The 52,784-nt window shown below is 41.0% G+C and carries 54 protein-coding genes, 2 tRNA genes, 1 other RNA gene and 1 pseudogene (1 of these 58 only partly in view); 21 read left to right on the top strand and 37 right to left on the bottom strand.

Features of this window, described 5'->3' with window-relative positions; genetic code table 11:
- The 3 genes from VB693_RS03695 to psaM form a co-directional block, all read right to left on the bottom strand.
- Window positions 1-1,077: DUF1565 domain-containing protein (locus VB693_RS03695; RefSeq protein WP_323265095.1), on the bottom strand; the 1,077-nt coding region annotated here is incomplete at its 3' end.
- 604 nt (window positions 1,078-1,681) lie between these two features.
- Window positions 1,682-2,095 (bottom strand): hypothetical protein, encoded by a 414-nt coding sequence (locus tag VB693_RS03690; protein WP_323265094.1) that lies wholly within the window; start codon window positions 2,093-2,095, stop codon window positions 1,682-1,684.
- Window positions 2,096-2,840: 745 nt separating this feature from the next.
- A complete protein-coding gene (gene psaM / locus VB693_RS03685) occupies window positions 2,841-2,936 on the bottom strand; it encodes a photosystem I reaction center subunit XII (protein ID WP_027404816.1) in 96 nt (31 codons plus the stop codon).
- 159 nt (window positions 2,937-3,095) lie between these two features.
- Here psaM and VB693_RS03680 point away from each other — a divergent pair, with 159 nt between their 5' ends.
- Together VB693_RS03680 and VB693_RS03675 are read left to right on the top strand one after the other, a co-directional pair.
- Window positions 3,096-4,343, top strand: a complete 1,248-nt coding sequence (locus VB693_RS03680; protein ID WP_323265093.1) for an FGGY-family carbohydrate kinase — start codon at window positions 3,096-3,098, stop codon at window positions 4,341-4,343.
- A 631-nt stretch (window positions 4,344-4,974) separates the two neighbouring features.
- Window positions 4,975-6,027 carry a WD40 repeat domain-containing protein gene (locus VB693_RS03675; protein WP_323265092.1) on the top strand — a complete coding sequence of 351 codons (1,053 nt, stop codon included), beginning with the start codon at window positions 4,975-4,977 and terminating at the stop codon, window positions 6,025-6,027.
- 7 nt (window positions 6,028-6,034) lie between these two features.
- Here the strand turns inward: VB693_RS03675 and VB693_RS03670 are convergent, their stop codons facing one another.
- A complete protein-coding gene (locus tag VB693_RS03670) occupies window positions 6,035-7,006 on the bottom strand; it encodes an N-acetylglucosamine kinase (RefSeq protein WP_323265091.1) in 972 nt (323 codons plus the stop codon).
- A gap of 82 nt (window positions 7,007-7,088) precedes the next feature.
- Window positions 7,089-8,348, bottom strand: a complete 1,260-nt coding sequence (locus tag VB693_RS03665) for an MFS transporter (protein ID WP_323265090.1) — start codon at window positions 8,346-8,348, stop codon at window positions 7,089-7,091.
- Window positions 8,349-8,891: 543 nt separating this feature from the next.
- On the opposite strand from VB693_RS03665, the gene VB693_RS03660 reads away from it, so the two are divergent.
- Complete coding sequence (locus VB693_RS03660) at window positions 8,892-9,164, top strand: GlsB/YeaQ/YmgE family stress response membrane protein (protein ID WP_190705353.1); 273 nt, start codon at window positions 8,892-8,894, stop codon at window positions 9,162-9,164.
- Window positions 9,165-9,428: 264 nt separating this feature from the next.
- Here VB693_RS03660 and VB693_RS03655 read toward each other — a convergent pair whose 3' ends face one another.
- The 4 genes from VB693_RS03655 to VB693_RS03640 all read right to left on the bottom strand — a co-directional run bounded on the left by VB693_RS03655 (window position 9,429) and on the right by VB693_RS03640 (window position 11,964).
- Window positions 9,429-9,611: a CsbD family protein gene (locus tag VB693_RS03655; protein WP_190705351.1), complete on the bottom strand. Its 183-nt coding sequence runs from the start codon at window positions 9,609-9,611 to the stop codon at window positions 9,429-9,431.
- A 216-nt stretch (window positions 9,612-9,827) separates the two neighbouring features.
- Window positions 9,828-10,595: a ChaB family protein gene (locus tag VB693_RS03650; RefSeq protein WP_190705348.1), complete on the bottom strand. Its 768-nt coding sequence runs from the start codon at window positions 10,593-10,595 to the stop codon at window positions 9,828-9,830.
- A 255-nt stretch (window positions 10,596-10,850) separates the two neighbouring features.
- Window positions 10,851-11,390 carry a Dps family protein gene (locus VB693_RS03645; protein WP_190705345.1) on the bottom strand — a complete coding sequence of 180 codons (540 nt, stop codon included), beginning with the start codon at window positions 11,388-11,390 and terminating at the stop codon, window positions 10,851-10,853.
- Between the two features lie 223 nt (window positions 11,391-11,613).
- Window positions 11,614-11,964: a hypothetical protein gene (locus tag VB693_RS03640; RefSeq protein WP_323265089.1), complete on the bottom strand. Its 351-nt coding sequence runs from the start codon at window positions 11,962-11,964 to the stop codon at window positions 11,614-11,616.
- 648 nt (window positions 11,965-12,612) lie between these two features.
- Between VB693_RS03640 and VB693_RS03635 the strand changes: the two genes are divergently transcribed.
- Both VB693_RS03635 and VB693_RS03630 read left to right on the top strand, forming a co-directional pair.
- On the top strand, window positions 12,613-12,858 hold the full coding sequence (locus VB693_RS03635; RefSeq protein WP_190705508.1) for a hypothetical protein: 246 nt from the start codon (window positions 12,613-12,615) through the stop codon (window positions 12,856-12,858).
- Window positions 12,839-13,123: a hypothetical protein gene (locus VB693_RS03630; protein ID WP_323265088.1), complete on the top strand. Its 285-nt coding sequence runs from the start codon at window positions 12,839-12,841 to the stop codon at window positions 13,121-13,123. Before VB693_RS03635 ends, VB693_RS03630 begins: the two co-directional genes overlap by 20 nt.
- A gap of 166 nt (window positions 13,124-13,289) precedes the next feature.
- Here the strand turns inward: VB693_RS03630 and VB693_RS03625 are convergent, their stop codons facing one another.
- From VB693_RS03625 to VB693_RS03585, 9 genes are all read right to left on the bottom strand, one after another.
- A complete protein-coding gene (locus VB693_RS03625; RefSeq protein ID WP_323265087.1) occupies window positions 13,290-13,871 on the bottom strand; it encodes a hypothetical protein in 582 nt (193 codons plus the stop codon).
- Window position 13,872: 1 nt separating this feature from the next.
- Window positions 13,873-15,426, bottom strand: a complete 1,554-nt coding sequence (locus VB693_RS03620; protein WP_323265086.1) for a TrbI/VirB10 family protein — start codon at window positions 15,424-15,426, stop codon at window positions 13,873-13,875.
- Window positions 15,427-15,436: 10 nt separating this feature from the next.
- On the bottom strand, window positions 15,437-16,129 hold the full coding sequence (locus tag VB693_RS03615) for a hypothetical protein (RefSeq protein ID WP_190705332.1): 693 nt from the start codon (window positions 16,127-16,129) through the stop codon (window positions 15,437-15,439).
- A 120-nt stretch (window positions 16,130-16,249) separates the two neighbouring features.
- A complete protein-coding gene (locus tag VB693_RS03610) occupies window positions 16,250-17,065 on the bottom strand; it encodes a hypothetical protein (protein ID WP_323265085.1) in 816 nt (271 codons plus the stop codon).
- A 16-nt stretch (window positions 17,066-17,081) separates the two neighbouring features.
- The gene (locus tag VB693_RS03605) at window positions 17,082-18,155 is read right to left on the bottom strand and encodes a hypothetical protein (RefSeq protein ID WP_323265123.1); all 1,074 of its coding nucleotides are present in this window, start codon (window positions 18,153-18,155) and stop codon (window positions 17,082-17,084) included.
- A 71-nt stretch (window positions 18,156-18,226) separates the two neighbouring features.
- A complete protein-coding gene (locus VB693_RS03600; RefSeq protein WP_323265084.1) occupies window positions 18,227-18,982 on the bottom strand; it encodes a hypothetical protein in 756 nt (251 codons plus the stop codon).
- Between the two features lie 55 nt (window positions 18,983-19,037).
- Complete coding sequence (locus VB693_RS03595) at window positions 19,038-21,785, bottom strand: hypothetical protein (protein WP_323265083.1); 2,748 nt, start codon at window positions 21,783-21,785, stop codon at window positions 19,038-19,040.
- Window positions 21,733-22,110 (bottom strand): hypothetical protein, encoded by a 378-nt coding sequence (locus tag VB693_RS03590; RefSeq protein WP_190705321.1) that lies wholly within the window; start codon window positions 22,108-22,110, stop codon window positions 21,733-21,735. Before VB693_RS03590 ends, VB693_RS03595 begins: the two co-directional genes overlap by 53 nt.
- Window positions 22,111-22,128: 18 nt before the next feature.
- Entirely contained in the window at window positions 22,129-22,746 is a 618-nt protein-coding gene (locus VB693_RS03585) for a hypothetical protein (RefSeq protein ID WP_323265082.1), read from the bottom strand.
- Window positions 22,747-23,352: 606 nt separating this feature from the next.
- On the opposite strand from VB693_RS03585, the gene VB693_RS03580 reads away from it, so the two are divergent.
- The 3 genes and pseudogenes from VB693_RS03580 to VB693_RS03570 all read left to right on the top strand — a co-directional run.
- Window positions 23,353-24,330 (top strand): SDR family NAD(P)-dependent oxidoreductase, encoded by a 978-nt coding sequence (locus VB693_RS03580; protein ID WP_323265122.1) that lies wholly within the window; start codon window positions 23,353-23,355, stop codon window positions 24,328-24,330.
- A 63-nt stretch (window positions 24,331-24,393) separates the two neighbouring features.
- A complete protein-coding gene (locus VB693_RS03575; protein WP_323265081.1) occupies window positions 24,394-25,218 on the top strand; it encodes an SDR family NAD(P)-dependent oxidoreductase in 825 nt (274 codons plus the stop codon).
- Window positions 25,219-25,437, top strand: a pseudogene (locus VB693_RS03570) (hypothetical protein); the annotation flags it as partial. It lies immediately after the preceding gene.
- A gap of 287 nt (window positions 25,438-25,724) precedes the next feature.
- Here the strand turns inward: VB693_RS03570 and VB693_RS03565 are convergent.
- Both VB693_RS03565 and VB693_RS03560 read right to left on the bottom strand, forming a co-directional pair.
- Entirely contained in the window at window positions 25,725-26,420 is a 696-nt protein-coding gene (locus tag VB693_RS03565; RefSeq protein ID WP_323265080.1) for a WD40 repeat domain-containing protein, read from the bottom strand.
- Between the two features lie 4 nt (window positions 26,421-26,424).
- Window positions 26,425-28,056 carry a serine/threonine-protein kinase gene (locus VB693_RS03560; RefSeq protein WP_323265079.1) on the bottom strand — a complete coding sequence of 544 codons (1,632 nt, stop codon included), beginning with the start codon at window positions 28,054-28,056 and terminating at the stop codon, window positions 26,425-26,427.
- 125 nt (window positions 28,057-28,181) lie between these two features.
- Between VB693_RS03560 and VB693_RS03555 the strand changes: the two genes are divergently transcribed.
- The 5 genes from VB693_RS03555 to psb32 all read left to right on the top strand — a co-directional run bounded on the left by VB693_RS03555 (window position 28,182) and on the right by psb32 (window position 30,830).
- Window positions 28,182-28,418: a hypothetical protein gene (locus tag VB693_RS03555; RefSeq protein WP_323265078.1), complete on the top strand. Its 237-nt coding sequence runs from the start codon at window positions 28,182-28,184 to the stop codon at window positions 28,416-28,418.
- On the top strand, window positions 28,415-28,861 hold the full coding sequence (locus VB693_RS03550) for an HNH endonuclease (RefSeq protein WP_323265077.1): 447 nt from the start codon (window positions 28,415-28,417) through the stop codon (window positions 28,859-28,861). Before VB693_RS03555 ends, VB693_RS03550 begins: the two co-directional genes overlap by 4 nt.
- Before the next feature lie 44 nt (window positions 28,862-28,905).
- Window positions 28,906-29,046, top strand: a complete 141-nt coding sequence (locus VB693_RS03545) for a hypothetical protein (RefSeq protein WP_323265076.1) — start codon at window positions 28,906-28,908, stop codon at window positions 29,044-29,046.
- A gap of 299 nt (window positions 29,047-29,345) precedes the next feature.
- Window positions 29,346-29,906, top strand: a complete 561-nt coding sequence (locus tag VB693_RS03540; protein ID WP_323265075.1) for a nucleotidyltransferase family protein — start codon at window positions 29,346-29,348, stop codon at window positions 29,904-29,906.
- Between the two features lie 186 nt (window positions 29,907-30,092).
- Entirely contained in the window at window positions 30,093-30,830 is a 738-nt protein-coding gene (gene psb32 / locus VB693_RS03535; RefSeq protein WP_323265074.1) for a photosystem II repair protein Psb32, read from the top strand.
- A gap of 149 nt (window positions 30,831-30,979) precedes the next feature.
- On the opposite strand, the gene VB693_RS03530 is transcribed toward psb32, so the two are convergent.
- The 3 genes from VB693_RS03530 to VB693_RS03520 all read right to left on the bottom strand — a co-directional run bounded on the left by VB693_RS03530 (window position 30,980) and on the right by VB693_RS03520 (window position 33,600).
- Complete coding sequence (locus VB693_RS03530) at window positions 30,980-31,363, bottom strand: DUF4346 domain-containing protein (protein WP_323265073.1); 384 nt, start codon at window positions 31,361-31,363, stop codon at window positions 30,980-30,982.
- 91 nt (window positions 31,364-31,454) lie between these two features.
- A complete protein-coding gene (locus VB693_RS03525) occupies window positions 31,455-32,633 on the bottom strand; it encodes a GNAT family N-acetyltransferase (RefSeq protein WP_323265121.1) in 1,179 nt (392 codons plus the stop codon).
- Window positions 32,634-32,907: 274 nt separating this feature from the next.
- On the bottom strand, window positions 32,908-33,600 hold the full coding sequence (locus VB693_RS03520; RefSeq protein WP_190705296.1) for a RibD family protein: 693 nt from the start codon (window positions 33,598-33,600) through the stop codon (window positions 32,908-32,910).
- A 393-nt stretch (window positions 33,601-33,993) separates the two neighbouring features.
- On the opposite strand from VB693_RS03520, the gene VB693_RS03515 reads away from it, so the two are divergent.
- Window positions 33,994-35,985, top strand: a complete 1,992-nt coding sequence (locus tag VB693_RS03515) for an ATP-binding protein (protein ID WP_323265072.1) — start codon at window positions 33,994-33,996, stop codon at window positions 35,983-35,985.
- 30 nt (window positions 35,986-36,015) lie between these two features.
- Here VB693_RS03515 and VB693_RS03510 read toward each other — a convergent pair whose 3' ends face one another.
- Window positions 36,016-37,056 carry a Gfo/Idh/MocA family oxidoreductase gene (locus tag VB693_RS03510; protein WP_323265071.1) on the bottom strand — a complete coding sequence of 347 codons (1,041 nt, stop codon included), beginning with the start codon at window positions 37,054-37,056 and terminating at the stop codon, window positions 36,016-36,018.
- Between the two features lie 335 nt (window positions 37,057-37,391).
- Between VB693_RS03510 and VB693_RS03505 the strand changes: the two genes are divergently transcribed.
- Complete coding sequence (locus VB693_RS03505; RefSeq protein ID WP_323265070.1) at window positions 37,392-38,624, top strand: transposase; 1,233 nt, start codon at window positions 37,392-37,394, stop codon at window positions 38,622-38,624.
- Between the two features lie 11 nt (window positions 38,625-38,635).
- Here VB693_RS03505 and rnc read toward each other — a convergent pair whose 3' ends face one another.
- The 4 genes from rnc to corA form a co-directional block, all read right to left on the bottom strand.
- Window positions 38,636-39,358, bottom strand: coding sequence for a ribonuclease III (rnc, locus tag VB693_RS03500; RefSeq protein WP_323265069.1), 723 nt, complete (start codon window positions 39,356-39,358; stop codon window positions 38,636-38,638).
- Window positions 39,359-39,472: 114 nt separating this feature from the next.
- Window positions 39,473-39,911: RNase P RNA component class A (gene rnpB / locus VB693_RS03495), an RNA gene on the bottom strand.
- Between the two features lie 47 nt (window positions 39,912-39,958).
- Complete coding sequence (locus VB693_RS03490) at window positions 39,959-40,660, bottom strand: hypothetical protein (protein ID WP_323265068.1); 702 nt, start codon at window positions 40,658-40,660, stop codon at window positions 39,959-39,961.
- Window positions 40,661-40,724: 64 nt separating this feature from the next.
- On the bottom strand, window positions 40,725-41,867 hold the full coding sequence (corA, locus tag VB693_RS03485; protein WP_323265120.1) for a magnesium/cobalt transporter CorA: 1,143 nt from the start codon (window positions 41,865-41,867) through the stop codon (window positions 40,725-40,727).
- A gap of 383 nt (window positions 41,868-42,250) precedes the next feature.
- Here corA and cobW point away from each other — a divergent pair, with 383 nt between their 5' ends.
- Entirely contained in the window at window positions 42,251-43,288 is a 1,038-nt protein-coding gene (gene cobW / locus VB693_RS03480) for a cobalamin biosynthesis protein CobW (RefSeq protein WP_323265067.1), read from the top strand.
- Between the two features lie 191 nt (window positions 43,289-43,479).
- Window positions 43,480-43,932 carry an ABA4-like family protein gene (locus tag VB693_RS03475; RefSeq protein WP_323265066.1) on the top strand — a complete coding sequence of 151 codons (453 nt, stop codon included), beginning with the start codon at window positions 43,480-43,482 and terminating at the stop codon, window positions 43,930-43,932.
- Between the two features lie 112 nt (window positions 43,933-44,044).
- On the opposite strand, the gene VB693_RS03470 is transcribed toward VB693_RS03475, so the two are convergent.
- The 3 genes from VB693_RS03470 to VB693_RS03460 all read right to left on the bottom strand — a co-directional run bounded on the left by VB693_RS03470 (window position 44,045) and on the right by VB693_RS03460 (window position 45,190).
- Window positions 44,045-44,263, bottom strand: a complete 219-nt coding sequence (locus VB693_RS03470) for an acetyltransferase (protein ID WP_190705492.1) — start codon at window positions 44,261-44,263, stop codon at window positions 44,045-44,047.
- Between the two features lie 241 nt (window positions 44,264-44,504).
- Window positions 44,505-44,813 carry a DUF3181 family protein gene (locus VB693_RS03465; protein WP_323265065.1) on the bottom strand — a complete coding sequence of 103 codons (309 nt, stop codon included), beginning with the start codon at window positions 44,811-44,813 and terminating at the stop codon, window positions 44,505-44,507.
- Window positions 44,814-44,932: 119 nt separating this feature from the next.
- Window positions 44,933-45,190, bottom strand: coding sequence for a hypothetical protein (locus VB693_RS03460; RefSeq protein ID WP_323265064.1), 258 nt, complete (start codon window positions 45,188-45,190; stop codon window positions 44,933-44,935).
- A 354-nt stretch (window positions 45,191-45,544) separates the two neighbouring features.
- On the opposite strand from VB693_RS03460, the gene VB693_RS03455 reads away from it, so the two are divergent.
- Window positions 45,545-45,742, top strand: a complete 198-nt coding sequence (locus VB693_RS03455; RefSeq protein WP_190705276.1) for a DUF2795 domain-containing protein — start codon at window positions 45,545-45,547, stop codon at window positions 45,740-45,742.
- Window positions 45,743-45,971: 229 nt separating this feature from the next.
- On the opposite strand, the gene moaC is transcribed toward VB693_RS03455, so the two are convergent.
- A complete protein-coding gene (gene moaC, locus VB693_RS03450; RefSeq protein WP_323265063.1) occupies window positions 45,972-46,475 on the bottom strand; it encodes a cyclic pyranopterin monophosphate synthase MoaC in 504 nt (167 codons plus the stop codon).
- 37 nt (window positions 46,476-46,512) lie between these two features.
- Between moaC and VB693_RS03445 the strand changes: the two genes are divergently transcribed.
- Window positions 46,513-46,586 (top strand) — tRNA-Arg (locus tag VB693_RS03445).
- 286 nt (window positions 46,587-46,872) lie between these two features.
- Here VB693_RS03445 and VB693_RS03440 read toward each other — a convergent pair.
- Together VB693_RS03440 and VB693_RS03435 are read right to left on the bottom strand one after the other, a co-directional pair.
- Complete coding sequence (locus tag VB693_RS03440) at window positions 46,873-47,892, bottom strand: glycosyltransferase family 2 protein (RefSeq protein WP_323265062.1); 1,020 nt, start codon at window positions 47,890-47,892, stop codon at window positions 46,873-46,875.
- Between the two features lie 102 nt (window positions 47,893-47,994).
- Complete coding sequence (locus VB693_RS03435) at window positions 47,995-48,696, bottom strand: C40 family peptidase (RefSeq protein WP_323265061.1); 702 nt, start codon at window positions 48,694-48,696, stop codon at window positions 47,995-47,997.
- 6 nt (window positions 48,697-48,702) lie between these two features.
- Here VB693_RS03435 and VB693_RS03430 point away from each other — a divergent pair, with 6 nt between their 5' ends.
- Entirely contained in the window at window positions 48,703-49,671 is a 969-nt protein-coding gene (locus tag VB693_RS03430; RefSeq protein WP_323265060.1) for a serine hydrolase, read from the top strand.
- 211 nt (window positions 49,672-49,882) lie between these two features.
- Window positions 49,883-50,695, top strand: a complete 813-nt coding sequence (locus VB693_RS03425) for a hypothetical protein (protein ID WP_323265059.1) — start codon at window positions 49,883-49,885, stop codon at window positions 50,693-50,695.
- Window positions 50,696-50,901: 206 nt separating this feature from the next.
- Here VB693_RS03425 and VB693_RS03420 read toward each other — a convergent pair whose 3' ends face one another.
- From VB693_RS03420 to crtB, 3 genes are all read right to left on the bottom strand, one after another.
- Window positions 50,902-52,221, bottom strand: coding sequence for an ABC transporter substrate-binding protein (locus VB693_RS03420; RefSeq protein ID WP_323265058.1), 1,320 nt, complete (start codon window positions 52,219-52,221; stop codon window positions 50,902-50,904).
- 162 nt (window positions 52,222-52,383) lie between these two features.
- A tRNA-Ser gene (locus VB693_RS03415) sits at window positions 52,384-52,475 on the bottom strand.
- 297 nt (window positions 52,476-52,772) lie between these two features.
- A protein-coding gene (crtB, locus tag VB693_RS03410; protein WP_323265057.1) for a 15-cis-phytoene synthase CrtB crosses the window boundary here: on the bottom strand, window positions 52,773-52,784 show its 3' end. Its footprint extends 921 nt past the window's final position; 12 of the gene's 933 nt are visible here — the last part of the coding sequence; its start codon lies off the right edge, out of view; its stop codon occupies window positions 52,773-52,775.

The following is a 52,784-nucleotide window of genomic DNA, read 5'->3' as shown; positions in this document are numbered from 1 at the left end:
AGTTGGTATCGGTGTCGGTATCGGTGTCGGTATCGGTGTCGGAGTTGGTGTCGGTATCGGTGTCGGTGTCGGTATCGGGGTTGGTGTTGGTGTCGGAGTTGGTGTCGGTGTTGGTGTCGGGGTTGGTGTCGGAGTTGGTGTCGGTGTCGGGGTTGGTATCGGTGTTGGTGTCGGTGTCGGGGTTGGTGCCGGTGTGGGAGTGATAACTTGAATATCTACAAACTCTATATTTCCTGAAACCTTAGTTTTATCTATTTGATTACCGACAGACACCAATTTATTGGCACTAGCATTTTGTACATCAAATTTAGCGTTATTGCGTAAAATGTTACCGCCTGGGGTATTAGTATTGCCAAGATCAGGTAGGGCATTAACGATAACAGTCAAACCATCATCAGTATTGTTTTCAATGAGATTATTACGCAATATGGGACGGGAATTACCAGAGGCAATTATCCCAGAACGGTTATCGTAAATTTTGTTATCTATAAGTGTGGGTGATGCAGTGTCACTAATGGCGATACCAAAACCTGTTTTAAAGCAGACATTACCTTGAATTTTACCCTGGGAATTTTTAGCGATCGCAATTCCATTGGCGGCATTCTCGGTAAACACGTTACCAATAATCACTGGGTTGGCATCACCGGTAGCAAATACACCCTCGCGCTTGCAATTAATAAAGGTGCAATTAGTAATGGTGGGGGCGGTTGATTCTGCCCAGACACCACTACCACGACTAGCGGGATTAGTAACAGTCACCCCTCTTAGTTCCGCCCCATCTAACATCACAAAGGTAACATTTTGACCGGCAAAAGTCCGACTGAGGTAGCTTCCACTACCTTCTATGAAAATATTGTTGCCTTTGTTGGCTTCATTACCGATAACTTTGACACTAAAGGGAATCGTGAAGGGGAAAATTTCACCGCTATCGGCTTTGTAATTCCCCTCGGCTAGTTGAATGACAGTATTTGGTGTAGCAACTTTCAGGGCTTGGGTAATCGTTTTAAAGGGGGATTGTTGGCTACCGGGGTTGGTGTCGCTGCCTATAACTGGATTTACGTAAAGATTTTGAGTCATATTTATACTGTAGAAAAATACATAGCCATACTAACGCTAACTGTGAAAATAGCTAGCGATCGCTAACATTTGCAACATTGACTACCAAATTTAGACAGTATATTCCAGAAAATTGTAGGATGGCTGGCTGTGGGGCTTGGCTTGGTATTTTCCCCCATTCTGATTGATTGCTTGGATTCATTCACCTAATTAGTGCAATGAATCAATTTATTCTTCTGGATAATTTAGTGAATCTGGAAAGTGACAGAAGAGCGATAGATGGTAAATAAAATAACACTAGAAAAAGTTTAGATGACGCGATGTGCAACTTATTTTTGAAACCCCTCTCCAAACCTCTCCCCTGCAAGGAGAGAGGCTTTAAATCTTGCTCCCCTTCCCTGTCTCCGACACGCTGCGCGTTGGCGTAGCCTCTCGTTCGCGTAGCGTCTCCCTTTGGGAGAAGAGAATGTAGGGAAGGGGTTGGGGGTTAGGTTTGAGAGAAAGTTGCACACGGCGTTAGATGTTAACTATTAACTATAAGAAATTTGCACCCAGGGCTATTTTTTAGCAATAATTACTTCTGTCAGCAACTTGTATAATACCAATCACCAATCTAATATTTTGCTTATTGTGAAGGCTCTGAGATGTCTATTTGCTGTCCATATTGATTGGTTAAAACAATCGGACGTTGACCAGGTTCAAATTTATATGTTTGTTGCTGCATAACACTTTTAGTTTGGCGCGGATCAAAATTACGGCTAAATTCAGCCTGTAAAATGCTGACGCGTTTTTCTATTTGTTTCACTTCTGTACTAACTTCTCGCAACTTACTTTGCTGTGACCAATGATTTGGCACAAGTTGAACTAATGCGGATATTGCTGTTGCTGAAATAACGAAATTGACAGCTACCTTGGCTGAAACTTCTACAGCCATCACCTTGTAAGAACGTTGGCGAAGATGGCGTTTTGGCCGAGGAATAGCTTGTTGTTTTTGTATAGGTGGTTGTTGTGGAGGTCTAGAAGGTTGAAAAGCGTTCATGATGCTTCTTAAAAAGAGAAATTTCCTGATGAATAAAGCAAGCCATAAATAGCCTATTAGCTATGATTACGACTAAGATTAGCTGACATATTACTTCATTTTTTCCAAATTGCTACACGTATGTTAATTGTCAAAAAAAACAAACCACACGTAAGTAACTGGTTTAACTTAATGGTATTTGTCCACCAGTTTCTGGAAACTGCACCTGATCTGCCAGGATTATTATTCTTTTAGTAATTAATGTCAATTCCAAACCGTATTCTCACTGGTAAATCACAAGTTGTTGTATGATGTATTTTTTTGTGCTTATTTAGTCTTTACCTGTATTCAGGTGGGACTAATTGCTCCCAAGGTATCAAAACAATCTTGCTATTGTCAATTTTAATTTGCTAATACCTGTTAATACGTCTGTATTTATATTGATTGTCATAGCTTTTAGTTAATGATCTCAGTTATATCGTTTCAGTATTAATAAGGTTATTGTCGAATAAAGTTAGTTCTAAATTATACTAAATTAGTTATGACAAGTGTAATAGGGTAAAACCTTAAGTAATCGCCGAAATTGTCTATAGGCTACAAGGGTCATTAATTTTGAATTTTGTAGGCTGGCCTTTTTGACTCAGGTTTAAGACTAACCGTAGGGTATTTTGAATTTTATGGAGCGCAGTGACGCGACTCCTGCCTTGATGCTTCCAAGAGTGGAGCATAAATAATTAGACTCCACTCTTGATAACGTATGGTGGCGTTATTTGTAAAGTTCTGTAGCTAACCGCCAAGCCAGAATGCCTGGGATTAGTGCTACAACTAGCGCAATGTAAACTTGAGTGTCAGAGATAGGCATGGTTGTAAACCTCCTGAGCGTCAAACTAATTTTTAAGAGTTCGTTTACTACTTTTCCTTGTTTTGCCAAAATTGTGGAACATCTTGTTGCATCTTGTAACAAAATCCGTGATGAATTCGGTAGTTTGGGTTATTTTTCAGCAAAAAAATTTATAAAACTATGAGTTTTTATTTGGGGATCGACTTTGGTACTTCAGGGGCGAGGGCAGTGGTAATTGATGAAGCAGCCCAAATCCAGACACAAGTACGATATCCTTGGGCAACAGGGGCGATCGCTGATGTAACATCATGGGAGACGGCATTATGGACGCTGCTGGCGCAAATACCGGAGAATTGGCGGCGAAAAATGAGAGCGATCGCTATTAACGGTACTTCCTCAACTGTGTTATTGTGCGATGATGCAGGCAACCCCATATCTACACCCTTACTCTACAACGACGCGCGGGGATCATTGGTGCTGGATAAATTGAGCCAGATAGCACCGCCAAATCATACAGTCTTCAGCGCAACTTCCAGCTTGGCTAAACTTTTTTGGATGATGCAATTACCCACTTTTAGCGAAGCGAGATATTTCTTACATCAAACTGATTGGTTGGGATTTCTGCTACATGGCCAGTTGGGAATCAGTGACTACCACAATGCTTTAAAGCTGGGTTATGACGTGGAACAATTACAATACCCAGAATGGCTGACAAGTCTGCAACTACCGATTCAACTACCCCAAGTATTAACGCCTGGGACTCCCATAGCAGAATTACGTGCTGAAATTGCCAATCAGTTTTTGTTTCCTCCTAATTGTTTAGTTTGTGCCGGCACTACTGATAGTATTGCGGCCTTTTTAGCCAGTGGTGCAACATCGCCAGGGCAAGCCGTGACTTCCCTGGGTTCAACTTTGGTACTCAAACTTTTGAGTCGTACCCGTGTAGAAGATTCGCGATATGGTATTTACAGCCATCGCCTAGGTAATTTGTGGCTGACGGGTGGTGCTTCTAATACTGGAGGTGCGGTGTTAAGAGAATTTTTCACTGATGCAGAGTTAGAAAATCTGAGTCGTGAAATTGATAGTTCTCAGACCAGTAAGTTAGATTATTATCCCTTGTTGAAAGCAGGGGAACGCTTCCCCATTAACGATCCCAATTTACTCCCACGACTCACACCACGCCCAGATCATCCAGTGGAATTTCTACATGGCTTGTTAGAAAGTATCGCTCGTATAGAAGCGCGAGGCTATGAATTATTACAACAATTAGGTTCTGATAGCTTAAATCGAGTCTATACAGCCGGTGGAGGGGCAAAAAACCATACTTGGGCTGCAATTCGTCAACAGTGTTTAAAAGTGCCAGTAGTCTCGTCTGTGAATACAGAAGCCGCCTATGGAACAGCACTTTTGGCGAAGTCTAAATTTTAATGAATTTAATTTTGCACAACTACTTATCAGTATCATCTGTTCACAAAAATCTGTTAAATCCGTATCTCTCCCAGTGACAATCAATATATCACGGCTGATACTGGGTTTATTAGATACCAGATTCTAAAGTTCCAGGTTCGTCATCTGGGCAGCTATTTGGGGGTAGGTGCTTGTCATCTATCCCCTTAACTCATTTAGGACTTACGCAACTGGCATATTTTTCATGTAGGGGAGGCAAAAAGCGGTATGGATTTTCCTCCCGCTTTATTGCCGTTGTGTGACGCTGCGAAAGTATTTGAACGTAGTCATGAGACTCATAGCGTCACGCACCAACCATCGATTGTGACACTTGCGTAAGTCCTGAATTTATTGAACTAACTTGCGTGGTGCGCGCAACGCGATAGGCTGCGAGTAGGAAATAGCCAAGTGAAAGAAGGACTAAAGTCCTTACTACAAACCTTTAATTAATTTATGCCGTTCTACTTATACAGCAAACAAGCAACTAATAACTAGTTATCACGCAGATCAGCCATTCTTTCCGTAAATACCCGGTGTTAAGCAGTAGTAACTTCTTAAAGCAGATAAAAAAGAATAATTTCTGCTTTTCAAAATCTTTAAGCAGAGTAAAATTATGCTTGTCTTCAAGTTTCGGCAAAGATTATTACAAGGTGTTACTGCCTTAATGTTGGGATTATTTATCACTTCTTCATATAGTTATTTCCGCTATAGATTTATTGCCAATCCCATATATTTGATTAATAGCTTGCCCAGTAGTTTCTTTTTAGAAAAAGCCTTACCTGTAAACTCTACAGTTGATTCTATTGATTTCAGTCCTGATGGACAAACTATCACTATTAGTAGCGGAAAAAACATCCAACTCTATAACCTAAAAACGGGAGAAGAAATTGATATTATCAGTGGAAATTCTTGGGGTGTTAATTCGGCAGTTATCAGTCCAGATGGCAAAATTTTGGCTGGTGGTGGTAGTGATGACACTATCAAACTTTGGGATTTGGGAACAAGAAAAGAAATACTTACTCTCAGAGGACATGACTTGGGAATTAATTCCGTAGTCTTTACCCCCGACAGCAAAACGCTGATTAGTGGTGGTTGGGATAATACTATTAAAATCTGGAATGTAGCCACAGGTGAAAAAATACACACCATAAAAGAAGACGAACTCAAGATTACTTCCATAGCTTTGAGTCCTGATGGTAAGACTATTGCTAGTCCTAGTTGGGAAATAGATAAAACTATCAAACTCTGGGATGTAGAAACAGGTACAAAAGTCCGCACTCTAACAGGACATTCATCTACACTGCGAGCGATCGCTTTTAGTTCTGATAGCAAAACTCTTGCTAGTGCTGCCAATGATAACACTATCAAGCTGTGGAATCTCACAACAGGACAAGAAATCCGCACTTTACAAGGCCTTAGTGCTAACTCTTTGAGCTTTCATCCTAATGGTCAAATTCTCGCAAGTGCAACCAACACAACTCAAAGCATCAGTCATGGCGTTGGAGACAACGATATTAAACTGTGGAATGTCACAACAGGAGAAGAAATTCGCAGTCTCAAGGGACATATATTTGGGGTTTTCTCTCTGGCCTTTAGTCCTGATGGTAAAACTCTTGTCAGTAGTGGTGGAGATGAGACTGTAAAAATTTGGCGGGTGTCACCTTAAGACGGCGTTATTGTTCTGTTTCTACTAGTCTCTGCAAAGCCAACAAAGCAGCACCATAAGCAGGTTCAAAACGAGGAAAGATGATATTTACTTGAGGATATTTCTTCACAATAGATGTATTAAATCTCGCTTGCATCTCACATTTACCCCGCCATACACTTCCTGTTGTGACTATTTCAAACACTGAGTCAGAGTCGAAAATGGCTTCAATTACTGTAGATGTCGCTTTTACTAATTCTTGGACAGCATCATCAATGAGATGATTAGCTACTTCATCACCAGAGGCGGCGGCTAAATCTACAATTGGTGCTAAAGCAGCTATTTGTTTAACTCCCCACCCACGGCGATAGATAACTTCGATTAAATCTTCTATACTTGCCAAATTCAAATGCTGTTGAAAATCTTCTACAAGTCTGGTGTATTTTTCCCGTCCATCATAAGCTTTTAATGCTGCTTGCATCCCGCCAACAGCAATTTGATAGGCACTACCTTCATCGCCTAAAATATACCCCCAGCCACCTACTCGCTTAGTTTCTCCCTGAGAATTACGACCGAAAACTATAGAACCAGTACCGACTGCGACGACAATTCCTACAGCATGACCAATTCCGCCAACTAAAGCAATCAAAGCATCATTACAAATAACAATATTAGATGGCTGAAAATCCCAAATAATAGGTAAAGAATGATTGTTTTGTAATTCTTTGACTATATCTTTGACTATTTTCATATCTTCGGCACGACTGACACCAGCTAAACCAAGATATAGCGAGGTAATTTTGATTGAATTTGTTAATTTTAATGCTTCATTCGCTGCTTGATAAATTGCTGATTCAATAGATTTTAATGCTGCTGCTTTGCCTATACTCTGATAGTTTGCTGCACCTGCTTGACCGCGACCAATGATTTGATGTGTATCATCCATTAAGATACACACTGTTTTGCTACCGCCGCCGTCTATTCCTAAGACATAACGCATGGTTTTCGTAGTATTAATTCTTGTGTTTGTAGTAAGGACTTTAGTGCTTAGATAAATCAGGACTAAAGTCCTTACTACGAATTTAATTTCGCCTATCTGCTTTTAAAGGGATGAAAAATAAAGTCATCATTCCAGGGATTGTCAGGAGACAAACCAGAACAAAAAATAAGGGATATCCTAATGAATTTTGCAAATAGCCGCTAACTATCCCCGGTAGCATCATTCCTAATGCCATAATGCCTGTAGATATGGCGAAGTGAGAGGTTTTATATTCTCCTTGAGAAATGTACATTAAATACACAGTAAAAGCCGTAAACCCAAAACCATAGCCAAATTGTTCTAAGGAAACTAGGGGATAGACTAATTTCATTGAAGGTTTAGTATAAGCCATGTAAACATAAAATAAATCTGGTAAGTTCAAAGCTAAAGCCATAGGCAATATACATTTTTTTAACCCATATCTAGCTATTACTAAACCACCAAGTATGCCACCAAAAATTAGAGATACTACGCCAAATGTGCCATATACTAAACCAACTTCTGATGTATTTAACCCTAGTCCACCTACCTCTGGGTTATCTAACAGAAATAAGGAGGCTATTTTCACAAGCATTGCTTCACCTAATCGATAGAGCAATATAAAAGCTAAGATAGCGAAAATCTTTTCTTGCTGAAAATAGGAAGTAATAATTTTGATAAATGGTATCTGATTAATTTCTTTAGGCTGTCTGGGTTGATCAGACTCCGGTAAGGGTAGAACTAGACGATGAAAGATAAACAGTATTGCCAGTATGACAGCAGAAAAACCAATTGCTACAGTCCAACTTAAGGGAATATTATTTAGGTAACCTTCAAGTAAACCAGCTATAATCACTAAAAACCCAGAGCCGAAGATAACAGCCAGTCTATAAAATAATGAGCGAATACCAGAAAAGAAGGCTTGTTTTTCTGGAGTTAAGGCTAAAAGATAAAAGCCATCTGTAGCTATGTCATAAGTTGCTGAAATAAATGCTCCTAATGTCAAAGCAGCCAGGGAGATAAAAAAGAAATTTGGCAATTGTAAACAAAAAGCTACTATACCCAAACAGCAACACATTGCTAACTGGGTAGAAAGTATCCATTTTCTTTTTGTTGAGTAAATATCTACAATTGGCCCCCAAAACATCTTGATTACCCAAGGTAGATACAGAAAGCTAGTCCATAGGGCAATTTGTGAGTTACTTATACCAAGTTTTTTGTAAAAGATAACAGAAACAGTGTTAATAATGACGTAAGGTACACCAGAAGTAAAATATAGGGTGGGGATATATTCCCAAGGGGAAGATTTAGAATGATTCCGCATTAATTTCCCTGAAAAAAGGTTTTAAAAGCTTCTAAATGAGGTTAACAATGTTTACCTCTTTAGGAATACTTCCTGAAAATTATAAACGTCAATTGTAGTATTAAACAATTTAAAAAATAATATTGATTATTCTATCTTTGGGGCTTTGGGGTACTAAGTAATACTTTTGTATTTATTAATCTAGTGGTGATTGTCAACTCCGTAAAATTTACACAGGCTAATTCCCTAATCCCTACCTACGCAAAACAAGTATGGCTACACCACACTACGTGAACAAAAATCACAGCAGATTACTATTAGGTCATCAAATTTGAATTGAGGGATAAGCAAGTTTGTAGTGTTCGCGTAGCGTCTGTCTACGACACGCTTCGCGAACGTAGAGAGGACTTTAGTCCTGATTTTTCTAAGGACTAAAGTCCTTACTACGAACCTTCAAAACTAACTTGATAGATTACTATAGTAATTAATACTTATTTCTTCCGGCAGAAGGAAAAACAGAATTTAATTAATAAATTACTGGTAAGTGTTTTGCAAAATTAAATTATGAACATTATCGCTTGGATAATTCTTGGTATTATTGCCGGAGCGATCGCCAAGGCTATTTATCCTGGTCGTCAGGGCGGTGGTATCGTGTCAGCAATGATTTTAGGTATCATTGGTGCTTTAATTGGCGGTACTATAGTCACTCTTTTAGAAACAGGAAGACTACAACTGACAGCAGCTACTCTCAGTATTCCTGGTCTGATTGTTGCTATTATCGGTGCAATAATTGCTATTTTTATCTGGGGTTTAATAACTGGACGTACCAGTCACTAAGAAAGTATAAAATTCTTATGGTTAGAGTGAATTTATTCTCAACTAACCTTTATTTAATTACATAAAATATAAAAACTCCACTGCTTAGTATCAAGGGTGGAGTCTAAAATTAAGCTGGCAGAAAACAGTCCTGATGAAACTAGTTTCACAGCCAAGCATGAAAATTTTATTAGGGATTGGGATTTTTATTCCGCATAGGCTTGCGCTCCGCCATACTAAACAGCATTTTCAAATAAATTTGTTTGATTTCTGCTTTTTGACTGATTAGTCAATAGCTTTCTTCAACTCGTCTTTGATGTTTTCTGTAGTGTGAATTACTTGAGCTTCAACTTGCTTTGCTTTGCCTTCTGCTCTATCAGATGGGTTTCCAGTAATTTCGCCAATTCCTTCTTGTAGTTTGCCTTCAATATTTTTGATTGTTGCTTCAACTCTTTTTTCATTACTCATATTAAATAACCTCAAAATTTTAGAACCATTCACATAAGATAAATTATCAGAATCAAATATTTTTTATCACTACCACTAGATAGATCCTCTGATCTATTATTTCATCACCTAAGATAGATGAAAAACAGCAGAAATAGTGAATGGTTGATGAACTAAAGTTCATCAACCATTCCTCATAGATTACACAAATATAATCACTAAAGCTAAAACAATAGCTTAAACACCAACTTTAGCTTTTGACCAAACACCGTTTTCATCTTCATCAAATTTTTGATGGACATCTGCCCAAGCTGCTTGTTCAGCTGTAAACTCATCACTAGTTTCATTTAACACCGCGTTATAGCGTTGAATAAATGTGTTTTGAGCTTCTGATGAAAGATGAGAACGAACTTCAGGAGACAAGTCTTCTGGACTGTTGCAAGGCCCTGGGCAGGGATGAGTTAAAGTTTTGTCAATGGTATTAATTTCTTCTGCACCAGCACTTTCGAGTAGTAACTGAAATTCACCAGCGCGATCGCTTGGGACTTCTACCATGAGTAAAAATTCGCCGGCTTGCAGGCGGGTTTGGTAGATGGCGGCTTTATCTTCAGGCATTCCCAAGGTAGTCAAAACTGATACTAAACCCGCACCAGCACTACCTGCGATCGCACCACTAGCAGCCCCTAACAACAAGGCACTAATGGGGCCGGCTGCCACAATAGGGCCGACAAAAGGAATAAACAGTACACCGACACCTGTCAGCAAGCTGAGAAATGAACCAAACAAAGAACCAAATATTGCTCCTGTTCTTAAACCTCCCAGAATTACATCTCTTTTAGAGATAAATCCGGCAATGCGAGTTTCTGACTGGAAGTTTCTACCCATGACCGAAATATGATCTCTGGGTACACCTCTATCTAATAAACGACGAATTACATCATCGACTTGCTTCTGTTCTTTAAATACGGCGGAAATTGTCCGTTCTGCTTGATAAACTGCTGGCACTTGTATGCTCCTTGAAAATAAGGGACTGGGGATAGGTAATAGGTGAGAGGTGACAGGTGACAGCCCAGATTTTTCACCAGATCCGTAGGTTGGGAAGCCACCGCCTTGGATGAGTCTCCCGACTTGGGGCGAGTGGCGTTTGACGTAAGGAAACCCAACACTGAGATAGATATTAGGTGAGTTATTCCACCAGATATTAAGACGTAGCAATGCTACGTCTCTACTCTTTCCTGTTCCCTGTCACCTGTTCCCTTCTTACACGCCTACAGGGGTTTTAGTTTCTGTTGCTGGTTGTGTACCACTTGGTTGTAATGCTTCTCCTTCAATAAATGAGCGCAGCATCCAAGCTATTTCCTCATGATCTTCCATGAGTTCGGTGAGAAAATCGGCAGTTCCTTGGTCATGGAACTCTTCACCACTGCGGTCTACATGATCTCTCAAGTTGCGAATGATTTGCTCATGATCTTCCATCAGTCGCGCTACCATGTCAGTAGCAGTAGGAACATCTCCGCCATGTTCTTTAAGAGTTGTCATTTGGAGAAATCCCTCCATTGTGCCTATAGGATAACCACCCAAAGCACGAATCCGTTCAGCCAACTCATCAATATTTTCTGTTAGCTCTTGGTAATGTTCTTCCCAGAGTTCATGCAGACTACGGAATTGAGGCCCAACTACATCCCAATGGTACTTTTTGGTTTTTACTAATAGGAGGTAAGAATCTGCTAAATCTTGATTTAACAAATTAATTACACCTTGACGCTGTTCTTCTGTTAAACCAATGTTGATAGTACGCATGGTTTTTTAATTCCTAAGCTAACTTATTTACTAAATTCCCAAATAATAGGCTTTATTTACATCAATCAAAGGAAAGATTATAAAATGACAATTTACTATAACTAAAGTAGCAGTAGATACCTTATTTATGAGATATTAAGGTATCTACTGTCCTAGTATTTTAGGTTTATGCTCAATGTTTAGATAACAGTTTTTTACCTGTCACCTGTCACCTGTCACCTAATTACTTATTACCTGTAACTTTTTCTAAGAAACTCTTAACTTCATCTTCTACGGAAGTTGCACTTTGGGAATTTGCTGGACGCTTCATCTTATCTATATCAGCAGCCCCTTGTACTTCATTAAGTCCCTCGTTGGATTTTTTTTGCACTTCTTTTAGTGTGGGGGGTGGAGACTTAGCTACTTCATCGGTTTGGCGTTGTGTTTCTAGAAGTTGTGTAGTAGCTTCTGTTGGGTCACTTTGGTAGCTCTCGATAGCAAAAGCTGGAATGGTGCTAGATAAAAGTAGCAACGCACAGGTAAAGGCGATAATCAAAAACTTGAATTGGCTTATAACAGAGCTAAAAATCTTCATTGTTAATCCTCAATTACATTTTGCAAAACTCATAACTTAATCGACTTGATAGAATTTTGTTGAATTAAGACATACTTTCTATCTATTTTGATAAAGTTATGATTGTTTAGACCCTGTTGAAAAATCCTGGTATTTTCCTATATGATTTAAATAGGTAAATAATAAATTAATTGTGTTTCAGGATATTTTGGCTAGCAAGGTTTACGCAATAACTATATTGTTACCGAAAAAATTATATTAAAAATCGACCCATAGAAATAAATTTATTGTATTCATATAAAAAATAAAATCATTCTTGTGATATATCGACTAAATAGATTTATTTGTTTTGCTAAAAGGCATAACTTTAAATAAGTTCAAATCAATAATTCTCTATTACTTCAGATAGAGGTTCTTGTACCAGTAAAATCACGGCAAAAAATTATCGCTACTACTGAGTAAATACTCAGTGTAATACCAGCAACACTTATAAGATTTTTTGTGAATGTAATAATATTTTTAAGAGAAAACCGCGATCGCCTCAAATCTATTTTCCGCAAATGCGCTGATGGTTTAGTATCCCATCTTCATAAATTCCGCAGAAACACGGTTACGCTAATTTGTGGTTTCGATCAACACTGCAATCATCAAGTTGATGAGGGTCCAGTTATGATTAGCCCTGTAACTAATGTCATTCGATGCAATGTACAAAAAGCTAAAGAGGTAGGTCTCAAATGGGAAAATGCTTCATGTAGCGACCTGAGAACTTATTGTTTAGAAATTCTTAAGGAAATTGGATGTAGTGATAACGAACTTCCTGACAACTTACAAACACGAGAACAGCAATTAAATTTTATTACAGGTTTTGCATCTTTTGCTTTTGGGGAGGTGCAAAATGTCCAAAGCTGTAATTGAAGATATTTTTTACGATCCCGAATGGTCAGAAGAGACTACTTTTCCGGCAACAGATAGAGATTTATTGATTCTGACAGAAAAGCTTTCCGATGAAGAAGTCCCTACCAAAGTTTTCTTTCAAGCGATCGCGATCGCTGCTTACGATGGTGCAGCTGCTTTCCGCTATGCTGATAATTATCTAACTACTGTTAAAAATAAGCATAAGCGCAAGCGTCAAAATGTACTTTTGTTAAGACAACCGTTGTTTAATTTTAGCCAAAATTGATTACTGAACTAGTTTCTAAAAGTTGCAGGTGTAGGTTTTTTATACCACGGCGAGTTTTATCCCAATTCAAAATTCAAAATTTTTTTCTGGCATTTATTTACATTATCTGTAAAAAACCTACACACATATCAACTCTCTACCAACCTCTGCATCTAATTAATACTCCTTAGCGAGAAACTCTGACGCATGATGCTCCACCAGGAGGCGGATCAGCAAAAACTGCTAAGGTATGATATTCCGGTTCTTCATTTCCATAGAGAACTCTAAAAGTATATAGTTTTGGTTGACCTTGAGCGTCGGTAATTACTGTTAAAAGTGTATTATTAGTGTTGGGCAATCCGGGAATTTTCAGTTTGGCAATGCGTCGCAGTTGAATGACATTAGCTCCTGAGTTTTTACAATCTCCTGTAGCACCACTTTCTTGACCAAACTGCATACACATAGGGCCATCAAAGTCTAATATTACTTGTGATGGGTCGTTGAGCCAAACCTTTCTAATGGTTTCGCCTGCGGGAATAAAGCTTAAGTTTGTTCCTTGCTGATACCAAACTTTGATAGTGGGTACAACTCCCCCTAAACCCTGCGCTTGACAGGAAAAAATTGACCGGAGAACAGCGTTATTAGCTGTAGCACGACCTGCTAATAATAAGATTGCTCCTGCAAATATCAGAGAAACACCGTTGCAGAAATGACGATGTAACCTGGTATTCGTTAGGGAAAGAGGGTGCGTAAGCTTGCATTCTTTCATTTTAAAATTGCATTGATTGATTGACATATATCTCAACTTCAGTTCCAGCAGATAGCAGCCAAATATTGCTTTTTTGCATCATTTGCGCGATCGCTTGTTGATTGCGCTGGGAAATTTGGGGAACGACGGAATTTAGACCACCTTCGAGTACCCCAGCCCAGATATTTCTGCGATTGGAGTCGTTGGTGACAACGGTACTACCACCGTTGACGGTAACTTGGGAATCGGTACGGTTATATAACTCTGCGGCTTTGGCCATTCCACCTAACACAAATAGTCCTGCATCCATTGATGCTATTGATGAGCTGGAATTGGGATATTGTCGTGCTACGAGGGGACGACCACCAGAAGCACGGATGAGCAGTGCATTATCAGGTATGCCTCTTTCTGTTGGGTTGCCATTATTTTGGACAATGACTTTGACTATCTTCAACTGTACTAAACCCTGTTCAGAAATCGAGCTTACTTGTGTCAATAACTCAGTTTTAGCAGGTAAAGCGATCGCGCCATCTATGCCTTTGAGTGGTTCTCGCAGCTGCACAACAAATATATTGGGATTGTCGTTATTATTATCATTACCTCTGACTCTAGTAGTTTCACCAAATGCAGCCGTTGCCAGAATACCTTTGGCACTAGTTCCTACCTTGAGAGATTTAGGGGCTTGATATCTTGCTTGGCTGATGACTGGAGCATTTCTTCCTGGTGCTTGGGATATTCTAGGATTGACAGGCTGCGGTGGCACATAATTATTATTTGTCTGTGGGCGAACAGCAGCAGTTACTCTAGGGGCATCACCCATCGTTACCTCTCCATAACTACCCAACTTGGCTAACCTTGACCATTCTGCAAATGGGTTGGGTGTTGGTGGTGCAATCGTTGGTGAGACTGGAGGAAGTGGTGGGGGTGGTAGCTGTGAAATGGCAGCATTGGCTATAGGTACGGGTGGCGGTAGATAGGGATTTGCTGCAACTCGCTCAACTATCACCGTGCGTGGTGCAGGCTGCGTTGAGAATCGGTCAGTTGTCGTACTAGGGTTATTTTGTGTAGTGGGAGTGGGTGTAACTGTTGGACGTGCAGAGGGTGTGATGGCATTTCTCAGATTTTGTTGTGCAGTCTTCACCGCCTGAGCTTGTTCAGCTAGAGCTAATTTAGTCTTGAGAGTTTCTACTTCTTGCTGTAGGTTTGGTTCTGGAGATAAATTAGCAATTGGTGATGGCGTGGGGGATACAACGATAGGTTTTGGCTTTTGATTGTTACCGCTCATCATTTGCGATAAAAACACCCCAGCCACCACCACGATAGTTAAGGTAACCGTACCCACTAAGGCTAATTTGGCGAAGGGATTAGAGGCTAGGGGTTGTTCTGTTGGAGCTGCTGGTGGTGCAGAAGGAGATACTTCATCTCCCAGAGATTGACGATTAACATCTATAGATTCTTCTTCCAAGCCAACCAACTTCGCCATCTTTGATTCCCAATCATCTAATTGGTAATCCTCAGTGGTTAAAGGAGTGAGTGGTTTCGGGGGTGTTTCGGAAATAGCAGAATAGGGAGTCATGGTGTAATGCTTAGTTGGAATTACCTGAACAGTTTTTGTCTTCGAGGTCGCAGATATTATAAATTTCTAACCGAGCTTCACCCAAACGGTAAGCGGCTAAATGCCAGGGTAGGGGTGTAGGGGGTAGAGAAATTACTGATTCATCTATAGCTCTTACTAAAACTTGTTTATTAAAGGAAATTGACCTACCTAAGTTATCAGAATTATTAAAAATTAATTGATTAGCCAAAATTTCTACCTTCCATTTTCCTTCACCAACGGGGGTTGGCTGGGAAATTCTCTGGATGATGAATATATGTTCATCACTTCTATTAGTATTGCCAAATTTCCGAGAGAAATTCAAATTATTAATCTCAGATAAAAATTTTGATTGGAAATTACTAGCTAATAACGAAGAACTAGTTTCCCAGATGGTTGCTTGTGGCTGTTTGGATGACCAAGTGAGCATCAGAGTCATAGTTTCACCCACAAAGCGGCGAATTGTTTCTGGATGTCTCTCTATACTTGATTTTGGGTCTACTGTAATCGCATTACCGTTGACAAGTTGCACTAAACTGCGCGGTGTTAATCGCTGATTTAATAGCTCTAACATCGACCCGTGAAACATCAACAACAGTAAGGTAAACAGGTGTAACCCAAACGTGCCGACAGCCAACAGAGGGAGAATACTACTTTTTCTAGTTTCAGATTTCAGTAATTGCATAGCGTGAGTAGAGAATAGAAGCTGTCTTACTCTGTGCCTCTGTGTCTCTGTGGTTAAATCTTTTTCACCACAGAGGCACATTCGCGGAGCGTCCCGCAGGGAAGACACAGAGAAAAAATATTATTTAATGAAACTATCATTTGTACATGGATTTGATTGATTTGTCTCTCCACTGTTATAGTTATCTATCAAACATAAATTCCGAAGTTCATAAATTTCTAATTTGTCAGTGCGACTACTATAAATGGCTTTTTGCAAGTCGGTGCTATTTTCTACTAAGGGATAGGGAAAATAATCTACTGCACGTACCAATAAATCTTTATTAAACGGAGTAATTAATCTTTGACCATCAGCTTGTTTTTTTTGTATCAAGTCAGCTACCATCCCTACCCGCCACTGACCAGGAGAGATTTGTACGGGGGGATAGACTCGCTTGATAATTAGTTGTGCGGTCATGATTTGATTGGGGTTAGTAGCAAAAACCTCTGGTGGAGTCATGTCAGCTACCACACTCAAAAAACCTTTGCGAAAATCTTCAGAGATGGCGAAACTGGCTACCCAACTGCTAGTAGTAACCTTTTGGCTACCACCGGTTGGTGTTCTGACTAAAATTCCCGTGTCGGTTTTGGGTTTGGCGACTTCTTCAATAGTTTGTGGGGGTAAAGTTCCTGACCAATTAAACATTGACATCATCGTTTTACTGACAAACTGACGAATAGCTTGGGGTTCTCTGGCTAATTCATCAATATTATTAATCGGTTGACCATCAATTGTCTGCACAAAAGTAGGAGGTTTTCGCAGGCTCAATTGGCGGATATTCAACCCTTGTACCAGGAAAATTAATAATACTAAGAAGTGTAAACCAAAAGTGGCGATCGCAAATACTGTTAAAGCACTAATTTTTTGTTCTTTTTTTCTCGTCAATAAATTAGCCATCGCTACTTTACCCCTTTTATATTCTGTCTCTGACTAATTCCGATGAATTACTAATAGCATTAAATACTGACATTCCCCCTAAACCAGCCAAAATCAAAGATAATAGTGGTGCTAAGATTCCTAAGAAGATGATAAACCACATTAAATCAGGATTAGCATTAGGGTCTTGTGCTGGGCCATTCACTATCACTGCGGCAGTTAAGACGGCAATAATATTGAAGGAAATTTTAGCAATTCCCGCCGCTAAAAATCCTGTTATCCAAGCGAAAATAGGCTTACCAGCGACGGGTAGTAAAGAACCACCCACAGCTAAAGGGCCTAAAGCTGCTATTAACAGCATGGTAGCTTCTATTAAATTTTGAAAAGCAAACTGTAAAGAGATTAAAAAGTTTTTAATCGTGGTTTGAGCCGTATTACCTAACAAGGAATTAAAGTTATTTTCAGTAACAATTCCTGTGCCGAATCTAATTTGATTGACTTGAGTTTCTAGTCTACTAATCCAAGTTTGATCACCGTACAAATTTCTATATTCACTCCAGAGATTATCAATTCTCTCACTGGCTTTAGTTAAGCATTGGGTTTGTTGTTCTCCAGTTAGTGACTGACAAGGACGTAGTAATGAACCAGCTACTTCTTCGGCTACACTCATATTTAATGCTTGCTGATAAACTTGATTGGCATTGGCTGTAGTGATTACTTGCTGGTTGACTATATTAATAAAATTTCTGACTCCCAAGGTCAAGTTTGAAAGAATGCTACCATTACCAGCATTACTTAATAGCACTACGACTATAAAAGGCCAAACAAGTGCCGATATCGGACGGGAATATTCACTGTGAATAACATCTTTGAGCCATTGCATCATGAAAAATAGGAGTGTTCCAACGGCGAAGAATACACCTAGGTTGGTTAATGCTCCATAGAGGTTGTTATTGGTATCATTTTGTAGTAAGTCTAGCCATTGATTGTCCCAACTCTCGGCTAGGCGGCGAGCAGTTGTTGCACCACTATTTAGGGTGTCGGTAATGCCAATTTCTGCTAGGATTTGTTTCGCGCATTCAACGGAGTTGTTCCCGAAGGGTAGGCGCATTCGCGGAGCGTTCTGTAGGAAAGGCGCAAAGGTAGTCATACATATTTATCTGTATACTTTGGTATTTATGATTAATTCTCTGGTTTTGTACCAAATAATTCTATCTGGGAAGTGGTGCGTAATAGTCTGGATGCTTCTGTGGCTGAATCTAATCTCCTCGCTCGATTTGATTCTTCCATTTGTTGGGAAATGTTGGCTAAGTTTAAATTGGAGTATTGAATAAATTGATTTGTTTGCAAAGTTTGGGCTAAGTTTTCAGCTATTATTTTTGATTGTTCACTCTGGATTTTAATACTTTGAAGCTGTAAGTTGGACTGTTCTCTTTTGACAAAGCTTTCTGTAACACCAGGAGGTAAATTATTGACAATAATATCGAATATACTATTAGATTCATTATTAATATTAGTAATAGTGTCTATGGTGCGTTCAGTATTTTCTAGTTTATTTTTTGTTCTGATTTGGGCATCTCTACCTAAAACACCTACGACTGAACTACGAGTAATTACTCGATTGATTTCGTTGGTGACTGAATTAGAATGTACAGCCTGATTGTTTTCAAATTTATCAGGGATAGAATTAAAAAATAAAATACCTTGCCGGGCTTGTTTTCCTGCATCTACTGGATTAGGTAGATTCAAATCACCACGAGAATTATTCAGCGCATTTTGTGAGTTATTTTCTAAACTGTCACTGAGGTTATTGCTCAGGTAGTTTTGAAAGTCTGTAGAGTAATATTGAAAGTCTACCCAAACTTTACCTAATTGTGCGATCGCAGGCAAAATTAATAAGGCGGAAAAAGCTAACGTAAATGCAATGGTTTTTTTCATTTACTTATCCTCTGAGTTACATACTTATATTTCTCGACAATCTGAATCGATACGACTAACTACCCCGCAACGAAGCCACTAACTGCCGGGCAAATATAGAAATTGCTTCATATTTATTGCTATAAGTTTGCATTGCCTGTTGACGTGCCGTTTGTTCATTGGGATTGTTGGCGACTACTGCCAATTGTTCATAACCGGGATAGTAACGACAGAAGGTAGGGATACCGTTATCGTCTAGCAGCCATTGACTATATACTCCTTCTTTGCGTGGGAAAAAGCTTTCGGTGGCGTTGCGGGAAATAATTTCGCGGGGATATTTTAAGATGCTGACAAAACTATCTACGGCAACTGGTTGAATCCGCCCAATTAATCGGGTGGAGAGGTTTTGTAAAATCTTGGAGGCGGCTCTAGATTTGGCGATGGTATCGGGGTCTTGGGCTGATAAAATGACTCTAATCCCGGCTTTTGCACCGTTAGCGCACATTCTGCCCACTAAGTCAGAAATTTGGTCAAATTCAAATAAAATTGGGGCTTCATCAATAAAGAATATGGAAGCTGGACTACTTAAGGCGCGGCGTAAGGCGGCGGAGTAGGCACTCAAAGAGAGTACAGCCGCATCTTCGTTATCAGAGAGGTTTCGTAGTGCAAATACCAATAGTTGTGCATCGGTAGGAAAGCTGGATGGTGCAGAGATGGCTTGTCCGACACGGCTAGATAGCCAAAATCTTAACCGGAGGTGAATTTGACTGAGTGCATCTTCAACTCTGCCACTGACAGCATCTAGTCGCAGATGTTCGGGGGAACAGAAAGACAAAAAGTCTTTGAGGGTAGGGGTTTTTTGCCAAGCTAGAGAACCGAAGCCTGCTTCTATGGCCATGCGATAGCGTTCTTGAATGCCTCTATCAGCAAAAAAGGCAGTTAACGCTAAGTTAATTAGAGAACGCACGGTTTGGGTGAGGAGTTGATTATCGCTGGATGACCCTAATATCATTGTCATTAGGGCTGATTCTAAAAAGGCGGTATAATCGAGCAGGCGATCGCGTTGTTGTTCAGGATCGAGCGATCGCAAGTCTGGTTGCTCAAATAAGTTATTGGATTGTTTAGAAATATCAAAGTAAGCCCCGTTCCCTCCCATGAACTCGGTATAGTCGGTAAAAGTTGATGTGCCGTCTGGTTTGGGGAAGTCTAAGGCAACTACAGGAATACCGTGCGCCAAGGCTTGAGTTAAAATTCCCGAAACTAACACCGATTTACCTGCACGGGTGGTAGCAAATAAAGCTAAATTTTTGTGCTGATTAAATAAGTCTAGATGTATCGGTGTACCGCCTTCTTCTGCTATTAATTCAAAGCCTTGTTTATCCCCAGCTTTGGTTAATACTAAAGGCATTAACCCCGCGACTTCACTAGTTAAATACAACTGACGACGGTTAAAAGGTTTGACTAATAAACCTTCCCAAACTATGGGTAGAGACTGTAACCAAATCTTCCAGGCATATTCTATTTCTCTTACTACCTGGGCTGGACGTTGGAAACAGTTTTCAATATATCTTGTCGCCTCGTCTAATTTTTCCACTGTGGGACGATGGACAAAAATCGCTACTCCCGTATAAATGGGAACTGCACCTTCATATAATTGTTCTTGGGCTGCAACGGATTTTTTTAACTTTAATTGGGCATTTACATCAATAGTTCTACTCTTTTCTTGCGCCATCATTGCTGTCATATTTGACTGCTTCAGCACTCGCTGCAAGGTAGTTTTGACCAAAGCTGGATTTGCTGCTGTTAGTTCACAAACAATTTCTGTATCTACTATTGTTTCTCTGGCGAGTAGTTCCCATAAATACCGCAGTTGTGCAAATTTATTCGGCCAACCACCGGGTTTTTCTAAGAAAGTCAACGCCCCAATATATTTATTGTTGACATTTACCCATCTGCGATCGGCACAAGGTACGCTAGAATCCATCAGCATGGTTGTACTGTGGATATTCTCCATCAGCAATTTTGTACTAGGTAAATCTGAAGAGACTTCTTCGTGCAGTCCGTTTTCATCTAAGTTAACTAACTGGGGAATTGGTATTGCTTGGGTATTGTTAAACCGCCGCCAAATATGTTCCCAAAGTTCTCCCGCATTCAGAGGTTTAATATCCAAACCCATTTTGTTAGATAACAATTGTTCCCAACGACAAAACCCTTGTTGGTAAGCTTTAATAATGACTGTTTCTATCCGTTGGTTTTCAATATCTGCAAGATCACCCTTAAATTTTAACCACCAACCTTCAGCTTGACCTAATAGCTTTTCAATCCAATCATTTGCATTGGTGGAATTTGGTTCAATGGTGTATGTCACATAAATTTTGAGAAATTTTGGCTTACGCAGTCCCGCGTTAGTCAGTTCTTTGATTCTGGCTCTTTCTGCCATCAATAAATATTTAATATCCCGCGAACTTGCAGATTTAATTAAGTCTGTCAGTTCTGTTTGTCGCTGTTCATCAGAACTAAAAGATCCCATGTGCAATGTCATTCTTTCCCCTTCGGGAATATCTTTTAATCCAGATTCAATATTGTTAAAAATCGTGTCTATTTGTTCACTTCTGAGGGTGGTGTGGATACCTCGACATTCAAAACCAAAAACAAAGCAGAATCTATCTTTTTGAGTTCCTTTAGTTAAAATATATGCGCCAACATCACGCCCATCTAATAAAATGCGTAGCATGGTTGACAAATGTAACGCATCTTCAAAAGGCGTTAATCTAGTTTCTTGTCCGGCGATACCGACGCTTTGTTTTCCGATTTTTTGCTTCATGGTTAACTTCTAACAAGCTTTGATAACGAGCAAAGCCTCTTGTCCAAGTGGGAACTCCGATGAATTTACTTAAAAAACGCCAACTCCTACCACCACTTAATATCCACCAAGTTGCTATTCCCCAACCAGCAATTAATGCAGTCCATAACCATCGTTGAAAGTCATCTTGGAATAATCCCCCAAAAATTCCATTGATGATAAAGTATGATGCTAGAACAATTACTGTCCAAGGAAATATTTGATCGGCAGGAATAGGGCCTAAGGATGGCTGAGAGCCTAGAATCTGATTGACTGGGCGAAAATCTTGCTGTCGTTCCTCAGACATAACTAACTATAGTTTATTTCATTTATTACCATCACCAATGATAAATCCTGTGAGAACATCTGCAACAGTCACAGCCACAACAACTAATAGAGGAGTTCTAGCTATACTTTGCCAGTCTTCATCTTTACGAACTGCGTTGATGACACCAATTAAAGCTACAGCTATATACAGTAAATAAATGGCACGTAACACATTGAAGATTAAACTAACTGCGGCTTGGCTATTATTATTGCTTGATGCTCCCTCGGTTAATGTAGTTCTAAAAAAATCTTCCGCTCGTTTAAAAAATTGTGCTTGAGCCGGAGCGGCAAAATAATCTAACCAAAACAGGCTCATGATCATAGCTACAGCTAAAATCTGACAGATGATCAACCAACGTTTTGGTAGATGTGACTGTTGCCCAATTTGTTGAATTACTATGACGATTAAACTACCAGCCAACAAACAAAACAGCAAGAAAGGGCTTTTTAAGCTAACTACGCTTAAAAATACAGCACAAGCTAACAAAAACGGCACTGATTCAATTAATGTTAGCCACCAAAATTTTAAAATTTTTCTAAATTTGTCAGTAACTTGTACTAGGTTAGTTGTTAAAAATCGATCAATATTTCGGGTATGAAGACTCTGCTTAGGCATTTACCAATGTCCTTGCTAATTGCTGCAAATATAGGTTCGTTGTGATATTGAAACTTTGATAATTTAACATGATATAACACTCGTTATTCAAAAATTCATAGCTCCTTACTTAGAATATCCATCCCTTTATTAACTATTGTTAAAATTTAGTTAACTGCATCTTAACATTGCATTAAATAAAAGTTTTTGCTAGTATCCAATTCCAGGTTTTATAATTCCTGTCGATTGATTAGACTATGATGATGCGCCAAGAGTAAGTAACCAGTCTGAAAATTTGGGCTAATTCATGAACGATGAGATCAATTCTATTTGGCATAAATGTCAATTTTTAATAAAAGCTTTTTCGATAAGCTGATCAATTAATGCTACAATTAGCTATGAGTATCATTAATGTTGGCGTAAATACACTAAATATAGAATCACTCCTCTTTTCTCACTAGTACAGGTATAGATTTGCTTGTGATAAGCGGATTTGACACTATTGACGCATCATATAGGTCAAAAGCTGCGGTTAAGTATGTGATTGCTTAAATTTTGGTATCTATGGCGATCGCTTTGCTGATAACCTTTGCACTAGGTTAATGGATAGGTGGCAAAATGTCTAGTCTGAAACACCTTGAGGGAAAAGTGGCGTTAGTCACAGGTGCGACACGGGGTATTGGTAAGGGAATTGCGATCGCACTTGGTGAAGCAGGAGCGACTGTATATATTACAGGACGCAGGTTAAACCCTAACTCTAGCGATGATATTGCAGGTAGTCTGAGTGAGACGCAATTAGCCGTAGAACAAGCAGGTGGCGTATGTATTCCCGTGCAGGTAGACCACAGCGATGATGAGCAGGTGCGCCTACTATTTGAGCGTATCGAAGATGAGCAGCAGGGAAAACTCGACCTACTGGTGAATAACGTTTATGCAGGAGTCCCGGCATTAACGGATGCTCAAGGTAAACCCTTTTGGGAATGTGAAGCGAGTCTGTGGGATGCTTGTAACAATGTTGGTCTGCGTAGCCATTATATAGCCAGTGTATTTGCTAGTCGCATCATGGCCAAGCAAAAACAGGGGCTGATTTGTAATATTTCCTCTTGGGGTGGTCTGTCCTATATATTTGGTGCAGCTTATGGTGCTGGGAAAGCTGGCTGCGATCGCCTCACATCTGATATGGCTGTAGAGTTAAAACCATACAATATTACTGCTATTTCCATCTGGCCGGGAATCGTGGGTACAGAACTCTTTTCCCAACTCGCCTCAGAAATGGCGGAGCAAAATACCAATAATCAAACAACCTCAGTCATCAGTGAACGATACAACTGGGAAACTCCCTTATTCACAGGACGCGTAATAGCTAAATTAGCTACAGAACCAAACATCATCCGCCGTACAGGACGCGTACAGATTGTCGCCGAATTAGCTCAACAATACAGAATCGTAGATCAAGATGGCAACCTACCTGCATCCCTACGTTCACTACGATTTCTCATCCCTTCTGCCCTAGCTAGCCTCAGAAAACATTCCTGGCTCATCCCTGATATCAAAGTACCTTGGTCACTCTTACTGTTAAGCGTCCTCAAATCCCCTAAGATTTAATCTGAATTTTGAATTTTGCATTTTTAATTTTTAATTTTTAATTTTTAATTGGAGCGAAGCGACTTGACTCAACTATCCAAGGCAGTTGTTCTGATTACTGGTGCATCTGGTGGGTTCGGACTGGAACTAACCCGACAGTTATTAGAGGCTGGTAGCCGACTGATTTTAACGAATACAAACGAAACTGTCTTGCGTGAGCGAGTCGCAGAAATTGTACAAGAAGTCAAAACAGGTGAAGTCCTAGCTTGTCTGAGTGCTGATTTGGTTACACGGGAGGGATGTGAAACCCTTTATCGTCAAGTAAAAGCACTAAATATCCCCGTTGATATTTTAATTAACAATGCTGGGATTGGCTTATTTGGCCGCATGGATGAAATTCCGAGTGAGAAATGGGAACGCATTATACAAGTAAATCTACTAGCACCAATGCGGTTAAGTGCCTTATTTGCGGCTGATATGATTGCTCGTCAACAGGGTCATATTGTGAATATTTCTTCCTTAGCGGGGTGGACAGCATTTGGTGGGATGGCTCATTATGCAGCTAGCAAGTTTGGCTTGCGTGGTTTCAGTGAGGGGCTGTTTAACGAAGTCAAAGACTACAATGTCAAAGTAACAGCCGTTTATCCTTTCTTTAGCCGTACCCCGATTCTGAAGTCAGAACGGTATGGAACTCTGGCAAAAGAATTTCAGGGTTTTCCAGAAGATTTGGTGACAAATCCAGCCGATGTCATGCGTGAGACAATCCAAGGAATCGTTCGCAATCAACTGCACGTATTTCCAGATAAGACTGCTCAACGTGTCCATCTGCTCAAAAGATATTTTCCCCAGTTACTTGATTGGATTACTGCTAGGTCTGGGAGGAGGTTAAAAAGTGGTCAGAGCAAATAAGCGTTATATCTCATTCTGCTGTCGTTGACACAACTGCAAGAATTGGTGGATGATACATCTGTAGCTGTGGGCAGTGAAGCTTATACTGCGGGGTTGATGGTTTATAACTATGCTAAAGCCAGTGGGAAAGGTGCTGGTTTAGATTCAATGGTTGATGATTTAGGACGAAGATTTGCGCGGAAATCTCAAAAAGTGCAGCCACAAGCGTCCTCAGTTTAGAAATTAACTTGGCGACTTTAGCAGAAAACATAAAGTTTGAGCTTCTGCGCTTGGATGTTTTAGTTTAAAGTGAAAAACTCCGAGTTCAGAACTAAAATTTTGTTGTTGTAAGTGAGAACGTTCTTGTTTTAAATGAGAACGTTTTCGTTTTAAGTGAGAATGTTTTTGGTTGAAATGAGAACTTTGGGGTTTGAAGTGAGAATGTTTTCGTTTCAAGTGAAAATTTTTGTGTTTAGAACTAAACAGTCGAGGGTTAAAATGTTAAGTCTGATGCTGCGATCGCCAAACTAGCTGCGTCGCCATATTTTGATGTTTCCACTCTTATCTCCAGCCGCCAGCCAATTGCGATCGCGGCTAAAGGCGACGGAACAAACTGAGTCAAAATGACTGAGAGTGCAAATTTTTCTACCTGTTGTCACTTCCCAAAGTTTGATAGTCCTGTCGTCACTACCACTAGCCAGCATTTGCCCATCACTACTAAACGAGATGGAACTAACCGATTCAGAATGACCAGCGAGAGTGCAAATTTCTGTTCCTGTTGCCACATCCCACAACTTGATAGTGTTGTTGTCACTACAACTAGCCAGAATTTGCCCGTTATTACTGATGGCGATAAAATTAACCGAGTCGGAATGATCAGTGAGAGTGCGAATTGCTCTCCCTGTTGCCATTGACCACAATTTGATAGTTTTATAACTACAACTAGCTAGAATTTGCCCATCAATGCTGATGGCGATGGAATTAACCCAGCAAGAATGGCCTGTGAGAGTGCGAATTTCTTTACCTGTTGCTATTGACCATAATTTGATAGTTTTGTAACTACAACTAGCCAGAATTTGCCCATCACTACTGATGGCCATGCAACTAACCGATTCCGAATGACCAGTAAGAGTAAGAATTTCTTTCCCTGTTGCCATATCCCACAGTTTGATAGTGTCGTCACTACAACTAGCCAGAATTTGTCCATCACTACTGATGGCCATGCAACTAACCGATTCCGAATGGCCAGTAAGAGTACGACATATCCCACAGTTTGATAGTGTTGTCCCCACTAGCAAGAATTTGTCCATTACTACTGATGGCTATGGAATTAACCCAGTGAGAATGACCAGTGAGAGTCCGAATTTCTGTTCCTGTCGCCATATCCCACAGTTTAATAGTGTTACCGTCACTAGCCAGAATTTGCCCATTACTACTGATAGCGATGGATTTAACCCATCGAGAATGACCAGTGAGAGTAATAATTTCTGTTCCTGTGGTCACATCCCACAGTTTAATAGTTCCCTTTAAAATATCATTAGCCAGAATTCGCCCATCTTTACTGATGGCGATGGATTGAACCCCATAGGAAAGACCAGTAAGGGTGCGAATTTCTTTCCCCGTTTCCATAGCCCACAGTTTGATAGTGTTGTCAAGACTACCAGTAGCCAGAATTTGCCCATCACTGCTGATGGCGATGCAACTAACCCAATCAGAATGACCAGTGAGAGTGAGAATTTCTGTTCCTGTAGTCACATCCCACAGTTTGATCGTTTTGTCCCTACTACCACTAGCCAAGAATTGCCCATCACTGCTGATGGCTACAGAATTAACCAAGTGAGAATGACCAATGAGGGTGCGGAGAAGTTCACCTGTAGTTGATGAGAATAAGTGAATAACTCTACCAGCTACACTTGCTAAGATATCTTCTTTGGGGCTAAGGGCGATTCTCCCAGAAATACCTGGGATGATGTGGGCGCATTCCCAAGATGGTGGTGTTTGAAGAAGAGATGTTACTGCTTGTGTTGGTGCTACTATCCCCGCACCCAACAAATCCAACCACTCCTGCACCGACTGGGGGCGAAACTGATAATTTAACGCCATTCCCCGCATAATTGCCTCATTCACCCTGTCGCTAACACTGGGGTTTAAATCCTTTGGTGGTTGCAGGGTAAAATTTTGTAGTCTAGCTGGTGCTGGCATAGGTAACTGTCCAGTCACTAAAGAATATAACGTCGCGGCTAAGGCGTAAACATCAATATATTCTCCCCGTTCTTCTATGGGTGCATACTGTTCTGGTGGTGCATAACCAGGGGTAAAGCTTTGTGTATGTTGTTGCACTGTACCAGAAATAAATTGTCTAGCCAGTCCAAAATCAATCAGCACCGCTTCTGGCTTACCCGCACGCATCATAATGTTACCGGGCTTTAAATCTCGATGCAGCAAGCCTTTGTCGTGAACTAGTATCAAAGCATCGCCAATTTGCTGAATATATTGCAGTGCTTCTGCTTCTGGTAATGCTCCCTTTTGGGTTATTCGCTTACCTAAATCTTCCCCTTCGATGTATTCCATCGCCATGCAGGGTAAGTCACCATCATCAAAAACATTCTCTACTTCTACAATGTGGGGATGGCGACATAAAGCCAGACGTAATGCTTCTTCTTTAAAGTCTTGTTTGAGTTTACTTTGATGCGGTCTCCAAGCTGGATTATTGAGTATTTCTTCCCGCAGGGTTTTAATTACCCGCAACTTACCCTGTTTATTTTTCGCTAGGTAAGTGATACCAATTCCACCTTCACCCAATTTTCTCTCAATTATGTAACGCCTGCCAAATAACTGCCGCCCTGGATTCCACACCATAGGTCAAACCGTAGTTTTACTGATATTTTATTGTGGCATAGGCAAAACTTACTCTTGTAGCCAGAAAGATTTAAGGTGCTAGGGATGAAGCTTACAATAGCAATATATTCAATCGCCATAAAATTATGACACCAGCAGTAGTTAAACCTTCATCTTGGCTAACGACTGGTATCCGAGTCGAAAAAGTCAATAATTTGAATCTGTTTAAATTTACAGACGAATTGGGTTTGCGGATGCAAGAATTGCTAGAGAGAAAAAAAGCAGACTCTCTCACACCAGAAGAAGCGGCTGAACTAGAAGCGATTGGGGAATTAGACGAAATTTTTAGCTACATCAATGCCATCATTGCATCTCAGATATGACAATTCCTAATCATATCCAAGAGTTTATCCGTAAACGTGCTGGTTTCCGTTGTGAATACTGCCATTATTCCGAATTATTAAGCACTTCTCCTCTGACAATCGATCATATTTATCCACAATCTTTAGGTGGTTCTGATGATGTGGATAATTTAGCTCTAGCTTGTCGTCGCTGTAACGAACGTCATTATAATTTTACGGTGGGAATTGACGCAGAAACTAACCAGGAAGTAGCCTTATTTAATCCCCGTCAGCAAAAATGGTCTGAACACTTTATTTGGTCAGCAGACGCTACAAAAGTTATTGGTATTACATCTACAGGTCGGGCAACTTGTAATAGATTAGATTTAAATGATCAACGTCGTAGCGATCGCTTCATTCAAAAATCTCGACAACTTTGGATAAAAGCAGGTTTTCATCCTCCACCAGAAGATCCACGACAATAGGCGATAAGTCTAATCTTGCGGCTCAATTCCGGCGGCGCGTAGTTGTGCTGCTAGTCGTTCAGCGCGTGACCAAACAACGTTCTGAACGAGATGGTACTAACTTAAACATTGAGTTCACCCAACAAAAACCCGCAGATTTAAAACGCATTATCACAGAAGCGGCTAAGGCTCATTTACGAGTGTGATATGGTCATGCACTATTAAATATAATGTGCGTTATGCAAGTATTTTTGACCTCTCCCCCAACCCCTCTCCGATGCGGAGAGGGGAGTAAGAAGCGTAATTTTGCTTTGTTGTTCTTCCCTTTGCCTTGTAGACTACGCTAATGTGTACACCGTAGTTCCTCGCAGGAGAGGGAAAGGTCATCGAATTTACGTTAAATATACATCGTCATTGCGATCACCTCCGGTGGGCGGGTACGCCATCGCCTCCGGTGGGCGGGTACGCCATCGCCTTTTCACCCCTACCATTCCACGTCTAACTTATGGATCATCAAACTCGCTTACAAATGATTTTGGCTGATACACCTGTTGGTAAAGTATTACCTGCGATAGCCTACGGCGGGGCGAAGCACATCGCTCAATTACATCTCCCCAATTGGTGGTTAGCTGGGGGTGCGGTGAGAAATACTGTTTGGCGTTCCATCTTTGGAGAGGAATGTGGGTTATTTATTAAAGATTTTGATATTGCTTTCTTTGATCAAACAGGCGATCGCACCCAAGAATTAGCCGCTAAAACCAGCTTGACACAACAGTTTCCTGATTATGAGTTTGATGTCAAAAATCAAGCTAGTTTCGCCCGTTGGCGTTCTGGCCGCCGTCCCTACACTAGTACAGAGGATGGGATTCAAGATTGGTTACACACGGCAACGGCTGTGGGTGTGAGGTTAAATCCTCAAGGGGAATGGGAATTTTTTGCCCCCTACGGATTTGATGATTTATTTAATGGCATAATTCGACCGACACCAGCACATATTGATGATCCTGATGCTCACAATAAAGCATCTACGTTTTTAGCTAAGTGTCCGCATTTGATTAATTCGTAATGGACTAACGTCCCGCTCCGCTAACGTAACGATGCTCCCCCCCGCTACGCTCTAAGCGCAGCTATGCCGCAGGCTTTACGTAATTCGTATCAAAACCTGATTAAGCCATATAAATCGATGCAAGAAGAGATTTTGACATTAGTTGTATAGTATTTTTGATGCTAGTCGGTATTATAGGATCATCAAATGGAACAGCTCCTCAACCAAGTTTTTAGGATGAAAAAACTTCTCATCCGGCTGATTTTACCTTTGCTGACGGTGATTCTAGCTTCTTCGCTATTTACCACCTCTGCATTAGCGACAGGTGTATATCAGATACCCAACCTCACACCAGGAGATTCTACCTGGGTTGTAGATCAAAGTGAAGTTATCAGCCGTATCAACGAAGGTCAGATTAGCAAAACCTTCGAGGAATTGGCAAAGCAAACAGGTAATGAAGTCAGATTTGTGATAATTCGCCGCTTAGATTATGGGGAAACCCCAGAAAGCTTTGCTAAGGCACTATTTGACCAATGGTTTCCTACTGAGGAAGCTAAAGCAAATCAAATTTTGTTAGTGCTGGATACAGTTACTAACGGCACTGCAATTATTTCTGGGGATCAAGTCAAATCTCTGCTAACAGATGATACTGCTAAGAGTGTGGCTGATGAAACATTAGCTGCACCCTTACGGGATGGTAATAAATATAATCAGGCATTTTTGGATACGAGCGATCGCCTAGTTGCGGTTCTCTCTGGTCAAGCTGATCCCGGCCCTCCCGAAATCGTTGACAAAGTACAGGTAGAAGGCACTTTCAAAAAAGCGGAAGAAACTGACAAAGGCAACGCCACTGCTTGGGTAGTCGGACTTTTAATCGCTGCCACTATTATTCCCATGGCGACTTACTATATATATTTGGCAGTTCAACCATCATCGGAAGGGTAATTAGGGAGTGGGAAATGGAAATTTTAGATTTTGCGGAAAGTTCTGTAGGCGGGTTTCCCGCCGTAGGAAACTTTTCAAGACGGATTTTAGATTGAAACTGATTCCAAAATCGTAAATCCAAAATCCACTCATTGAATCACCCCATATCCTTAATCTTGGATATACTCTTGCCCTGCGACTAAAGCTACTTCAGCGCGGACAAATTCACGACCCAAATAAGCTGCGTGGTCTAGCTGACTTACAGGACAGGGCTGAGTTTCCTCAAAAATCCTAACGGATAGTTCTTTAGCTGTTCTACCGCTAAATACTGTTGTGTGGGTGCGTTCTACTTTACCCTTAGCAGGAATAACTTTTCCTGTTTCTGGATCTACGGCTAAACCACGGTCATCAATGACATTTGTAAAATGTTTAGCATAAATTAAACCCTCTGCTCGATCCAAATAGATAATGAAATATCCATCAGGATCAAGCTCGATGTGACGCTGAGAAAGTCTATTATCAATAGCCGCCAAATTTTCCAGTATCAAATCCATAAACGTTCTCAAAATTAAATTTATTTATTCAAGGTTTTTACACTCCATATCAAGTGTAAATCTTTCTCAGCTATCATTTACCAAATATCAACTACTCTTGTTTACTAAAAGGTAACTCTGCATTAATCGCCTCAATTTCTTGCTGTTCGAGTTGATTTACTTCCTTAATGTAGGGAAGTAAGATTTGTGATAGACGACTATTATAGAAGCGATGCAGACTGTAATTAGGCGCAGCAGGAAACCCGCGACGTTTTTTATGTCGTCCGCCAGCACCGGGATCAAATGATTGGATGCCGTTAGCGATCGCCCATTCAATCGGTGCATAATAACAAGCATCAAAGTGTAAGCAATCGATTTCTTGAAAACTTCCCCAATAGCGACCGTATAATCTATCGTCTTTAAACAAGCAAAAAGACATACCCACCGGTTGACGTTCATCTTGTTCGCTATAGGCAGCAAAAAATACAACTCGATGACGATAATTATTGTGTAACTGCTCAAAAAACTGTTTGGTTAAATACTTGCTACCCCACCAGCCAAACTTATCACAAGTGTCAGCATAAAACTGGTACATCAAAGGAAACAAAGATTTAGGAATATCATCCCCAGTTAGTGGTTGTAGTTTTAAACCTACTTTTTCTACAGCCTTGCGTTCTCGCTTGATATTACGACGCTGGTTAGCATTAAAACCCAACAAGTAATCATCAAAACTCTGAAATCCTAAATTTTCCCAAATATAACTATGGTGTAACCAAGGGGTAAAACCTGTTTGTGCCAAAATCGGTTGCCAATCGGGGTCAACATAGAGAAAATGACAGCCTGAAATATGATTTTTGAGACAAAAATCATCAATTTCATGTACCATCATCGCTGTAATTTCCTGCTCATCTTCCCCAGGTGCAATTAAAAACCGATAACCTTCAGCTGGAGTAAATGGAGTCATCCCCAAAAGTTTCGGGTAATATTGCACCCCGATGCGTTCCGCTAACTCTGCCCACTGCTGATCAAAGATAAATTCGCCATAACTATGACCTTTGAGATATAACACAGCAACAGCAATCAGCGTTTTGTCTCGCCATAAAGTCAAGTGATTTGGTAGCCAGCCAGTTTTAGCTGTAGCACTCTGGGAATTTTCCAGATTATGCAACCAATCCCACTCTAAAAAAGGAGTTTTGAGGGGTAAAGCTAAAGCATCCCAGGCATCTTGGGGTACTTCAGCCACTTTGTTGATCCAAACGCTAGAATAACGCGGCTTGAGTTGTTCTACCATTGTTAGGGGATTAAGTATTGGGGATTGGGGACTGGGGACTGGGAATTTTAGATTTTGCGGAAAGTTCTGTAGGCGGGTTTCCCAACCTAGGAACGCCACTTGCTACAAGCCGGGAAACCCGTCCAACGCAGTGGCTCAACTTTTCAAGACGGATTTTGGATTGAATAATCTAAAATCCACTCATTGCAAATCCAAAATTGATAAGGCTGGGAATTGGGGAAAGCATAATCCTTACCCTTTCGCCTTTTCCCTGATACCCAATGAATAGCGTAATCTAATCTATTGGTTGTTGCAGACGATAATGGAGAAAAACTTCTTGGTTTATTGTTTTAACTTCTAAAAGTTCCAACCGAGGAGCTAACTGTGACATAAACCCTTGACCGTCTACTGGTGTCGGTGCATTTACACCACCTAAGATTAAAGGGCAAACAGTCAGCCATAATTCATCTATTAAATCTGACTCCAGCAGAGAAGCTACCAATGCTCCTCCACCTAAAACAGCCAAGCGTGCTATACCTAGAGAGGCTAAATATTTTAAGGCAGCAATAGGATCAATTTTTCCCGTTGGTGTTTCAAAAACTAAAATCTGGTCAAATTCTGATCGTCCTTGCCAAGATTGTGCGCCTACCGTAGTTGTCAGCAACCAGCGTGTAATTCCTTGCTGAAAAAATTTAATTTCCGGATTGAGGTTGCCAGACTGTGTAGTGACTATATGAATCGGCTGGTTAGTTTTACCTTCTTGTTGTCGATGCTGTAAAAGTATCGGTTGTGATATTGTCAGTGTTGTACCATAGGCGCACAGAGTGCCTGCACCTAATAACACAGCATCAGCAGCAGCAATTTGTTGTTCTAGGTGCGCTTTATCTACATCTGAGCCAAATCGAGCAGGCGATCGCTTAAAATCTGCTATTTTGCCATCTGCACTCATGGCTAAAATTACTGTCGTATATGGACGATTTTGCACCATTAGGTTGGGTTGCTAGTCTGATTGTGTTATTGAAGACAGGAGGCAGTTAAGGAATAGGATCATATCGTATTTCAGATTTTTTGCATAGTTTTGTTCTCAGTTACAAAAACATTTAAAAACTCATAAACATTCTGCCTGCCATCAAGATGGCTGTTGAAAATTTTTCATTTTAAATTCTTCCCCGCGATAGTTGATCAATATGCAGCACAAGTCCATCTCACATCTACCCACTACAATTTTTGGTATAGCACATTGCTTTTTGTGGATTAAATCTTTGATACCTTTGGGGGCTAATTATAAAATATGGGTAAATTTATAAAATGTCTCCTTTAGCTGGTTTAGTTGCATATCTAGACTGTTGTGGTTTTTCAGTTGTGAAGTGAGACGCGCTCGATGGCTAATCCCCGTCAATCATCCTTTAGACGTATTTTAGTAACGAGAATTTTGTTGCTGTTTGTGCCTGTGTTATTGATTGGCCAAATAGCGGCTTTGAATAAGGCACGTTCTAGCTTATTGAACACAGCTCGTCAAAATCTGACGGACAGTGCTGTGATCAAAGGAGAGAAAATTTTAAATGCGATCGCTAATCTCAAAATTAATTTATCACTTGCCAGTCGCACGACGGTTGTCCAGTCGGGGTCAGCAACGGAAATTCAAGAATTCCTCACCCAGCTAACACAAGAATTACCCAACTACGTTGAGTGTTTACAATTAACTAACTTACAAAGTGATAACATCGTTGCCAGTAGCTGCGGTAATCAAGCTATTACGCCAATTAATCTCTCTTTCCCCAGTAACGGGGTAGATATCAGAACCATCCCTCCACCAAAGTCAGGAACTACTGGTCAAAGAAAAACCCAACAACTAGGATTAGTTCTTTTAGCACCTGTTTACAATGGCTCTGGGCAATTGCGGTATGCTTTGAGTTTACAATCAGCTTTATACCAACAAACTAAAAATAAACCTGGGTCGCTAACTGGTTCAACCCTGGTCATTGCTGAAGATGGGACGATATTAGCACACCCATTAGTGGACTTGGTGGGGAGTAATATTAGAGAACACCGAGATGCAGCTCAACTCAAAAGTATTCTCAAAAATGCGATCGCAGGTAAAAGAGAGTCGATCAATTTGTATTTTCGAGATGGTAGAGAATTAGTTGTCGGTTATACAGCCATTAATGATCCCATCACCATCCAGAAACAACAAAAATGGGTAGTGCTGGCTGTCACAAGCGTAGATAATGCCCTATTAGGTTTAGAAGAAATCAAACTCATTTTGATTGTGTTAACAGTGGGTTTAATTGGTGCTAGCTTACTGGCATCTTTATATTTAGCTCCTTACCTAGCCAATCCTGTAGAAACATTACGAGACTACGCCTTAAATATTCATAGCCACCACGTCGCTAACCCCATACCCCACAACTTCAAAATCCGGGAATTTAATCAGCTAGCACAAGCACTAGACCAAATGGTTGATAGGCTAAAAGCTTGGTCAGAAGAAATAGAAACTGCTTGGAAAGAAGCAAAAACCGCCAACCAAATTAAAAGTCAATTTTTAGCAACAACTTCCCACGAATTACGCAATCCACTTAACATTATTATCAACTCTATCCGCTTTGTTAAAGATGATATGTGTGATAGTCGGGAAGAAGAACTCGAATTTCTAGAACGTGCTGATGAGACAGCTATCCACTTGCTAGGAATTATTAATGATTTACTAGATATTTCCAAAATTGAAGCAGGTAAACTCTCTGTAGTCACAGAACCGCTTGATTTTAGACAAATCTTACTGGAAGTGATCAATTTGCAGTCAGTGAATGTTCAACACAAAGGTTTGCAGCTAAAAACTAATTTAGGTACGGAAATAATTCCTGTCAAGGCAGATGCAGCCAAACTTAAACAAGTATTAATCAATATTATTGGTAACGCTACTAAATTCACCGATGAAGGTGGTATTACAATTTCCACATCTTTGCATAATACTGGTGGCAAATCTCAAGTCACCGTCACTATCACAGATACAGGTTTAGGAATTGAACCCGCGCAACAACAAAAGCTATTCCGTCCCTTTGTGATGGTAGATGGAAACAACACACGTAAACATGAAGGTACAGGCTTGGGTCTGGCAATTTCCCGTAACTTAATTGAACTTATGGGCGGTACGATCACCCTAGAAAGTGCTGGTCTAAACAAGGGAACGTCGGTGAAAATTACTTTACCTCTAATTGAGATATCAAAGCTTACCCCAGCACCAGAAAGTTCAGAAAATTTGGCAGTTAATTCTGACAATTCTGCTGTTACGCAGCCAGAACAGACTCCTCTCAACGGTAATGGAATCTATAAGTCTAATCAATCTCAATTAGCTCCCCAACCAGTCCAGAAATAAAATTAAACGCAGAGGGGCGCGGGGAGTTTGTTAGAAATTTTTGAGGACAATTGATTGACCATTCTGACGCAAAGACTCTGTGAGTGCAGAGAGGATTTTGACTAACTCTGTACCTACCCAACCTGATGACACTTTTGGGGGGGCGTTATGAAGGATACTGGTTACAAATGTAGTGCAAACTCTTTGTAAGGGTTCTCCTTTTTGTAATTCCAGCACTTCTTGATTTTGATTCACTGGTAAAAAGAGATTTCCCTGGTGTTCAAATTCACCATGTAACAGAGTTAAGGGTGATGATGGTGACATTTCATCAAAGACCAAAGTACCAAGGCTACCTACTACGGCTAACCGACGCTGTTTATCAGGATTTAACCAGCACAGATGAATAAAAGCTTGAAAACCATTCGGGTAGGAGAGTGTTACCCAGACTAAATCTGCTAAACCTGATGGTGAGGTGTTAGTTTGCTTACTTTCTTCAGCTTGTAGCCATACCTTACCTGTTGCCTGTACGCTGATGGGTAGTTGACCTAACCAGTTGTTGAAGATGGCAATATCATGAATGGCTAAATCCCAGAGTGCATCGACATCTTGGCGGACAGGGCCTAAATGGGTACGTGCTGCATAGCCGTAACGCAAATCACCTAATTTACCTGCTTGGACTACAGCTTTTCCGCCCTCAACGGCTGGGTGGAATAAATAAGTGTGGTCAACCATCAGTATCAATTGCTTCTGCTCTGCCAGTTGGCAAAGTTCCTGGCATTCTACTGGGTCTAGAGTTAAAGGTTTTTCGGCTAAAACGTGATAACCCCAGTTGAGAGCATCTTTAACTAAAGCATAATGGGTAGTAGCAGGAGTGGCGATCGCAACTGCTGTTAACCCTGACAATTGCTGTAAATCTTGCCACTGGGTCGTTAATACAACACTTTCATCTAAGTTAAATTGCTGTTTGATTACCGCCAATCTTTCTGAGTGCGGATCTACTACCGCCACTACATTAACTTGAGGTAGTGCTAAAAAATTCCGCAGTAAATGCACTCCCCAACGCCCAACCCCAATAACAGCAATGTTAATCATGAGTTATTAGTCAATAGTCACTAGTCAATAGTCATTGGTAAATTATCAAGCGTCAACCCCTAGTAGGTCATCAAATGTGAATTGAGGCATAAGCAAGTTCGTAGTAAGGACTTTAGTCCTTAGAAAAATCAGGACTAAAGTCCTTACTACGAACCCTCAAAACTAACTTGATAGACTACTAGAGGCAATCCAAAATTTATCGAAAATTTGGGTTGAAAACCCCGTCCTTATAGGACGGCTTTATGCTTTTGTGGTAGCATAAGAATGTGGTTAATTGGTCATACCACAAAGTGGTACGTAGTAGCTTTGCGTAGCATTTTTGCCAGGGAAAAGCCATGATTGTTTACGAGTTTAAGGTTAAGGGTAAAGAAAAGCAGTATCAGGCAATAAACGAAGCAATTCGTACCAGCCAATTCATTCAAAATAAGTGCTTACGCTACTGGATGGATAACAAGGATTCAAAGGTAGATAAGTATGCTTTGAATAAGTATTGTGCTGTGTTAGCTGCGGAATTTCCCTTCGCCTCGGAACTTAACTCAATGGCTAGACAATCTGCTGCTGAACGTTCTTGGAGTGCAATTTCTCGGTTTTACGACAACTGTAAAAAGAAGGTCAAAGGTAAAAAGGGGTTTCCTAAATTTAAGAGAAACTGCCGTTCAGTTGAATATAAATCAACGGGATGGAAGCTAACTCTTACTCGTAAGTCGATAACTTTCTCAGATAAGAAAGGTATTGGAACTCTGAAATTAAAGGGAACTTACGACCTTAATTACTACGACATCAAGCAGATTAAGCGTGTCCGTTTGGTACGTCGTGCTGATGGCTATTACGCCCAATTTGCAATTGATACTGATGCAAGGATAGAAACTCAACCCTCACATCAATTAGTGGGTATTGACTTGGGATTGAAGTATTTCATTGCTGACAATAAAGGCAATGTAGAACCATCCCCCCAGTTCTACCGCAAATCAGAAAAACAGTTAAACCGTGCAAATCGCCGGAAGTCTAAAAAGTTCAGCAGAGAAAAGAAGAAAGCTCGCGCAAGGCAATCTAACAATTACCACAAAGCTAGAAATAGATATGCTCGTAAGCATTTAAGAGTAAGTAGGCAACGAAAAGAGTATTGCAAGAGATTGGCATACTCCGTTATCCAATCTAATGATTTGGTAGCTTATGAAGACTTGAATGTCAAAGGGTTGGTACGTAATCGACATCTAGCTAAATCAATTAGTGATGCTGGTTGGTCAACTTTCCGCCTGTGGTTAGAATATTTTGGTCAGAAATATGGGAAAGTAACAGTTGCTGTTCCTCCCCATAACACGAGTCAAAATTGTTCTAACTGTGGTGAGAAAGTGCAGAAATCTCTGTCTACCAGGACTCATGTTTGTCCACATTGCGGATATGTGGAAGACAGAGATATCAACGCAGCAATCAACATTTTGAGACTAGGACTCAGTACGGTAGGGCATACCGGAACTTACGCTACAGGAGATTTGCCCTCTTGGGCGATTGGCCGGGGCCTGTCGTCTAACGGCGAGTCTGTGAATGTAGAATTCCCACGCCTTTAGGCTGGGGAGTGTCAAACAGGATCTTCCTTGGGAATGACTGCTAAAAATGCTATTTTGGCGGCGGCTTGTTCGGCGGCTTTGATCGAGCGTCCTTTACCTTCACCTAGTTTTTTATCATACAGCCAGACTTCAGCCATGAAACGCTCTTGAGTGCGGTTGGCTTGATTGACTTCCACCACTCGATATTCTGGTAAAACTTTGTATTGGGCTTGCGTCCATTCTTGGAGGGCTGCTTTGTAATTGAGCCTGGCAGGATCAAGGCGAATTTCTGCCGCCAGTTGGCGAAAGTGAGGGTCTAACCAACAGTGAATCAATTCTAAATTATTGGTGCTGAGGTAAAACGCACCTAAAACAGCCTCAAAAGCATCTGCAAGTCGTGATTCTTGACCAATTTTATCGCTGGTGGCACTACCGGCGACTAATAAATGTAACTCTAAACCATATTCTCTAGCTAATTGTGCCAGGATGCGATCGCTCACCAAAACTGAACGAATGGCGGCAAAATCTCCCACAGGGCAATCTGGATACGTTTCCCATAAAACCACAGCCGCCGCTAATCGCACTACGGCATCACCGACAAACTCCAGTTGTTCATAATTAGCTGAATCGGAAACAGTAGGATGAGTCAAAGCTAAGTCTAGTAATTCCCACTTAATCGGTGCAGTGGTTGGCAGACCTAATTTTCTTACTAAACTTTCAAGCTGTCGCTGACGACGTGGATAAACAAGGCTCATTAGTTATTAGTCATTAGTCAACAGTTGATAGTTGACAGTTGATAGTTGACAGGTATCAATCATTAGTCAACAGTTGATAGTCGTTACTTTTGACTATGGACTATTGACTAAAAGAGGAGAGAGTTGGTAGTAAGCCGGGTTCTGTTCTCTATGTAGATTACTCTACATGATGGCGGTTATCTATCTGGGACGTTTGTTACCAAACGCCTCTAGCGGCTCTTTTCAGGCGGAACTGGTAAAAGACCAACCATAGTCCCTACGGCCTTGCTCCCAACCGGGGTTTACCGAGCCAACGCCTCTCGACGTTGCTGGTGCGCTCTTACCGCACCTTTGCACCCTTACCAAGACAGTTTTGAGTGCTGAGTACCGAGTGCTGAGAAAAAAACTCAGCACTCAGCACTCATTGCTCAGGACTGATTTTGGCGGTATCTTTCTGTGGCACTATCCTCACGATCGCTCGCACTGGACGTTATCCAGCAAGTCTGGTCTTTCGGGAGTCCGGACTTTCCTCAAACCAGGGTTAACTGATCTGCAACCACCTACGCCTACTCTCTCCCTCTTTCAAGTGTAGTCCTGGATGATATCATCTGTGCGGTTTGGTTATTTCTTTTTATTCCAGGGGAGGGCGTAAGTCCACGGTAGTTTTTTGACGGTAAAGGGACAATCAATGATACAGATGGGGGGATATTCTGAGCCGAGAGCTATACCTGCTCGTAATTCCGATAGGCGTAGTACCAGTTGTAGGGAAAATTCTAACTCTTTGCCTCTATTCATAAAGTCGCCATACAACTTTTTCTGTGGTGGCCCCCCATTTTTTAACCCCCCGATATTAACTAGCGGTTTTTTCACTGCATAAATACCAGTGTCTTTATCTCGTCCAAATAAATCTTCGGCGGTAATTGCCTCTGATAGTGACTTTTTAGGAACAATTAAGCTGGGACTTTGGGGTAAGGCTAAGTCACGGGTTAAATCTGGTGATTTTCTAATGACTCGGCATGATTTGTTGTTGAGGATTAAAGCACTATTGTCCCAGTCTACATATATGGCTAGACTCTCAGACTTATTGTCGATACTCATTGATAGTTCCTTGAGTTCGTCTATGGGATCTGAGGATTTGAATTTAAAGGAAATGCCTATCTTGTCATCCAGACCTTGCTCTTTGAGTTGGTCGTCCACAACTCCTTTTTTAAAGTCGTATTTAATGCGATCATCGATGGATTCAACCATCATATTAAAGACGTAAGCAACGCCGATAATGTAAATAGTCAATACCACTAAATTTTGGTCGCTACTTGTAGCCATAATTCAGCGTCCAGACTCCCTATATAAAATTTTTTTCTGTGTGGCTAGTGCCAACTGCCAATATTTAATCACGCTTAATGGCTGTAGAGTTTTCTAGCCAACCCCGTCGCCAAAATAAAAATAGTAATCCCAACCCGATAAATCCCATAACTGCTAGACAAAGTGGATAACCCCAATACCAATTCAGTTCCGGCATATTATATGGTGATTTTTCAGTATTGAAATTCATGCCATAGATACCCGCAATAAAAGTTAGGGGAATAAAGATAGACGAAACTACCGTGAGTAGCTTCATAACTTCATTCATCTTGTTACCGACGGCGGAGAGGTACACATCCATCAACCCAGATGCTAGCTCTCGGTAAGTTTCTACCATATCCATGACCTGCACTGCATGGTCGTAGCAATCTCTTAAATAAATTTGTACATCTTCACTAATTAACTCACTGCGATCGCGGATTAAAGCATTAATCGCATCCCGTTGCGGCCAGATAGCACGACGCAGTTGCAGTAATTCTCGCCGCAGTTGATAAATTTTTTGTAGAGTTTTGCGGGTAGGTTTGGCTATGACTTCTTCCTCTAAGTCTTCTAGTTGTTCCCCATAACGTTCTAAAACTGGAAAAAAACCGTCAATAATTGCATCTAATACAGCATAAGCTAAGTAATCAGTCCCCTGCCGACGAATTATCCCCTTCCCTTTTTCAATTCTTAGCCTCACCCCTTCAAAGCAATCATGTTCTGGTTCTTCTTGGACTGTCAGCAAATACTGTTTCCCTAAAATTAAACTTACTTGTTCACTATAAAAACCATAAGTTCTTTCTTTAGGCACTACCATTCGTGCAATAAATAGTAATCGGTCTTCGTAATCCTCCACTTTAGGACGCTCAGAGACGTTAACTACATCCTCTAAAACTAAAGGCGATAATTCAAACACTCGCCCCATTCGCTCTAAAATGTCCTGATTACCTAAACCCTGGACATCTACCCAAGACACGGATTCTTGATCTAGATAGGGGATACATTCTTCTGGGGTGGCTACCTGTCGGCGAATAAAATCAGTTTGGTTATAGTCAATCAATAAAATCGTCGGCGGTGGCGCGTCTGCATCAATGATGATCGTTCCTGGTACAGTTCCTGGGTAGTGATAAAATTCATCTCGATGAGATTTAGTTGACACTTTGGGAAAATGACGCAGTTTTTTTAGTATTTTGACCATGTACTGTCACTCATTTAGATTTAGGCTAAGTCTAAACACTCTTCATTCTCGACAGAAAAAAAGAAATTAACAACTTAGAATATAAATTTATACCGATTTTTTTCAAATTTACGAGTCAGGAACTTGACTTACAAGTCAGGAACTTGACTTACAAGTCAGAAATTTGATTTACAAGTCAGAAATTTATTTTTTAGGGCTTCATTTCTATTTATTGAGAATTTGCGCGGTTCAGATCCCCGACTTCTCAAAGAAATCGGGGATCTTGTCTCTATGATTTAGGATTGCTATATATTAAGAAAGAACCACACCAGCAAAACCCACCTAGGCGGGTTAAAAGTCGTCGTTCTTAAATTTTGAATTTTGAATTGATTAGAATGGCTACAAAAATTCCCGTCACTGTGATTACAGGCTTTTTAGGTAGTGGTAAAACCAGCCTAATTCGCCACCTCCTCCAAAACAACCAAGGCCGCCGCATTGCAGTTTTAGTCAATGAATTTGGCGAACTCGGTATTGATGGCGAGTTGTTGAAATCCTGTCAAGTTTGCCCAGAAGATGAGGAAAACGGGAATAATATTTTTGAATTAACCAATGGCTGTCTCTGCTGCACAGTCCAAGAAGAGTTCTACCCCACAATGCAGGAGTTAATCAAACGGCGCGATCGCATCGACTGTATTGTAATTGAAACTTCTGGTTTAGCTTTACCCAAACCCCTCGTCAAAGCCTTTCGCTGGCAAGAAATTCGCAACGCCGCTACAGTTGACGCAGTGATAACAGTGGTAGATTGTGCAGCCGTCGCTGCTGGGACGTTTGCTAGTGATTTGGATGCGATCGCACTTCAACGTCAAGCCGATGATAGTCTAGAACATGAAACACCTTTGCAAGAATTGTTTGAAGACCAATTAGCTTGTGCAGATTTGGTAGTCTTAACCAAAACTGATTTAATCGATGCCGCCACAAAATCACAAGTTGAGCAATTAGTCAAGCAAGAATTACCGCGAGTTGTGAAAATGGTAGAGAGCGATCGCGGTCAACTCGACCCATCTATACTATTAGGATGGCAATCTGCTGTTGAAGATAACTTAGATAGTCGTCCTAGTCATCACGACACTGAAGAAGACCACGACCATGACGACGAAATCAACTCCACACACGTAGTTTTAGACCGTGCTTTTGACCCAGAAAAACTGCAAAAACAGTTAGAAGCACTAGTACACCAACAAGAAATTTACCGGATTAAAGGCTTTGTAGCCGTGGAGAATAAACCCATGCGCCTAGTAATGCAAGGTGTAGGAAACCGCTTTGAAAAGTTTTATGATCGTCCTTGGCAACTAACAGAAGCACGGCAAACGCGTTTAGTATTTATTGGTCGTAATTTAAACTCAACAGAGATAGAATCACATCTGTTAACTTAATAGATATCTTTTAAAAAGTAGAGACGTAGCATGGCTATGTTTCTACATAGGTTCTCAATACGGTTCGGTTAACGTTATGGATTGGTAGAGACGTTGCAGTGCAACGTCTCTACAGGCGTTATTATTTTGGCAAATTATCTTATCCGAACCGTATTGTATGGGTTCTCTCTTCTTTAGCCTCTATTTTATTTATGAATATCACGCAATTATTCAACGTTGCCAATCTTTTTGTGTTGCCTTTTTGGGCGTTAATGATTCTTCTCCCCAACTGGAAAGTAACACGGCGAGTCATGGAATCATACATTCCATTTGTACCTTTAGCTGGGGCATATTTATATCTATTTATTACTAGTATTACCCCAGAAAATGCTCAAGCTTTGTCTAATCCACAACTAGCCGATATTGCGCGATTCTTTGCTGATGAAACAGATGCGGCGACAGGTTGGATTCATTTTTTAGTGATGGATTTATTTGTCGGCAGGTTTATATATTTGGAAGGACAGAAAACTGGTATTTGGACAATTCACTCTCTAACACTATGTTTATTTGCTGGCCCTTTGGGAGTGCTATCTCACATTTTCACAGTCTGGATTACTAAAGCTATCTTTCCCCAATCTGAAACTAAATTAAGTGTTGAGTCCTGAGTGGGGAATAGTGAGTGTTAAGAATTTATCAATCAATCAATAGATAAATACAAACTCAAAACCCCGGCTTCTTAAAGAAGCCGGGGTTTTTATTAGATATTAATTATCAAATTTAAGAAGCCTTAGCCATCCTATAATTTGCATCTAACCAACAGCGTGGTAGACCTTCGCCTGAAGGGAAGACAAGATTTTCTTTTTTAAAAGTATCAGGTTCTTGTTCTTCTTGACCTTCTTGGTCTTGGGCATGAACTATGTCTAAATTTGGATCGATTAATTCTTGAAGATCAAGAATTTTGACTAAATCTTGACTATTCTTGATTTGTAAAAACATATTACTACCTCCGATTAAAAAGTATCTAGGGAACTATATTTGTAGCGGTCGCTAAAATTTCCACAGCAATATAACACAAAAGTAAATGTGCTTTATCTGCGTTGATCTGCGATTAATTTTGCTGAAACTTTCTCAAGCAAACACAAATATCTGAAGCCAGGAAATCACTCTCAACAAATAAAACTTTTATGGAAATCCTTGCCTATCAAACTGTGTAATAATTTCTTGCCTGCACCTATAATTATATCTCGCGTTGATATCTCTCTAAAATATCCACCAAGTTAACTTGACATTGTAGTGGTAATAAATCGAGCAAAGGTAGTTCTCTTCTACCACCGCCAATTTTCACCGGGATAGATTCCAACACTTGTATTACTCGATCTTCAGTGACAGCCTTGGAAGTAATTAGAGGATATAACTGTTCGGCAACAGTGGTATGCAGCTTGGCATTAGATAAGTAGAGATGCCATTTGGCAATATCTAGATAAACATTTTCGCCAATTTCGGCTGCTAGGGCTTCTAGTAATTCTGTGGTGTTAGTCTTAGCCATAAAAATACCTTATATCAAGAAAGAGCGCGGAGTTTCATGAATAATTAACATTATCGCGCAATTCATCAGGCAAGCATACAACCACAGGTTACAATTGCCCCAGCTTGAGTATTACCTCTTTAGGTGGATTTGGGGGGTGTGGGCGAATAATTGGCGATCGCCACAATGTAAATTAGATGCACCAACAATACTAAAACCCAACTAGCCGTGAACAACGGCAACCACTCCCAAGTAGTTGTTTTCAAGATATGGAAGAACCATAAGCCAGAATTAATCGTAGCAGTAACGGCTACATGAACCGCGAAATTCATGCGATCGTCTAACTTGCGGAATTCAGGGTCATTGCGATCGGGTTTGCGAGGCCAACGAGGAGGCATAAATATTTATTACGATTTTTAATACACCTGACTATTTTAAAGTTTTTAGGGATGTAGTTGCTATTTTAAGTGTGAATGTTACGCCACTTGATATTAGATCGGTTTAGGGTAGTTTAGCCTATACTGACTTTTGAGTATAAATACTAGTATACCATGAGATAAATACAGCCACGATCTGAAATAGGTAAAAAGCTTACAAAATAAGCATTATTTCTTTTGACCTGGGAAAAATTATTACATCAACCAATTGGGTGATTTGAGAATTGTTAGAAATCAAAAATGGTTCTTCTTGTTGATAGAGGGAGCTAACAAATTCCTCAGTGAAGATGTTAACAATCTCTAGTGGTGGTAAAAATGGCTAAAGCAAACCCAGTGCAAATTCAGAAACACCTAAAAGGTGTTGACTATCCAGCAAATAAGGAAGTATTAATTCAACACGCGCAAAAGCAAGGTGCTGATCGCAATATAATTTCACTTTTGGAGCAATTACCAGAAGATGAAGAGTACGACACTCCCACAGACCTGAACAAAGCTATAGGTGATATAGAGTAGGGTGAACATAATTAAGTAGAACAGGGTAAATAATTAAAGGTTTGTAGTAAGAACTTTAGTTCTCTCTGCGTTCTCTCCGTTCCCTGCGGGGACGCTGCGCAAACGCGGAGCGTGTCGTAGACAGACGCTCCGCGAACAAAAAAGGACTAAAGTCCTCTCTACGAGACGCTACGCGAATACTACGAACTCAATCCTAGTTTTTTACATTACTTAACATGGTTTGATTTTTTTAATGGAGGTTGAGATACTCTCCTGATTTTCCGCCGATTTTACTAATCAATCGAATCGATTCAATTTGTATCGATTTTTCTAAGGCTTTGGCCATATCGTACAGAGTCAACGCTGCAATAGAAACGGCAGTTAAAGCTTCCATTTCTACGCCTGTTTCAGCTTTAGTTTTGACTGTAGCCTGAATTTGATAACCAGGAAGTTGAGGATCGGGTGTAATTTCGACGGTGACTTTTTGCAGTGGTAGGGGGTGACACAGAGGAATTAGATTAGCAGTCTGTTTAGCTGCCATAATGCCAGCTATCCGCGCAGTCGCTAAAACATCCCCTTTAGGAGTGTTGCCGGCTTGAATAGCCGCTAAGGTTTCTGGTAGCATCCGCACCTGTCCAGCCGCGACAGCTTGCCTGATGGTGGAGGCTTTCGCGGAGACATCTACCATCTGTGCTTGTCCCTGGTTATCAAGGTGAGTCAGGTTGGTAGAATTTTTTAGAAAATTGTCTTGCATTATTCCCAAAGAGAGTGTTACTATATATTTCTTGTAGGGGCGTGTAGCTCAGTGGACTAGAGCACGTGGCTACGGACCACGGTGTCGGGGGTTCGAATCCCTCCTCGCCCGTTTGATACGGCAAAAAGAAAAAGGCAAGGGTAAGAAATTAACAACTTACTTTTGCCTTTTTAGTTTATGGGGTATTGGGTAATTTAAGTTTGTTTGGATTTTGGATTTACGTTAGCGCAGCATTCGCGGAGCGTTCCGTTCGCGTTAGCGTCTCTAAAGAGAAGGAAACGCAGAGAGTATTTGCGATCACCTCCGGTGGGCGGGTACGCCATCGCCTTTCCATCCAAAATCTAAAATTCCCACAGGCTAATGTATAGGCATTAATACTAGATTCTTCATAAGATTGTTACGTTATTTTATCTTTTTTTGCCACAACTTCCCGGACGCGATAAATAGGTCTTCCTTGGGATTCGTGGTAGGTACGCATCAATAACTCTGCCAACAGACCAAAGCTAAATAGTTGTACTCCCGTAACTAAAAGCAGTACCGCCAAAATGAGCAAAGGACGATTGCCAATGGTTTCACCCATCGCTAATTTGATAAAAGTCAAGTAAATACCTATACCTGTCCCCAAAATCATCGAAATTAGCCCCAATAAGCCAAAGACGTGCATGGGACGGGTAAGGAACTTTTTCATAAATAGAATTGTGAGCAAATCCATCAATACGCGGAAAGTCCGCGATAAGCCATACTTGCTCTGTCCAAAACGCCGGGCGTGATGACGCACAGGCATTTCCGTAATTCTTGCCCCTTCGATGTAGGCCAATGCTGGTAAAAAGCGGTGTAGTTCGCCGTAGAGATTCATATCTGCTACTAATTCCGCACGATAGGCTTTGAGTGAACAGCCGTAATCATGAATATAGACGCTAGTAGTCCGACGAATTAGCCAGTTAGCAATTTTAGAAGGCAATAACCGATTTAATGCCCCATCTTGGCGATTTTGCCGCCAACCGCTTACTAAATCGTAACCTTCCTCTAGCTTGGCTAATAAGATGGGGATATCAGCTGGGTCATTTTGCAAATCAGCATCTAAAGTGACGATCGCATTCCCTAGTGCATATTTAAAACCAGCCGCCATCGCCGCAGTTTGTCCATAATTCCGTCGCAGAATCACCGCCTTTAAATCAGGGCGGATTTGCGCTTGTTCTTTGAGAAACTCAGCCGAACCATCACTAGAACCATCATCTACGCAGATGATTTCATAGCTTAACTGACTAGCACAGAGAGAAGAAGCGATCGCCTCCAATAACAAAGGCAAACTCTCCACCTCATCCCGCACAGGCACAACCACCGATACATCGGGAACAATGGCGGAAATCAAACCATGCTCCTCATTCACCCTTTCTGGAATCAACCCACTCCTCATAAGCAATTAAAAATTAAAAATTAAAAATTAAAAATTAGGGATTGGAGACTAGGGATTGGTTAGATAGTTCTCCCTTGTCACCTGTCACCTGTCACCTGTCACCTATCCCCTACCTTCATAACTTCGGACAACACGCCCAGCCCCTCGCAACTGCTGATAGTATGACCGACTAACTACATCTCCCTGTTCCGAGAGGATGTCAATCCCAATACCATTGCGCCCTTGTTCTTTGCCAGAACTATGGATGTAATGACCATCTCCCAAGTACAAACCCACATGAGTGGTTTTTATGGGAGTGCCAAAAAATATTAAATCCCCTGGTGCTAGTTCAGCGATAGTAACAGATTGAGTAAAAGCTTCTTGTTGATAGGCATCTCTGGGCAACCAAACCCCGACGGAAACAAAAGCCGCCTGCATTAACCCGGAACAATCATAATTTGGCCCCACTGTGCCACCCCAGAGGTAATAATTGGACTGCTGCATGGCTTGTTGAGTAAAAGCAATCACCTCTGGTAGCCGTTTTTGAATTTCAGCTTCGGAAAGTGACTGAGCCTGATAAAGTACAGTAGCAGGTTGTAATAAACCAACATCACTAAAAGATACCCACCCTGGATAGTTATCCTCACATAAATACACCTCAACTGCTGTACCTTGCTGATTTGATGTTACCTGCAAATGTCGCCCAGTTGCGGCCTGAGTTGCTAGGCGGGTGCATTCAGGAGAATCATATAAGTTCAAATCAGCTAGACACTGGTACTCATTTGAGGTCAAGTTGAGGATTTGAGATTCTGAATTAGAGAGCATTCTGCAATGGTTTTTTTTAGCAAAGACGAACAACTAGAAAATCTGGGTAATGGCATTTTAGAGGCTACTTGGTCAGCATTTCCGACCTTAGCCCGTAATCAGATAGCGTTGACTTGGATTGTTTATGATCCGCCAGTCTCAGTTAATACTGGTGGGGCTTTAACTCCCGATGCTTTTTGGCATCATCCTGTACGCGGTTTTAATTATCGTGGTGTGGAATGTATTTATCCGGCGAGTATAGTTAAGCTGTTTTACTTAGTAGCAGCCAATGAATGGATAGAAAAGGGCATGATCCAAACCTCCAAGGAATTGGAGCGGGCTTTGCGGGATATGATTGTTGATTCTAGCAATGATGCTACCAGTTTAGTTGTCGATATTTTGACTGGGACTACATCAGGCCCGGAGTTACCACCAGGCCCCTTTGAAACTTGGAAACAGCAACGCTATATGATTAACCGCTACTTCCAGTCTTTAGGCTGGGAGGATATGGAAACAATTAACGTCTGTCAAAAAACTTGGGGTGATGGCCCTTATGGAAGGGATAGGGCATTTTATGGGGAGATGTTTGAGAATCGCAATATGTTGACGACAAATGCAATCGCGCGTTTGTTACATAGTATCGTCGGAGGCGTGGCAGTTTCCAGTGAGCGATCGCAAAATATGATGGCTTTGCTCAAACGTAGTCTCAACAGTGATGATTTACCCAAAAATGTGGAAGAAGACCAAGTAACAGGTTTTTTGGGTGGTGGACTACCCCAAGCTGCTCAAATCTGGTCAAAAGCTGGCTGGACAAGTCAAGTACGTCATGATGCAGCCTATATCGAGTTACCAGATCAACGTCCCTACTTATTGGTAGTATTCACCGAAGGCAAAGACCACGCCCAAAATCGGCAGATCTTACCTTTTATATCCCGTTTGGTAGGAGAAGCGATCGCCAAAAGTGGGCAGAACGCCATCGCCAAAGGAGAGGCGTAGCCTATCGCTTCTCCTTTAAGGATTTTCAATCTCTGTGTCTCTGTGGTTTATTAATGTAATATCTTAGGTCAAGTATTTACGTCCAAGTCAGGATGTAGTAACCCATTTTCTGGTGCTAAAGTTTGGATATTGCCCTAAAATAAAAAATTTTGGGGAATAATTCCCACAGTAATGATTTATCTGTTGTGGCAACATTTTGTTAGGAGTGAATGTGAATACTATTTTTGTGCGTAAAGGTTTTTATTGCTTGTCTAGTTTAGCTGCTGTAGCTGTTGTAGGTACTAGTGTATCTGTTAACGCTCAAACAGTATCTCCTGTTGAAGCTGCTACCGATGCCATGTCTTCCACACAATCGAGTGCTGAACTAGAAACAGAACAGCAAAACTTCTCTTTCTCCAGTGCAACAATCCTTAGTTCCACCTCTGATGATGCAACTACATTACAACAGTTTTCCAGCACTACCACCGAAGATCATATAATTACACCCATCCCAGGAACAGTAGCAACCACATCAGCTACTCTAGTTTCCCCAGAATCGACACAACCGACTGCCCAACCAGCTACAAACACTGTGGCACAATCCGATATTAATGTCGGTAGACGTACCCGTGGCGGTAGCAGCTATATCGGGGTTGCCGGCAACATTGGTATCAGTGGTGGTGACTCATCTTTGGGTGATGGCAATTTTGCGGCTATCAGCAAGATTGGACTAACCAATGCCATCTCCGTCAGACCCTCAGCCATATTTGGGGATAACACCACAATTCTAATTCCTGTCACCTACGATTTTACTTTTCAAGAAGCAGATCCATTTGGTGAAGCTCTAGCGATCGCTCCTTATATAGGAGTCGGTGCAGCTATTAAAACCGGTGATAACTCCCAAACTGCCGTTCTGGTATCTGGTGGTGTTGATGTACCCCTCAATGCTCAATTCACCGCCACAGCTGCTGTCAATGCCGGATTCTTTGATGAAACAGATATCGGCTTGTTAGTAGGTGTTGGCTACAATTTCTCTGGCTTCTAAGTGAATTTAGTGCTGAGTAATAAGTGCTGAGTAATGAGTAATGAGTAATGAGTATCTTACTCAGCACTCTTCTTTTACCTGACTCACTATTGAGTGCTGAGTAAACTAAAAAACACTCAGCACTGGCTAAACGCCCCGCTACCACTAACAGCACTCAGCACTCAGCACTCAGCACTCAGCACTCAGCACTCAGCACTAACTACTCCTTACTGCTTTGGAGTTACTTTGTCAATCACTGTTAATTTGCCATCGTCTTGTACTGTCCAAACATCGTAGACACCGATGACATCGCCGTTAGCGTCAACATCTACGTTACCGCTAGCACCTTGATAGTTAATGTCTTGACCTTCTTTGAGTAACTTCAACCCTTCACAAACATCACTGACTTCTACACCAGGTGCATTAGATACTTCCTTAATTTTATTCGCCACACCAACACCTGTGTTATCTTTAGCTGCTTGTGCTGCCAATACTAACAAGGCTGCTGCATCCCAAGCTTGGGGAGCAAATTCCCCAGGAGAAGCATTCTTTTTAGATTGCCAGAGTTTTGTCAAAGCCTCTAACGCCTTACCATCAGAACCAGGTACAGTGCCAATAACTCCAGAAACAATGTACTTACCATCGCTGGCTTTACCAACTTGAGCCGGAAATTCATCTGATTTCATGCCATCTGTAAGCATAACTTGTACGCCTTGGGTGAGACCTTGCTGATAAGCGGATTTTAATAATAAGCTACCTGTTTCTACATAAAAAACACCCAATACGGCATCTGGTTTACCCGCAAAAGCCGCAGTTGCTTCGGTTTCAAAGGTAGTTGATTTCGGATCGTAGCGTACAGGATTATTTTTGTTAACTACTGTCCCGCCCAATTTTTCAAAGGCTTGGACAAATGCTTTTTCAAAACCAACTCCGTAGTCGTTGTTAATGACAACTGTAGAAACTCGCTTATAGCCTTTTTTAATGGCGAGTTCGGCTAAGGCTGGCCCTTGGTAGCTATCGGGGGGAACTGTCCGCGCCCAAAAGCCTTGAAAATCACCTTTTTGTGCTTTTTCCGTAAACACTGGGCTGGTGCTACCAGGTGAAATCAGCATGACTTTATTTTGCGCTGCAATTGACACCGCCGCAGTGGAAACACTGCTAGCAAAAGAACCAACTACACCAGCAACTTTATCTACTGTTGCTAGTTTAGTCATACCAGCTGCACCGACTTTGGGGTCTGTTTGGTCGTCTACCTCAATCAGAGTCACTGGTTGACCATTAACACCCCCACAGGCGTTAACGGTTTCCACTAACAAGGGAACAGCCGGGGCCATTTGCTGACCGATGGATGCTAAATCACCTGTGGTTGGTAGTAAAGAGCCAATTTTTAATCCTGTACCACTACTAGTTGTAGTGTTGGTCGCTGGGCTAGCTGTGGTGTTGCTAGCTGTACCATCAGTAGTGTTGGTAGTTGTACACGCTGCCATTAAAAACCCAGTGGCTAGGGTTGTTAAACTTAGGGCTAGAGCTGCACTAATTCTTGTCATAATCACTTTCACTCCTCAATTTCAAGGGAGCTTGAAAGCAAGATTCAAACTAGATTTTAAATTTAGCTGTATCTTAATCAAGTCTCCAAAGGTTAAATAATAACATCTACCTTTGGATGTAGAACAAGACATCGAACTCTGTGTTACTTCAATCTGGGAAAACGGAGAGGGAGGGATTCGAACCCTCGGTACGGAGTTGCCTGCCGTACAACAGATTAGCAATCTGCCGCTTTCGACCACTCAGCCACCTCTCCACGGTCACGAATATCAATGTTAGCGGATGTTTAGTGATAAGTCAAGTCGCTGCGCTCCAATTAAAAATTCAAAATAGCCTTCTCCTGTAGGAGACGCTACGCGAACGGCAAGGCTTGCGCCTACAAAATTCAAAATTGAAGACTTAGGCGTGGGGGCTTGTACCCATACTGAGTAATGAGTAATGAGTAATGAGTATATTACTCAGCAATCTTCTTTGTACTTGATTCATTATTGAGTGCTGAGTAAACTAAAAATCACTCAGAACTCAGAACTCAGAACTCAGAACTCAGCACTCTTCATAACACTTG

Origin of the sequence: Anabaena sp. UHCC 0399 (assembly GCF_034931465.1) — a bacterium.
In the GTDB taxonomy this organism is placed as follows: Bacteria; Cyanobacteriota; Cyanobacteriia; order Cyanobacteriales; family Nostocaceae; genus Trichormus; species Trichormus minutissimus.
This window is presented reverse-complemented; position numbering and strand designations above follow the sequence as displayed.

Excerpts from the sequence above, each read along its gene's own strand:
- VB693_RS03515 (WP_323265072.1), top strand. The coding sequence starts at position 33,994 with ATGGCTAATCCCCGTCAATCATCCTTTAGACGTATTTTAGTAACGAGA.
- VB693_RS03660 (WP_190705353.1), top strand. The coding sequence starts at position 8,892 with ATGAACATTATCGCTTGGATAATTCTTGGTATTATTGCCGGAGCGATC.
- VB693_RS03440 (WP_323265062.1), bottom strand. The coding sequence starts at position 47,892 with ATGAGGAGTGGGTTGATTCCAGAAAGGGTGAATGAGGAGCATGGTTTG.
- psb32 (WP_323265074.1), top strand. The coding sequence starts at position 30,093 with ATGGAACAGCTCCTCAACCAAGTTTTTAGGATGAAAAAACTTCTCATC.
- VB693_RS03585 (WP_323265082.1), bottom strand. The coding sequence starts at position 22,746 with ATGCCTAAGCAGAGTCTTCATACCCGAAATATTGATCGATTTTTAACA.
- VB693_RS03615 (WP_190705332.1), bottom strand. The coding sequence starts at position 16,129 with ATGCAATTACTGAAATCTGAAACTAGAAAAAGTAGTATTCTCCCTCTG.
- VB693_RS03605 (WP_323265123.1), bottom strand. The coding sequence starts at position 18,155 with ATGCGCCTACCCTTCGGGAACAACTCCGTTGAATGCGCGAAACAAATC.
- VB693_RS03505 (WP_323265070.1), top strand. The coding sequence starts at position 37,392 with ATGATTGTTTACGAGTTTAAGGTTAAGGGTAAAGAAAAGCAGTATCAG.
- VB693_RS03675 (WP_323265092.1), top strand. The coding sequence starts at position 4,975 with ATGCTTGTCTTCAAGTTTCGGCAAAGATTATTACAAGGTGTTACTGCC.
- VB693_RS03540 (WP_323265075.1), top strand. The coding sequence starts at position 29,346 with ATGGATCATCAAACTCGCTTACAAATGATTTTGGCTGATACACCTGTT.
- VB693_RS03635 (WP_190705508.1), top strand. The coding sequence starts at position 12,613 with ATGATTAGCCCTGTAACTAATGTCATTCGATGCAATGTACAAAAAGCT.
- VB693_RS03530 (WP_323265073.1), bottom strand. The coding sequence starts at position 31,363 with ATGGATTTGATACTGGAAAATTTGGCGGCTATTGATAATAGACTTTCT.
- VB693_RS03680 (WP_323265093.1), top strand. The coding sequence starts at position 3,096 with ATGAGTTTTTATTTGGGGATCGACTTTGGTACTTCAGGGGCGAGGGCA.
- VB693_RS03560 (WP_323265079.1), bottom strand. The coding sequence starts at position 28,056 with ATGGTGTGGAATCCAGGGCGGCAGTTATTTGGCAGGCGTTACATAATT.
- VB693_RS03430 (WP_323265060.1), top strand. The coding sequence starts at position 48,703 with ATGGTTTTTTTTAGCAAAGACGAACAACTAGAAAATCTGGGTAATGGC.
- VB693_RS03460 (WP_323265064.1), bottom strand. The coding sequence starts at position 45,190 with ATGCCTCCTCGTTGGCCTCGCAAACCCGATCGCAATGACCCTGAATTC.
- VB693_RS03600 (WP_323265084.1), bottom strand. The coding sequence starts at position 18,982 with ATGAAAAAAACCATTGCATTTACGTTAGCTTTTTCCGCCTTATTAATT.
- VB693_RS03525 (WP_323265121.1), bottom strand. The coding sequence starts at position 32,633 with ATGGTAGAACAACTCAAGCCGCGTTATTCTAGCGTTTGGATCAACAAA.
- VB693_RS03670 (WP_323265091.1), bottom strand. The coding sequence starts at position 7,006 with ATGCGTTATGTCTTAGGAATAGACGGCGGCGGTAGCAAAACAGTGTGT.
- VB693_RS03640 (WP_323265089.1), bottom strand. The coding sequence starts at position 11,964 with ATGAAGATTTTTAGCTCTGTTATAAGCCAATTCAAGTTTTTGATTATC.
- VB693_RS03630 (WP_323265088.1), top strand. The coding sequence starts at position 12,839 with ATGTCCAAAGCTGTAATTGAAGATATTTTTTACGATCCCGAATGGTCA.
- VB693_RS03590 (WP_190705321.1), bottom strand. The coding sequence starts at position 22,110 with ATGTCTGAGGAACGACAGCAAGATTTTCGCCCAGTCAATCAGATTCTA.
- VB693_RS03690 (WP_323265094.1), bottom strand. The coding sequence starts at position 2,095 with ATGAACGCTTTTCAACCTTCTAGACCTCCACAACAACCACCTATACAA.
- VB693_RS03520 (WP_190705296.1), bottom strand. The coding sequence starts at position 33,600 with ATGGTGCAAAATCGTCCATATACGACAGTAATTTTAGCCATGAGTGCA.
- VB693_RS03455 (WP_190705276.1), top strand. The coding sequence starts at position 45,545 with ATGGCTAAAGCAAACCCAGTGCAAATTCAGAAACACCTAAAAGGTGTT.
- rnc (WP_323265069.1), bottom strand. The coding sequence starts at position 39,358 with ATGAGCCTTGTTTATCCACGTCGTCAGCGACAGCTTGAAAGTTTAGTA.
- psaM (WP_027404816.1), bottom strand. The coding sequence starts at position 2,936 with ATGCCTATCTCTGACACTCAAGTTTACATTGCGCTAGTTGTAGCACTA.
- VB693_RS03620 (WP_323265086.1), bottom strand. The coding sequence starts at position 15,426 with ATGACTCCCTATTCTGCTATTTCCGAAACACCCCCGAAACCACTCACT.
- moaC (WP_323265063.1), bottom strand. The coding sequence starts at position 46,475 with ATGCAAGACAATTTTCTAAAAAATTCTACCAACCTGACTCACCTTGAT.
- VB693_RS03655 (WP_190705351.1), bottom strand. The coding sequence starts at position 9,611 with ATGAGTAATGAAAAAAGAGTTGAAGCAACAATCAAAAATATTGAAGGC.
- VB693_RS03645 (WP_190705345.1), bottom strand. The coding sequence starts at position 11,390 with ATGCGTACTATCAACATTGGTTTAACAGAAGAACAGCGTCAAGGTGTA.
- VB693_RS03435 (WP_323265061.1), bottom strand. The coding sequence starts at position 48,696 with ATGCTCTCTAATTCAGAATCTCAAATCCTCAACTTGACCTCAAATGAG.
- VB693_RS03470 (WP_190705492.1), bottom strand. The coding sequence starts at position 44,263 with ATGTTTTTACAAATCAAGAATAGTCAAGATTTAGTCAAAATTCTTGAT.
- VB693_RS03555 (WP_323265078.1), top strand. The coding sequence starts at position 28,182 with ATGACACCAGCAGTAGTTAAACCTTCATCTTGGCTAACGACTGGTATC.
- cobW (WP_323265067.1), top strand. The coding sequence starts at position 42,251 with ATGGCTACAAAAATTCCCGTCACTGTGATTACAGGCTTTTTAGGTAGT.
- VB693_RS03465 (WP_323265065.1), bottom strand. The coding sequence starts at position 44,813 with ATGGCTAAGACTAACACCACAGAATTACTAGAAGCCCTAGCAGCCGAA.
- VB693_RS03475 (WP_323265066.1), top strand. The coding sequence starts at position 43,480 with ATGAATATCACGCAATTATTCAACGTTGCCAATCTTTTTGTGTTGCCT.
- VB693_RS03550 (WP_323265077.1), top strand. The coding sequence starts at position 28,415 with ATGACAATTCCTAATCATATCCAAGAGTTTATCCGTAAACGTGCTGGT.
- VB693_RS03490 (WP_323265068.1), bottom strand. The coding sequence starts at position 40,660 with ATGGCTACAAGTAGCGACCAAAATTTAGTGGTATTGACTATTTACATT.
- VB693_RS03595 (WP_323265083.1), bottom strand. The coding sequence starts at position 21,785 with ATGAAGCAAAAAATCGGAAAACAAAGCGTCGGTATCGCCGGACAAGAA.
- VB693_RS03665 (WP_323265090.1), bottom strand. The coding sequence starts at position 8,348 with ATGCGGAATCATTCTAAATCTTCCCCTTGGGAATATATCCCCACCCTA.
- VB693_RS03510 (WP_323265071.1), bottom strand. The coding sequence starts at position 37,056 with ATGATTAACATTGCTGTTATTGGGGTTGGGCGTTGGGGAGTGCATTTA.
- VB693_RS03565 (WP_323265080.1), bottom strand. The coding sequence starts at position 26,420 with ATGGCCATCAGTAGTGATGGACAAATTCTGGCTAGTTGTAGTGACGAC.
- VB693_RS03625 (WP_323265087.1), bottom strand. The coding sequence starts at position 13,871 with ATGAAAGAATGCAAGCTTACGCACCCTCTTTCCCTAACGAATACCAGG.
- VB693_RS03610 (WP_323265085.1), bottom strand. The coding sequence starts at position 17,065 with ATGGCTAATTTATTGACGAGAAAAAAAGAACAAAAAATTAGTGCTTTA.
- VB693_RS03420 (WP_323265058.1), bottom strand. The coding sequence starts at position 52,221 with ATGACAAGAATTAGTGCAGCTCTAGCCCTAAGTTTAACAACCCTAGCC.